Annotated in this window: 36 protein-coding genes (1 of these 36 running past the window's edge); 19 read left to right on the top strand and 17 right to left on the bottom strand. The window is 70.7% G+C overall.

Going from position 1 to position 57671, the window contains the following annotated elements:
* Nucleotides 1–115: 115 nt before the first annotated feature.
* The gene (locus F3T56_RS20550; RefSeq protein WP_149826657.1) at nucleotides 116–1705 is read right to left on the bottom strand and encodes an alpha-amylase family glycosyl hydrolase; all 1590 of its coding nucleotides are present in this window, start codon (nucleotides 1703–1705) and stop codon (nucleotides 116–118) included.
* A 64-nt stretch (nucleotides 1706–1769) separates the two neighbouring features.
* Between F3T56_RS20550 and F3T56_RS20545 the strand changes: the two genes are divergently transcribed.
* Nucleotides 1770–2507 carry a class I SAM-dependent methyltransferase gene (locus F3T56_RS20545; RefSeq protein ID WP_149826656.1) on the top strand — a complete coding sequence of 246 codons (738 nt, stop codon included), beginning with the start codon at nucleotides 1770–1772 and terminating at the stop codon, nucleotides 2505–2507.
* A 48-nt stretch (nucleotides 2508–2555) separates the two neighbouring features.
* Here the strand turns inward: F3T56_RS20545 and F3T56_RS20540 are convergent, their stop codons facing one another.
* The 4 genes from F3T56_RS20540 to F3T56_RS20525 all read right to left on the bottom strand — a co-directional run bounded on the left by F3T56_RS20540 (nucleotide 2556) and on the right by F3T56_RS20525 (nucleotide 6704).
* Entirely contained in the window at nucleotides 2556–3524 is a 969-nt protein-coding gene (locus F3T56_RS20540; RefSeq protein ID WP_149826655.1) for an acetylxylan esterase, read from the bottom strand.
* A 238-nt stretch (nucleotides 3525–3762) separates the two neighbouring features.
* The gene (locus tag F3T56_RS20535; protein ID WP_246203722.1) at nucleotides 3763–5340 is read right to left on the bottom strand and encodes a solute symporter family protein; all 1578 of its coding nucleotides are present in this window, start codon (nucleotides 5338–5340) and stop codon (nucleotides 3763–3765) included.
* Nucleotides 5341–5414: 74 nt separating this feature from the next.
* Nucleotides 5415–5753, bottom strand: coding sequence for a DUF485 domain-containing protein (locus F3T56_RS49335; RefSeq protein WP_425473592.1), 339 nt, complete (start codon nucleotides 5751–5753; stop codon nucleotides 5415–5417).
* Between the two features lie 366 nt (nucleotides 5754–6119).
* Entirely contained in the window at nucleotides 6120–6704 is a 585-nt protein-coding gene (locus F3T56_RS20525; protein WP_149826653.1) for an Rv1733c family protein, read from the bottom strand.
* Nucleotides 6705–6945: 241 nt separating this feature from the next.
* Here F3T56_RS20525 and F3T56_RS20520 point away from each other — a divergent pair, with 241 nt between their 5' ends.
* The 4 genes from F3T56_RS20520 (at nucleotide 6946) to F3T56_RS20505 (ending at nucleotide 11534) form a co-directional block, all read left to right on the top strand.
* Nucleotides 6946–7674 (top strand): GNAT family N-acetyltransferase, encoded by a 729-nt coding sequence (locus tag F3T56_RS20520; RefSeq protein WP_149826652.1) that lies wholly within the window; start codon nucleotides 6946–6948, stop codon nucleotides 7672–7674.
* A gap of 195 nt (nucleotides 7675–7869) precedes the next feature.
* Complete coding sequence (locus tag F3T56_RS20515; RefSeq protein WP_149826651.1) at nucleotides 7870–8670, top strand: putative protein N(5)-glutamine methyltransferase; 801 nt, start codon at nucleotides 7870–7872, stop codon at nucleotides 8668–8670.
* Between the two features lie 111 nt (nucleotides 8671–8781).
* A complete protein-coding gene (locus F3T56_RS20510; protein WP_149826650.1) occupies nucleotides 8782–10797 on the top strand; it encodes an NADPH-dependent 2,4-dienoyl-CoA reductase in 2016 nt (671 codons plus the stop codon).
* Nucleotides 10798–10961: 164 nt separating this feature from the next.
* Nucleotides 10962–11534, top strand: coding sequence for a PadR family transcriptional regulator (locus tag F3T56_RS20505; protein WP_149826649.1), 573 nt, complete (start codon nucleotides 10962–10964; stop codon nucleotides 11532–11534).
* A 43-nt stretch (nucleotides 11535–11577) separates the two neighbouring features.
* On the opposite strand, the gene F3T56_RS20500 is transcribed toward F3T56_RS20505, so the two are convergent.
* The 4 genes from F3T56_RS20500 to F3T56_RS20485 all read right to left on the bottom strand — a co-directional run bounded on the left by F3T56_RS20500 (nucleotide 11578) and on the right by F3T56_RS20485 (nucleotide 26374).
* Nucleotides 11578–12114 (bottom strand): hypothetical protein, encoded by a 537-nt coding sequence (locus tag F3T56_RS20500; protein ID WP_149826648.1) that lies wholly within the window; start codon nucleotides 12112–12114, stop codon nucleotides 11578–11580.
* A 199-nt stretch (nucleotides 12115–12313) separates the two neighbouring features.
* Nucleotides 12314–13228 (bottom strand): hypothetical protein, encoded by a 915-nt coding sequence (locus tag F3T56_RS20495; protein WP_149826647.1) that lies wholly within the window; start codon nucleotides 13226–13228, stop codon nucleotides 12314–12316.
* Nucleotides 13229–13295: 67 nt separating this feature from the next.
* Nucleotides 13296–15974, bottom strand: coding sequence for a right-handed parallel beta-helix repeat-containing protein (locus F3T56_RS20490; protein WP_149826646.1), 2679 nt, complete (start codon nucleotides 15972–15974; stop codon nucleotides 13296–13298).
* Nucleotides 15971–26374 (bottom strand): scabin-related ADP-ribosyltransferase, encoded by a 10404-nt coding sequence (locus F3T56_RS20485; protein WP_149826645.1) that lies wholly within the window; start codon nucleotides 26372–26374, stop codon nucleotides 15971–15973. Before F3T56_RS20485 ends, F3T56_RS20490 begins: the two co-directional genes overlap by 4 nt.
* 297 nt (nucleotides 26375–26671) lie before the next feature.
* Between F3T56_RS20485 and F3T56_RS20480 the strand changes: the two genes are divergently transcribed.
* From F3T56_RS20480 to F3T56_RS20455, 6 genes are all read left to right on the top strand, one after another.
* Nucleotides 26672–28945, top strand: coding sequence for a coiled-coil domain-containing protein (locus F3T56_RS20480; protein WP_149826644.1), 2274 nt, complete (start codon nucleotides 26672–26674; stop codon nucleotides 28943–28945).
* Between the two features lie 139 nt (nucleotides 28946–29084).
* A complete protein-coding gene (locus F3T56_RS20475; RefSeq protein WP_149826643.1) occupies nucleotides 29085–29384 on the top strand; it encodes a hypothetical protein in 300 nt (99 codons plus the stop codon).
* A gap of 382 nt (nucleotides 29385–29766) precedes the next feature.
* Complete coding sequence (locus F3T56_RS46275) at nucleotides 29767–30342, top strand: sigma-70 family RNA polymerase sigma factor (protein WP_172639045.1); 576 nt, start codon at nucleotides 29767–29769, stop codon at nucleotides 30340–30342.
* Complete coding sequence (locus tag F3T56_RS20465; protein ID WP_149826641.1) at nucleotides 30339–31664, top strand: hypothetical protein; 1326 nt, start codon at nucleotides 30339–30341, stop codon at nucleotides 31662–31664. The genes F3T56_RS46275 and F3T56_RS20465 overlap by 4 nt, the downstream gene beginning before the upstream one ends.
* An 84-nt stretch (nucleotides 31665–31748) precedes the next feature.
* Nucleotides 31749–36371 (top strand): FtsK/SpoIIIE domain-containing protein, encoded by a 4623-nt coding sequence (locus F3T56_RS20460; RefSeq protein WP_246203720.1) that lies wholly within the window; start codon nucleotides 31749–31751, stop codon nucleotides 36369–36371.
* A gap of 343 nt (nucleotides 36372–36714) precedes the next feature.
* Nucleotides 36715–37377, top strand: a complete 663-nt coding sequence (locus tag F3T56_RS20455) for a glycoside hydrolase family 75 protein (protein ID WP_149826639.1) — start codon at nucleotides 36715–36717, stop codon at nucleotides 37375–37377.
* 40 nt (nucleotides 37378–37417) lie between these two features.
* Here the strand turns inward: F3T56_RS20455 and dhaM are convergent, their stop codons facing one another.
* The 4 genes from dhaM to F3T56_RS20435 form a co-directional block, all read right to left on the bottom strand.
* Nucleotides 37418–37828, bottom strand: a complete 411-nt coding sequence (gene dhaM, locus F3T56_RS20450) for a dihydroxyacetone kinase phosphoryl donor subunit DhaM (protein ID WP_149826638.1) — start codon at nucleotides 37826–37828, stop codon at nucleotides 37418–37420.
* Complete coding sequence (gene dhaL / locus F3T56_RS20445; RefSeq protein WP_149826637.1) at nucleotides 37821–38438, bottom strand: dihydroxyacetone kinase subunit DhaL; 618 nt, start codon at nucleotides 38436–38438, stop codon at nucleotides 37821–37823. The genes dhaM and dhaL overlap by 8 nt, the downstream gene beginning before the upstream one ends.
* A gap of 79 nt (nucleotides 38439–38517) precedes the next feature.
* Nucleotides 38518–39510, bottom strand: a complete 993-nt coding sequence (dhaK, locus tag F3T56_RS20440) for a dihydroxyacetone kinase subunit DhaK (RefSeq protein ID WP_149826636.1) — start codon at nucleotides 39508–39510, stop codon at nucleotides 38518–38520.
* A 224-nt stretch (nucleotides 39511–39734) separates the two neighbouring features.
* The gene (locus F3T56_RS20435) at nucleotides 39735–43388 is read right to left on the bottom strand and encodes a LamG-like jellyroll fold domain-containing protein (protein ID WP_149826635.1); all 3654 of its coding nucleotides are present in this window, start codon (nucleotides 43386–43388) and stop codon (nucleotides 39735–39737) included.
* Between the two features lie 410 nt (nucleotides 43389–43798).
* On the opposite strand from F3T56_RS20435, the gene F3T56_RS20430 reads away from it, so the two are divergent.
* From F3T56_RS20430 to F3T56_RS20395, 8 genes are all read left to right on the top strand, one after another.
* Nucleotides 43799–44854, top strand: coding sequence for a LacI family DNA-binding transcriptional regulator (locus F3T56_RS20430; protein WP_149826634.1), 1056 nt, complete (start codon nucleotides 43799–43801; stop codon nucleotides 44852–44854).
* 137 nt (nucleotides 44855–44991) lie between these two features.
* A complete protein-coding gene (locus F3T56_RS20425; RefSeq protein ID WP_149826633.1) occupies nucleotides 44992–46236 on the top strand; it encodes a sugar ABC transporter substrate-binding protein in 1245 nt (414 codons plus the stop codon).
* Nucleotides 46237–46256: 20 nt separating this feature from the next.
* Nucleotides 46257–47228, top strand: coding sequence for a carbohydrate ABC transporter permease (locus tag F3T56_RS20420; protein WP_149826632.1), 972 nt, complete (start codon nucleotides 46257–46259; stop codon nucleotides 47226–47228).
* Between the two features lie 5 nt (nucleotides 47229–47233).
* Entirely contained in the window at nucleotides 47234–48067 is an 834-nt protein-coding gene (locus F3T56_RS20415) for a carbohydrate ABC transporter permease (protein WP_149826631.1), read from the top strand.
* 80 nt (nucleotides 48068–48147) lie between these two features.
* Nucleotides 48148–49884, top strand: coding sequence for an amylo-alpha-1,6-glucosidase (locus F3T56_RS20410; protein ID WP_149826630.1), 1737 nt, complete (start codon nucleotides 48148–48150; stop codon nucleotides 49882–49884).
* A gap of 53 nt (nucleotides 49885–49937) precedes the next feature.
* Nucleotides 49938–50552 (top strand): TetR/AcrR family transcriptional regulator, encoded by a 615-nt coding sequence (locus F3T56_RS20405; protein WP_149826629.1) that lies wholly within the window; start codon nucleotides 49938–49940, stop codon nucleotides 50550–50552.
* Between the two features lie 191 nt (nucleotides 50553–50743).
* Nucleotides 50744–52201, top strand: coding sequence for an APC family permease (locus F3T56_RS20400; RefSeq protein WP_149826628.1), 1458 nt, complete (start codon nucleotides 50744–50746; stop codon nucleotides 52199–52201).
* A 183-nt stretch (nucleotides 52202–52384) separates the two neighbouring features.
* On the top strand, nucleotides 52385–53263 hold the full coding sequence (locus tag F3T56_RS20395; protein ID WP_149826627.1) for a PaaX family transcriptional regulator: 879 nt from the start codon (nucleotides 52385–52387) through the stop codon (nucleotides 53261–53263).
* Nucleotides 53264–53670: 407 nt separating this feature from the next.
* Here the strand turns inward: F3T56_RS20395 and F3T56_RS20385 are convergent, their stop codons facing one another.
* The 4 genes from F3T56_RS20385 to F3T56_RS20370 all read right to left on the bottom strand — a co-directional run.
* Nucleotides 53671–54021 (bottom strand): AMP-binding protein, encoded by a 351-nt coding sequence (locus tag F3T56_RS20385; RefSeq protein WP_246203725.1) that lies wholly within the window; start codon nucleotides 54019–54021, stop codon nucleotides 53671–53673.
* A gap of 155 nt (nucleotides 54022–54176) precedes the next feature.
* A complete protein-coding gene (gene boxB / locus F3T56_RS20380; protein WP_149826626.1) occupies nucleotides 54177–55598 on the bottom strand; it encodes a benzoyl-CoA 2,3-epoxidase subunit BoxB in 1422 nt (473 codons plus the stop codon).
* A gap of 4 nt (nucleotides 55599–55602) precedes the next feature.
* Entirely contained in the window at nucleotides 55603–57267 is a 1665-nt protein-coding gene (boxC, locus tag F3T56_RS20375) for a 2,3-epoxybenzoyl-CoA dihydrolase (RefSeq protein ID WP_149826625.1), read from the bottom strand.
* Between the two features lie 121 nt (nucleotides 57268–57388).
* A protein-coding gene (locus tag F3T56_RS20370) for an ABC transporter ATP-binding protein (protein ID WP_149826624.1) crosses the window boundary here: on the bottom strand, nucleotides 57389–57671 show its final stretch. It continues 431 nt past the right edge of the window; the window shows 283 of its 714 coding nt (coding positions 432–714); its start codon lies off the right edge, out of view — the gene reads right to left on this strand; it ends in the stop codon at nucleotides 57389–57391.

Below are 57671 nucleotides of genomic sequence, written 5' to 3'. Positions count from 1 at the left end.
GATGCTGGCGATGCCCGGCCTGTGCGGGGCGGACATCGATCTGTCGGCGGGGATGATCGCCCCCGCATGAGCGTGATGCCCGGAGCGGGGGCTCCAGGCATCCGCCGCACCGGCCCTAACCGCCGAGGTCGAAGATCCCGTACCCGAAGCCCAGTGCGGTGATCGTGCCGCCGTCGAGCCGCACGCCCTGTTCCTCCACCGCGCGGTGAGCGGTGGGCCCGTACGAGCAACTCGCCTCCCGCTGCTGGGGGTTGACGACGACCAGATACCGTCCGCCGCGCACGTACACGAACGGATGGCCCAGGTGGACCACCTCCACCGAGCCGGCGGAACCCAGTTCGGGAGTGCTCCGGCGCAGGGCTGTCAGGCGGCGCACGAGATGGAGGAGCGAGGTGTCGTCGGCGCGCTGGGCGGCGACGTTCGGGCGGTCGGGGGCCGGGTCGAGGGGGAGATAGAGACGGTCGGCGGGGGCGGTGGAGAAGCCCGCGTTGGGGGTGTTGTCCCACTGCATGGGGGTGCGGGAGCCCGCGCGGTTGTAGCGGGGGCCGAGGACGCTGCCCTCCTTGTCGGGCAGGCCCGGGACGTAGCGCATGCCGATCTCGTCGCCGTAGTAGATCGCCGGGAGTGTCGGCCAGGTCAGCTGGAAGGCGAAGGCGGCCGGGAGCTGTTCGGCCGTGCGGGGCCCGCAGTTGAGGCGGGAGAAGTCGTGGTTGGCGGTTGGGAGGGAGATGGCGCCGCCCGTGCCGTCGACTGCCGTGGACGCCCGCGTCCAGGCCTCGACGAAGGGGCGCGGTGAGCCCTTGCCGCTCGCGTCGAAGAAGCAGTCGAGCGGGTCCCAGTCCTCGTGAACCGTGCCTTCGCCGTTGCTCCACAGCGAGCGCAGGGCGAGGCCGTCGGTGGGGCCGCCGAAGTGGAGGAAGAAGTCGGCGTGGAAACCGGCCGGGATCGACACCTCGGGCTCACCCCACTCGGCGAGCAGCACCGCGTCCGGGTGGGCGGTGTCCAGCCAGTGCCGCAGCTCCGTCCAGATACGGGCGGTCTCGGCCTTCTCCGGGTCGTCCTTCACGAGCGAGGCGGCCATGTCCACCCGGAAACCGGCGAGGCCCAGGCCCAGCCAGTGGTCCATGATCGTGCGCAGGGCGTGCCGGTTGGCACGCGGGCCCTCGGCGTCCACCGGGAGCCGCCAGGGTTCGGCCGGATTCTCGCGCGCGTAGCCGAAGTTGAGGGCGGGCTGGGAGTCGAAGAAGTTCGGCAGGTACGCGCCCGGCCGGGAGCCGGGGGAGGCGACGAAGCCCTCGGGGCGGCCCTCCGCCGCCCAGATGTAGCGGTGGTCGTCCGGGTCGTTCGCGGAGACCCGGAACCACGGGTGGTCGATGGACGTGTGCCCGGCGACGAGGTCGAGCAGGATCCGGATCCCACGCCGCCGGGCCTCGTCGACGAGCTTGGCCAGGTCGTCGTCCGAGCCGTAGCGCGGCGCGACCCTCAGATAGTCCGCGACGTCGTACCCGGCGTCACGGAACGGCGAGGCGAAGCAGGGGTTCAGCCAGACGGTGTCGACGCCCAGCCAGGACAGATGATCGAGATGCTCGGTGATCCCGGCGAAGTCCCCGATGCCGTCTCCGTCGGAGTCGGCGAAGGACTGCGGATAGATCTGGTAGAAGACGGCGTCGGCCAGCCAGGTCGGGGCAGGACGGAACGAAGTCATGCTCCGGACCATAGGCGAGAGCACCCCACCCCCGCTGCCCCGAGCTTGGGCCTAAGCTGAAGTGATGTTCACCCCGCAAGGCCCCAGCCTCCGCGAACTCGCCGTTCAGGCGCTCTCCTCCGTCGAACACGGCTACGACCTCCTCGCGCCGAAGTTCGATCACACTCCGTTCCGTACGCCGGACACCATCCTGGAGGCCGTGGAGCGCGCCCTGTCCGCGATGGGGGCCTTCCAGCACGGCCTGGACCTGTGCTGCGGCACCGGGGCGGGGATGGAGGTGCTGCGCGACCTGTGCGAGAAGAGCGTCACCGGGGTGGACATCAGCGCGGGGATGCTGGCGGTGGGGAAGGAGCAGGTGGGCTCGGACGGCCCCGGGGGCGGCCCGAGCGTCGCCTGGGTGCGCGGGGACGCCCGGGCGCTCCCTTTCCGGCCGGTGTTCGACCTGGTCGTCAGCTTCGGCGCGTTCGGGCACTTCCTGCCGGGCGAGCTGCCGGGGCTGTTCGCCCAGGTCCACTCGGTGCTGCGACCGGGCGGCCGCTTCGCGTTCCCGCTCCCGGCGCCCGCGCCGCCCCGCTCGCCCTGGTACTGGGCGGCCCTCGGCTTCGACACGGCGATGCGGGTGCGCAACGCGGTCTGGCGGCCGCCGTTCGTCATGTACTACCGGCCGTTCCGGCTCGGCCTCGTACGCGAGGAGCTGGAACGGACCGGCTTCGAGGTGGAGCTGTCCGCGCTGCCGGAGTTCGGCCACCGGGACGACGGCAGCCCACGGTGCCGGATGGTGGTGGCCACCCGCCAGGGATGAGGCGCCCAGCTGCGGGCCTCACCCCTGGAGCACCGGGTCGTGCCCGCCTCAGAGGTGCGACGAGAGCCACCGCAGCTTGGCCGCCTCCTGGAAGGGGCCGCCGCCCTCGTGGTCGTTGAACTCGTAGACCTCTATGTGCTTGTTGTCGCCGGCCCAGGCGTTGAAGGCCGCGAAGACCGTGGACGGCGGGCAGGTCTGGTCCTCCAGGGCCGCCGAGAAGAGCGCGGCGGCCCGGCCGCGCGCGGCGAAGTGCACGCCGTCGAAGTACGCGAGGGTGCGCCGGATCTGTTCGGTGCGGCCGCGGTGGGTCTTGAGGTACTTGCCGATCTCGCGGTACGGGTCGCGGTCGGTGAGGGTCGTCGAGCGCGGGAAGTCGCACAGGAACGGCACATCGGGCGCGACCGCGACCAGGTCGGGGACCAGACCGCCGACCGCGATGGAGATGCCGCCGCCCTGGCTGGAGCCGAGCACCGCCGTGCGTGAGGCGTCGGTCAGCGGGTGGGACCGGGCGGCCTCCACCGCGCGCACCGCGTCTGTGTACACGCGCCGGTAGTAGTAGTTCTCGGGAGCGTCGATGCCCCGGGTCATGAAGCCGGGGAAGGCGGGCGCGCCGCCCACCGGGTCGGGGGTGTCACCGCCCCCGCCCCAGGCGCTGCCCTGGCCGCGGGTGTCCATCACGAAATGCGCGTAGCCCGCCGACGCCCACAGCAGATGCGTGTGGGGGAGGTTGCGCCCGCCGCCGTAGCCGATGAACTCCACCACGGTGGGCAGCGGTTCGGTGGCCCCTGCCGGGAGGACCAGCCAGCCCTTCACCGGGTGGCCGCCGAACCCGGCGAACGTCACGTCGTACGTCTCGACCGTCGTCAGATGGGTCTCGACCGGCTCGAAACGGGCGTCGAGGTCGTGCTCGCGGGACTCCTGGAGCGTCTTCGCCCAGAAGGCGTCGAAGTCCTCGGGTTCCGTCGAAGCGCTTCGATAACCACGGAGCTCGTCCAACGGCAGGTCGAACAGGGCCATGAAGGACCACCTTTTGTGTTCTTCTGAGTACTTGAGGTGCGAGTGATCACACCGTACGTGGGGCGCCGCGGGCCCGCCAAGAGGTTCTTCCGGGCCCGCGACGCCCTGGGTCCTGTCGTCAAATTCCCGTCTGCCTCGCGACGCCATGCACGCTCCCCCACTCTCGGCTTCGCTTGAGCGGGAGGGGCCCCACCGCCGCCCTGCGGGCGACGACGGGAATTTGACGACAGGGCCCGGCTCACCGCTGGTCGGCGCCGATCAGCGCCCTGACCTCGAAGTCCTCGTACACGGACTCCTCCTGCGGCGGGCTGAGGAAGGAGCCGAGCCACCCCAGCAGGAAGCCCGCCGGGATCGAGACGATGCCCGGGTTCTGCAGCGGGAACCAGGCGAAGTCGGAGTTCGGGTACACCGAGTCGGGGGTGGAGGAGACGACCGGCGAGAACAGCACCAGCAGGACGGAGCAGGCCAGACCGCCGTACAGGCTGAGCAGGGCGCCGCGGGCGGTGAACCCGCGCCAGAACAGGCTGTAGACGATGGTCGGCAGGATGGCGGACGCGGCGATCGCGAAGGCCAGGAATGCCAGCGTGGCGGTGTTCGTGCCCCAGGCCAGCAGGGCGATCACCATGGCGAGAACGCCCATGGCCACCGCGGCGATCCGGGCGACGCCCAACTCCTCCGTCTCCTTGGCCTTGCCCTTGCGGATGACCTCGCCGTAGAGGTCGTGGGCGACCGACGAGGCCGCGGCCAGCGTGAGTCCGGCCGCGACGGCGAGCAGGGTGACGAAGGCCAGGGCGGAGACGATCGCGGTGAGGACCTCGCCGCCGAGTTCGCCGGCGAGGAGCAGCACGGCCGCGTCGCCCTTGTGGTCGATGTCCGCGATGGTCTCCCGGCCCACGACGGCGGTGGCGCCGAGGCCCATGACGCCGGCCATCAGACACACGAACGCGACCAGACCGATGGCCCACAGCACCGAGGTGCGCAGCACCCGGGTCTGGCGGGGCGCGAGCAGCCGCATCATCACATGCGGCAGCGCGGCGAGTCCGAGCACGATGGCCAGTTGGAGGCTGAGGAAGTCGAGTTTGCTGATGGCTCCGCCGCCGTAGCGCAGCCCCGGTTGGAGGTACTCGTCGCCCAGATTGCTGCCCGCGACGGCGGACGACAGAAGGCTGTCGACGTTCCAGTTGAAGCGGTTCAACACCATCACGGTGACGATCGTGACGCCGGCGATGAGCATGACGGCCTTGACGACCTGGATGAACGTCGCCCCCGGCATACCGCCGATCGCCGCGTAGATGGTGACGATGGAACCGATGATGATCACGATCATCATGCGGGTGTTCGGGCCGGGTTCGCCGACGAACTGGGTCATCAGGGCGATGCTGCCGACCAGTTGGGCCACCAGGTACAGCGTGCACACGGCGAGTGTGCAGACGGCCAGGGCCAGCCGGACCTGCCGCTGTTGCAGGGGCAGCCGCCGGGCCAGGGTGTCGCCGAGCGTGAACTTGCCCGAGTTGCGCAGGGGTTCGGCGATGAGCAGCAGCACCATCATCCAGGCGACGACCGTGCCGCAGAGGTAGAGCAGACCGTCGTACCCGGTCAGGGCGACCAGGCCGGTGCTGCCGAGCAGCGTCGCGGCCGAGAGGTAGTCGCCGCACATCGCGAGGCCGTTGCGCAGCGGCGACATGTCGCGGTTGCCGAGGTAGAACTCGCTGATCTCGTCCCGCTGTGGCGCGGTCAGCAGCGCCGTGAACAGGGTGATCACGACGACGGTCAGGAACAGCACGAAGGTCAGCCGCAGGCTGAACGCGTCGGCCACGCTGGCGGCCGTCGTGAAGGAAGGTGTGGAGGGAGTCGTGAAGGGGGTCGTGAGGGGGGTCGTGAGGGAAGTCGTCACCACGTGCGGAACCGCCGTCCGGCCGGAATCCGGCGCTGCTGCTGCTCGGCCTCACGCTCCTCGAGCTGGGCACGGAGCCGGCGCGCGACCGGGTCGACGTTCTTGCGCATGTGCCGTACGTACAGCCACGCGGTCACGCCCATGAGGGCGAACTGGGCCAGACCGAGGATCAGTCCCACCGTGAGATGCCCGATCAGCCGCTGATTCAACAGCCCTGGTACGAAACTCGACAGGAGGACGTACGTCAGGAATCCACCGACCGAGAGCGCGGTCGCCCACACTCCGAATCTGCGATATGCGGCGCTTATTGAACGGAATTCAGAGTGCGCGTGTATGGGCTGTCGGCCCGCCGGTGCGCGTCCCGGACCGGGTGCGGGGGAAAACGAATCGCCTCCATGGTCGGACGGGGGAGGAAACGGGACGGAACTGTCGTACCGTGCCGTGTAGTTGGACACAATGCACCCTCTTCGCTGCTTTATGTCTCGCACGCGACTCCGTGCGGTCGCGGCTGTGGTCCCTGGGGAATTGGAGCGTTGCGGGAGTCAGCCGCTGTGCGGAACTGTAGGGGGGAGACAGCGGAGTATGTCAGCGAGGCGATTGAAGTATCAACCGCCTTGCGGGGGTGGATTTTGTGGACGTTTCGCGGCTGGCCGACATGCGCTGCACAGCTTTTAGCTGAGCATTGTTCTTGTTTTTGCAGGTCACGCCCAGCGGTGTCCCCAGTCGGGTCCCGTGCGCGCCCACTCCTGCTCCCATTCGGCCAGCCGGTGCCGGATGGCGACCCGGCGTACGGTGAAATGCAGCACGAGAACGATGCCGACGACACCCCCCGTGGCGCACGTGCCCATGGCCAGGGCGTGCTGCCAGACGGCCGTGTCGGTCGGCGGCGGCGGGACGCTGTGGCCCGCCGAGTCCAGCCAGACGTCGGCGCGATCACCGCGCTTCGTACCCGTCGGCACCCGGGCCTCGCCGGTCCTGGAACCGCCGTCGGGCTCGGTCCAGCGGGCCTGCACCCAGTGCATGGGCTGCTTGTCGCCGTACGCCGAGGGCGCCGCGGCGGGGGCCTTCTCGACGATGACGGCGCTGACCCGGTCGAGCTCGGCGCGCTGCGCCGCCGCGTGCGCCCGCGCGTCCCCGTGGGCCCACTGGCCCACCGCGATTCCGGCGGCCGGAGCGCCGACGACCAGCAGGAACACGACGATCAACACCGTCCATGCCTCGACGACGTCCGAGCGCCGGCGCAGCGGATTGGAGCGCCACCGCCACCCGAACACCTGGCCTCGCATCTCACCCTCCTCACCGGCGTGGTCCTCATGTACGAGAACCCCGGTTAGGACTGGTCCGCACTTCCGGTGTACCCGAAAGTGGCCGCCATGACATGGTTTGGGACAAAAATTATGGAAGCGCGGGCAAAGGGTGGGGGTGACCGGTACGGGAGCGTCAGGAGGGGGCGTCTCCTCGCCTCCGCGCCGTACGAGAATGACTGCCGACGGTGACCCGGTGACAGCGGAGAAGAGTGGAGAGCGCATGTCGGAGTACGTGAGCGACCTCAAGGGCGCCGACGCCGCACTGCATGCCCTCGACAACCCCGCCCTCGCCTCCCTCACCGGCCCGCACGCCCACTTCGCCGAGAAGCGCGGCCGGGTGCTGCGGTACCCGGTGGACGTGTCCCCTTGGCTGGCCCTGCCCGACGAGCCCGACGCCGGTGACTGGGCGGACCTGGCGGCGCTGGCGGGTCCCGGCGCGGAGGTCGCGCTCGCGGGATTCGGCGGGGGCCTCCCGGCCGGCTGGGAGGCGACCTTCGATCTGGCGGGCGTCCAGCTCGTCGACGCCGGGATCGAGACCGCGCCGGACGACGAGGCCGTACGGCTCGGCCCCGCCGACGTACCCGAGATGCTCGACCTGGTCGCCCGCACCCGCCCCGGCCCCTTCCTGCCGCGCACCGTCGACATGGGCACCTACCTCGGCATCCGCCGGGGCGGCGCCCTGGTCGCGATGGCCGGCGAGCGGCTGCATCCGCCCGACTGGACCGAGATCAGCGGCGTCTGCACCGACGAGGCCTGGCGCGGCTCGGGTCTCGGTACCCGGCTGATCCTCGCCGTCGCCCACGGCATCCGGGAGCGCGGCGAAACCCCGTTCCTGCACGCCGCCGCGGCCAACGCGAACGCCCTGCGGCTGTACGAGACGCTCGGCTTCCGGCTGCGCCGCACCATCCGGTTCACGGGGGTCCGGGTGCCGGCCGCCGAGAGCTCGTGACCACCGGGTCGCGGCCTTGAAGTTCCGTCATGATCATGGGGTAAGGTGACCGGGCCAGTCGCCACGTGGATCGAGGAGGTGAGACCCATTACCGCTGTGTCAGGTCGGGTGCTCTCACCTCAACGCGGCGCGGTGTACGGCCGGTAGGCCCACCGCGGGAGCGTCCTTCGGCCCACCGAAAGGCTCTCGGCTGTCATGCCACCTCTTTCCATTCTCTCCACCGCCTCTGTCGTCACGGCACTGCGTGCCGCCGGCTGTGTCTTCGCCGAGGACGAGGCGGAGTTGATCCTCACCACCGCACGCACCCGGGACGAGGCGGCCGCCATGGTCGACCGGCGCGTCGCGGGCCTGCCCCTCGAACTCGTCCTCGGCTGGGCCGAGTTCGCGGGACTGCGCATCACCGTGGAACCCGGTGTGTTCGTCCCCCGCCGCCGTACCGAATTCCTTGTCGCCGAGGCCCTGGCCGCCGTCCCCGGTGCCCGCGTCGTCGTCGACCTGTGCTGTGGCTCGGGTGCGGTGGGCGCCGCCCTGACCGCCGCACTGCGGAACAACGACGGCGGCGTCGAACTGCACGCCACCGACATCGACCCGGGGGCCGTGCGCTGCGCCCGCCGTAACATCGCGCCCCACGGTGGCCACGCCCACGAGGGCGACCTGTTCGCGGCCCTGCCCACCGACCTGCGTGGCCGCGTCGACATCCTCGCGGCGAACGTGCCCTACGTCCCCAGCGGCGAAGTCCCGCTCCTGCCGAGCGAGGCCCGCGACCACGAGCCTCTCGTCGCGCTCGACGGCGGCAGGGACGGCCTGGACGTCCTGCGCCGGGTCGCCGCCGAAGCCCTCGAGTGGCTCGCCCCCGGCGGCTGTCTGCTCATCGAGACGAGCGAACGCCAGGCCTTCCTCGCCCTCGACATCTTCCAGGGCTCCGGCCTCGCCGCACGGACGGCCGTCTCCGAGGAGATGTACGCCCACGTGATCATCGGCGCCGCCCGGCACTGAGCCTCGCGTCGACCCCGATGTGGGCTTGCCCTCAACCCTTGTGCAACTAGTTGCACAAACAGCGTGGCGTCGTCTACAACGAAGGGGACGACGCCACGCACGGAGGCCCCGATGAGCCCGTACCCCCACCTGCTGAGCCCTCTCGACCTGGGCTTCACCACCCTGCCCAACCGCGTGCTCATGGGCTCCATGCACGTGGGCCTGGAGGAGGCCGAGCGCGGCTTCGCGCGCATGGCGGAGTTCTACGCGGCCCGGGCACGCGGGGGAGTGGGCCTGATCGTCACCGGCGGCATCGCACCCAACGAGGCCGGACGCCCGTACGAGGGCGGCGCCAAGCTCACCACCGACGCCGAGGCGGACAAGCACCGGGAGATCACCAGGGCCGTCCACCGCGAGGGCGGCCGGATCGCGATGCAGATCCTGCACTTCGGGCGGTACGCCTACCACCGCGACCTCGTCGCGCCGAGCGCCCTCCAGGCCCCCATCAGCCCGTACATCCCGCACGAGCTCACCGACGCCGAGGTCGAGCAGACGATCGACGACTACGCCCGTACGGCCCGGCTCGCCCGGCGGGCGGGGTACGACGGCGTCGAGATCATGGGCTCCGAGGGCTACCTGATCAACGAGTTCATCGCCCAGGGCACCAACCACCGCACCGACCGCTGGGGCGGCTCGTACGAGAACCGGATGCGTTTCCCCGTCGAGATCGTGCGCCGGGTGCGCGAGGCCGTCGGCGAGGACTTCATCGTCGTCTACCGGCTGTCGATGCTCGACCTCGTGCCCGGCGGGTCGAGCTTCGACGAGGTGGTCACGCTGGCGAAGGCCGTCGAGGCGGCCGGGGCGACCATTATCAACACCGGCATCGGCTGGCACGAGGCCCGGATCCCCACCATCGCGACCTCGGTGCCGCGCGGCGCGTACACCTGGGTGACACGCAAGCTCATGGGCGCGGTCCAGGTGCCGCTCGTGACGACCAACCGCATCAACACCCCAGAGCTGGCCGAGCGGTTGCTCGCCGACGGCCACGCCGACATGGTGTCCATGGCCCGCCCGATGCTGGCCGACCCGGACTTCGTGAACAAGGCCGCCGCCGGTACCCCGGAGGCCATCAACACCTGCATCGGCTGCAACCAGGCCTGCCTCGACCACACCTTCAGCGGCAAGATCACCTCCTGCCTGGTCAACCCGCGCGCCTGCCACGAGACGGAGCTGGTGCTCTCCCCGACCAGGCTGCGCAAACGCGTCGCCGTCGTCGGCGCGGGACCGGCGGGCCTCGCCTGCGCCGTGACCGCGGCCGAACGCGGCCACGAGGTCACCCTGTTCGACGCCGCGAACGAGATCGGCGGCCAGCTCAACGTGGCCCGCAAGGTCCCCGGCAAGCAGGAGTTCGACGAGACCCTCCGCTACTTCCGCCACCGACTCGACACGCACGGCGTCCATGTACGGCTGAACACCTGCGTCACGGCCGACGACCTCACGGCGTACGACGAGGTCGTCGTCGCCACCGGCGTCACCCCGCGCACCCCCGAACTCCCCGGCGTCGACCACCCCAAGGTCCTCGGCTACCTCGACGTCCTGCGCGACGGGGCCCCCGTCGGCGACCGCGTCGCGATCCTCGGCGCCGGCGGCATCGGCTTCGACGTCGCCGAGTACCTGACCGACGGCGGGGAGAAGGCGAGCGAGGACCCGGCCGCGTACTTCCGGCAGTGGGGCGTCGACATGGACTACGCGGCGCCCGGCGGACTCGCACGCCCCGAACGCCCCACCCCGCCGCGCTCGGTTCACCTCCTCCAGCGCAGGACCTCCAAGGTCGGCGCCGGACTCGGCAAGACCACCGGCTGGATCCACCGCACCGAACTCAAGCACCGCGGCGTCACCATGGTCCCCGGCGCCCAGTACGACCTCATCGACGACGCCGGGCTGCACATCACCGTCGACGGAGTCCGCCAGGTACTGGACGTCGACACGGTCGTCCTCTGCACCGGGCAGGAACCACGCCGCGACCTCTACGACGACCTGCTCGCCGCCGGACGCTCCGCACACCTCATCGGCGGCGCCGACATCGCGGCCGAACTGGACGCCAAGCGGGCCATCAAGCAGGGAACGGAGCTCGCGGCAGCACTCTGAGGGCCCTAGGGGGTGGTTTGAAAGTCCCGCACAGCACCCACGGCGCCCGGCACGCTCCCCCACTCTCGGCTTCGCTCGAGCGGGGGGACCCCCACCCGCGGCGGGCGCGGGCACCGCACGGGACTTTCAAACCACCCCCTGGTGGGCGTACCTAGGATGAGCTCATGTCACTCCCGCACGCGATCCTCACCGCCCTGCTCGAAAAGCCGTCGTCCGGCCTCGAACTGACCCGGCGGTTCGACAGGTCGATCGCCTACTTCTGGTCGGCGACGCACCAGCAGATCTATCGCGAGCTGGGAAAACTGGAGGGCGAGGGCTACATCCGCGCCCTGCCCACGGAGCGGCCCGCCCGGGGACAGAAGAAGAGCTACGAGGTGCTGCCGGCGGGCCGCCAGGAACTGGCCCGCTGGACCTCCGCTCCCCAGGACCCCAAGCCGTGGCGCGACGCGCTCTTCGTACGGCTGCGCGCCGCGGCGGTGGTCGGCACGACCGGTCTGGCGGACGACCTACGGCGCCATCTCGCCCAGCACCAGCGGCAGTTGGCCGAGTACGAGGAGATCGAGGAGCGGGACTTCGGACCGGGCCGGGACACCACCCAGGACCGGCTCCAGCATCTGATCCTGCGGGCCGGTATCGACCTGGAGACCTTCTGGTCCCAGTGGCTGACCGACGCCCTGGAGGAGTTCGAGCGGCTGCCGGAGAGCGGTGGCCGTGAAGCAGGGCCGGAACGCGAGTAGGCGGCCGTCCGATGCACGGCACCGTGCGGCCGCCTACCGGCACTCACAGCCGGTGCGGCTTGGCACGGCGGCGCAGGTACCAGACCGCCGCCACCGTGCCGGTCGCCATGAGCGCTCCACCTCCCACCAGGGTGAAGGTGCCGTACTGCTCGGTGGCTCCGCCGAGACCGCCCATGACACCCCGTGAGGGCGAGGCGGTCGCACGGATGGTGGGGGTGGCGGCGGTGACGATGACGGACTGGGTGCCCGCCGTGGTCCCGTCCCTGCACACCACGATCACGGTGTACGTGCCGGGGCTCACGTTCGTCCAGGAGGCGGACTGGGTGGTGCTCGTGCCGGTGAGCGTCACCTGACGGCCCTGGGAGAAGTTCGCCTGCCCGCTGGAGAGCAGCGAGGCGGTGCCGAACACGCCGTTGGCGCTGGTGGGGCAATCGGGGGTGTTGACGGTGACTGAGGAGCCCGTGGTGCTCACCGAGATCCCCGTGGGGACGGCGGCGACCGACGGCGCTGCCAGGGCGATCGGCAGCGCGGTGGCGGCCACGGTCAGGCCGGAGCGGAGGAGTAGCTGAGACGTACGCATGGGTCTGCCCTCCGGCGGCACGGTCGGCGGGACATCCCTTGCGCCGCCGGGGATCGGGAGACCCGTGCTGCCTCAGGGCCGAGCCAACGTGCCCCACGCCCCGCCCGCACGCGGACCGCCCCCGGGCAGGTGACGGAATCCGCCGTACGGGGGACACCGCTCACCCGCGCAGTGCCGCGAGCGCTCCACCAGAAACGCCCTAGAAGCCGCCCTTCTTGAACTCGGTGGTCGAACCGGTGGACGTGGCTGTGACGTTGTAGCGGTCGCCTCCCGCGTCGCGGCCGCCCTGGGCGTGGTTGTACTGGAACTTGAAGGTGTAGGTGCCGGGGCCGATGGTGTTGCCCGCCTTCAGGGTCACCACGTACGCCAGTCGGTTGCTGTCCGCGGCGGCCGACACCGTCACCTTGTCGCCGAGGGAGGACCAGGTGCCGGTGTGGGAGACGCCTCCGGTCTGGTCGATGCTGACGACGACCTTGAGGCTGGTGAGGGACTCGGTGGTCTTCACCGTGACGGTGCTCTGGTCCCAGTAGTCGTTGGTGTCGGCGTCCACGCTGCCGTCGGTCCACAGATAGCCCGTCGTCGACTGCGAGCCGCTGCCGCCGGTGGTCGCGTTCTGCTGCTCCTGGCTGCCCGTCGAGCCGGTGGTTCCGGTCGTGCCGCCGGTGGTGTCGGCCGAGTCGGACGTCGGGTCGGACTCCGGCGTCGCTCCCGCCCCACCCGTACCCGTACCCGCTCCTGCTCCGGCCCCGGCCCCGCCGGACACGGGGACGTAGACGACCTCGGGGGACCCCTTGTCCTCGTCCTTCGCCTTCGGGGAGGGGGCGGGCGACGCCTTCTTGGTGTCCTCGGCGGCGGACTTCTTCTTCGGGGACGCGTCGGCCGCCGCGGTCACCTTGTCGGAGGAGCCGGTGCTCCAGTCGATGGAGGCGACGGCCGTGGCGGAGCCGGCGATCACCAGCACCGCGGCGGCGGAGCCGCCGACCGCGGTCCAGACCCGGCGGCCGGGCAGGAAGCCACGGAGCGGAGTGTGCGCCTTCCGGGCGAACAGGTCGGCGAACTCGCCTTCACTGCGGGCGCCGTCCCGGTCGTCCGAGTGAGCGGGGGTGTGCGGCATGGAGTAGGTCCTTAACTTCAGAAGCTTCAGCGGGGCTGCCGGTTCAGAGACTGCGGGGACTGCGGGATCACGGGGACTGCGGGATGTCCTCCGGCAGAAGCGTCATCACGTCGGACTCCGAGGCCTGAGGCAGTTCGGCGATGCGGTACGCCTGGTGTTCCGTCATGGCCTGGAACAGCTGGCGTGCCGTACGGCCGTTGCCGAAGCCCCGTTCCCGGGGCATGGCGTCGAAGCGCGCGGTCAGCGCCTCGCGGGTGTCCGGGCCGAGTCCGTACTGGTGCTGTGCGGCCTGGTGCTCGACGATGCTGACCAGCTCGGGGCCGCTGTAGTCCTCGAAGAGGAGTGTGCGGTTGAAGCGGGAGGCCAGACCGGGGTTGGAGCGGACGAAGACCTCCATCTCCTTGAGGTATCCGGCCACGATCACCACCACGTCGTCGCGGTGGTCCTCCATCAGCTTCACCAGGGTGGCGATCGCCTCCTGGCCGAAGTCGTTGGACCCGGCGTACTGGGTGAGGGAGTACGCCTCGTCGATGAACAGCACCCCTCCACGGGCCTGTTGGAAGACACGGGTGGTCTTCGGCCCGGTGTGCCCGACGTACTCGCCGACCAGGGCGGAGCGGTCGGCCTCCACCAGGTGGCCGCGCTCCAGGAGGCCGACGGCGGCCAGGATGCGGCCGTAGAGGCGGGCGATGGTCGTCTTGCCCGTACCGGGGTTCCCGGCGAAGACCAGATGGCGGCTGAGCGGGGGCGGGGCCAGGCCCATCTCCTCGCGGCGGCGGACCATCTGCATCAGCTTGACCAGCGACGACACATCGTGTTTGACCCGATCCAGACCGGCCAGCCCCTGCAACTCGGCCAACAGGTCCTCCAGGGTGTCCTCCGGCGGCGCCTCGGTCTCCCGCGCGGAGGTTCCGGCAGCCGCCGAGTCCGGGCCGGAGGCGGCCGGCAGCGCCTGCTCCGCGCCGGTCGGCAGAGACGGGTTCTTCACGTCCCGGGCCACACAGTCGTCGAACACCGGACGGGCGCCCTTCTCCAGCGCCACGTCCTCCTCCGCGTCACGGACCAGGCAGCCGCGCAGCACGGGCGCGCCGCCGGACGACACGTGCAGCGCCGGGAAGGCCGCGCCGTCGCGGCCCGCTCCGGCGAAGACGCAGTCCTCGAAGGTGCCGCGGGCCTTCTCGCCGACGAACAGGCTGTTCTTGCCGGTCCTGGCCACGGTGACGGACTTGACGCGGGGCTCGGCGCGCGGCCCCACCACCAGGCCGGAGCCGGCCGCGTCCCGGACCGTGCAGCCCTCGACACTGGGGGTGGCGCGTTCGCCGATCACCAGGCCCGCCGTCCCGGTCCCGCTGATCCGGCAGTCCCGCAGCACCGGAGTGGTCTCGGTGCCGCAGGAGATCCCGGCCCGCTCGGCGTCCACGACGTCACACTCTTCCAGCACCACCGTCCCGGTCGACTCGGTGGTGATCCCGGCCCGGCCGCGCACCACGGACAGCCCGCGCATCCGCGCCTCGGCGGCGCCGTCGATCTGTACCCCGGACAGTCCGCAGTCCGTGATCCGGCCGCCCTCGACGGTGAGCCCGGCCCGGTCGGTGGCCCGGATACCGTGCTCGGCGGTCGAGCCGATACGGCACGAGGTGAGCGTCACCCGGGAGTCGTCGCAGGCGTGCACCGCGCTGAACGAACACGCCGTCATGTCACTGGAGTCCATGCGCACCTCGGAACGGTCGCCCGCGAGCAGACCGTTCGCCCGGCTGCCGGTCACGGAGGTGCCCTCGGCGGACAGCCGACCGCTGCCCCGGGCCACCAGCCCCGAGCCGTGCGGCCGGTCCACCTGGCAGTCCACCAGCTCGGCCCGGCTCTCGCCCTCCACGCTCACCCCGGGCCCGGAGCCGTCGCGCAGCCGGCAGTTCAGCAACAGTGCGTCGCCCGTGCCGGAGAGCGCGACCGCGTCCGTGCCGGTGCGCAGCACCTCGCAGCGGGTGAGGAGGACCCCGCCGTCCGTGCTCTCACGGTCCTGGGGACGGGGGGAACTGCCCAGCACACGTACGCCCTCGGCTGCCGTCTCCTCCACCCGGCAGTCCAGCGCGGCGACGGACGCCTCGTCCTCCACCAGCAGCCCGCTGCGTCCGGGACCGGAGATCCGGCACTCGCGCAGCACCGCCCAGGCGCCTCCCCGGACACGGACTCCCGAGCCGGTGACCCCCCGTACCGTCAGGTCGGTGGCCTCGGTGTCGGCCCGGGAGCCGACGACGACACCGGTCCCGTCGACGTCCTCGACCACGACCCGCGTCAGCCGCGCCGAACCGGTGGTGTTGACGTGCACCCCGGCCAGCCGCGCGCCGAAGACCCGGCAGCGCGTCAGTGTCAGGGACGCGTCGCCGCCCGCCTCGACCCGCCCGCCGGAGATCTCGCAGGCGTCCAGCTCCAGATCTCCGGAACTCACCAGGACGGCGGGCAGCCCCGGGTCCTGCCCGGTCAGGGCGATGCCCTCGACGCGTACGTCCCGGGCGGTGATCTCCAGCACCGGCCGCCCGGGGGACGCGGCCAGCACCCGTACGGCGTGCTCCGGGCCGTCCTCCGGCAGCAGCCGCACCCCACGGTCGAGGACCAGCTGCTCGACGTAACTGCCGGGCGCGATGCGGATCTCGTCGCCGTCGCGGGCGGCGCGTACGGCGGAGGCGATGCTGCGGTGGGCACCGCGGCCCTTCGGGGCGACCCGGTGCACGGTGGCGGTGGGGGTCACAGGAACTCCATTCCCTCGATGGGCGAGGCGGGCGAGGCGGGCGAGTCGGACGTGGCGGCGGCCGGTGGCTGCGCCGCCGGCGTGGACGTGGTGGTCGTCGGCGCGGTCGGGAACGATCGGCCGGGGCTGGGCAGGTTGTTGTCGTTCTTCGTGTCCTCCTCGATGATCAGCCAGTTGATGTACCGGGCCAGCGCGGACTCGCCCCAGCCCATGGCCAGGTCGCCGAGGCCGCCCTTGTGGAAGACCCGGGCACCGGTGGTGAGGTGGAAGGCGTTGCGCGCGAGGCCGGTGGTGACACCGCTGAACGCGAAGGCACCCGCACCCCACAGACCGGCCAGCAGTGCGTCCGCGCCCTTCACCTCGTTGCCGTTGACTCCGAAGATCGACGCGCTGATGGCGTTGCTGACGAAGCCGCTCAGCGCGCTGGTGGCGATGCCCACGGTGTTGGCGTACGTGGCGGTGCGCCAACGGGTCGGCTTCTCCTGGGCGGCCCAGTCGGTGGCCCAGTCGTCGGTGTTGGTGGCCATGGACTGCTTGGGGTGCCCGCCCCAGTCGCGGGCGCCCAGGCTGCTCTTGAAGTAGCCCAGCGGGGTGCGGTTGTACACGATGTTGAGGCCGCCACTGAAGGTGCCGCCGACCGCGCCGTTCAGCAGGGCCTTGAAGTAGTCCTCCCGCTTGAGGTTGCCGGTGTTGGTGAGTTCGGTGATCATCAGGTTCGTGGTGAAGTCGGTGACGAAGCCCGTGGCGAACGAGGTGAGCGCGGAGCGCAGTTCGCGCTGCCACACCGGCATCTCGACGGACACCCCGTCCCTGACGCCCTGGAACACGCCGTGCCAGGGGTCCTGGACCTCCCGCAGCAGACCGAGGGCCTCGATCTCCAGGCCGCGGAAGTCGGTCTCCCGGCCGATGAGCCGCCAGCCGGCGTCGCCGGGCAGACCGACCTCGCCGCCCATACGGGGCAGCGCGCCGGCCAGGAACTCGGGGATCATGGCCGGGCCCGAGGTGCTGAACCGGCCGAACGCGTCGGTCTTCCAGACCCGCCCGGTGAAAGTCCGCTGCTCGACCAGGTGGCCGTCCTGGAACTCCCGCCACTGGCCCCACTGCTTGTCGACCTCACGGAACCGGCCGGGTATGTCGTCCACGGCGACCCGCTCACGGAAGACCTTGCCGACGTCGTACTCCTTCCAGACCTGTGTGTTCACCTCGACCGTCTTCGGCGGCTCGAACTGCCGGGCCGAGTGCGCGAGCAGATCACGCAGCGAGGGGGCGGCGGGCAGGGCGGCGGGCGGCTCGGGCTCGATGATCTTGAAGTCGAACTCACGGACCCGGCCGCCCTCGCGCTGCCGGACCACCTGCTCGTCCACGAGGTCCCGCCAGTGGCCGCCGCCCGCGATGTCGTCGTACACGCGGGTGCCCTCGGAGTGGACCGTGCCGTCGGCCGAGGTCTTGGCCCACTTCCAGCTCCCGTCGGGCTGCTTCAGCGCGTCGACCCAGGAACCCGCCATGTCGGTGGCGTTGCGCTCGCGGATCCGGTTGCCGAGCCCGTCGAGGTCGACGAACGAGTCGTCCCACGTCGCGGAGTAGAACGAACCGCGGTTCTGCTTGCGGACGCCCTCGGCGACCACGGTGGCCGGGTCGTCGGCGGAGAAGGACTTCCAGGTCCAGCTGGTGCGGTAGGGGCTGCCGGACGACTCGACGATCACACCGCCGATCAGGTCACGGCGGCCGGTGACGTGCAGCAGGGAGTTCTTGTCGACCCAGAGGCCCGCCTTGTCGTTGACGGCGAGGTCCGCGGTGGAGGGCGCCTCGAACAGGTACTCGCGGCTGTCCCGGCCCTCGCTGCGCATCCGGACCCGTTCGACGCCGTTGTCGTCGGTGAACAGGTCCCGCCAGCGCCCGTTGCCGTCGACGTGCCGGGTTCCGGTGGTGTCGCTCGTCGTGTCCCGCCAGGACAGTTCGTACGAGCCGCCGTTGCGGTACTCCGGGGCGGGCGCCCAGCGCGTGGGGTCGTCCAGGCTGCGGCCGACCTCGATGGTGTTGCCGTTGTCGAGCTTGCGGGTCTCGCGCACGATACGGCCGTACTGGTCGATGTCGACCCAGTTGGAGCCGCCCGGGTTCAGGCGTACACCGGTCAGCTTGGTGCCGTCGGCGGCGGTCTCGGTCCAGAAGCTGACCCGGTGCAGGGAGTCACCGGCGAACAGGTCGCGGAAGAAACCGTCGAACGGGCTGCGGCCGGCGGCGTTCTTCCACCGGACCGCCGGCGGGCGCATGTCGGCGAACCGCTTCACGAGCAGGCTGCCGCCGTCCACCAGCGCCTCCAGGCTCTCGATCTGGGCGTTCGCCGGGCTCGTACCGGTGTACGAACCCGGATCGATGCGGCCCCCGGCGGGCGCGTGGCCCGGCACCACCGAGAACTCCTGGTGCATCCGGGAGCCGTGCTGGCCGCCGAACGGCCAGGTCATGCCGCGCCGCTGCGCCACCGTCTCCAGACCCGTGGCGGGGTCGACGAAGGTGTCCTTGAACCCGACGCGGTCCCAGCTCCACTGCCGGGTGCCGGACAGCGACTGGACGCCCTCCTTGTCGAAGCGCTGCCACGTCCACCGGCCGTCGATCTCCTTCTCGGCACGGACGAGACCGCCGTCGGCGCCTTTGCTGTACGTCCGTACGTCGCCGGCGTTGTTGATCAGGCGTTGCCAGGAGCCGGACGGTACGTCGTGGACGGTCCGCTGGTCCGCGTCCCAGATCCGGCGGCCGTGGCGGGAGAAGTCCCCGGCGGCGTCGAACTCGGTCCAGCGGGCCCGCCCGAAGCGGTCCCGGTGGACGTGCACGACGTTGCCGTTCTTCAGGGTCTCGCGCTCGAAGAGGGTCACCTTGCCCGGTTGGGTGCCGGTCAGCTTGAACTGCCCCGTGGCGGACTTCTCCACGGTGGCGGTGTCGAACCGTCCGCTGAGCGGGTTGTGGGAGGTGTCGAGACGGACGGCCTTGCCCGCGACATGGTCGATCTTCCAGAACTCCCCGGTCGGGGCAGCGCCCTTGCCACGGATCGCGATCGTCTCCTCCAGCAGGGTGCCCGCCGGGTCGAACACCGTCCGCTCCAGCGGCTGGGCGCCCTTGCCGGTGGGGACGAGGGCGATCCGGCCGTCGTCGAGGAACTCCGCACGGAACCCGGGCAGTTGATGGCCCGTGGAGTCCAGCAGCCGGGGTGCGCCGCCGGGTTCGAAGCGGAGGACGCCCCGGTCGCCGGGCAACTGGACGTCCCGGAAGGCGTGCACGCCGTCGGGGCCGAAGTGCCGGCGCGTGGTGCCGGCCGCGTCGGTGAGGGTGAGACCACCGGGCAGTTCCGTGCTCGGGGCGACCGTGACGAGGTTGTCGGCCGGGCGGGCGCCGACGAAGTCGACCGAGGTGGGCGTCCACGCCCCGCCGTCCGCAGGCCGGCCGGTGACCCCCAGCTTCAGCCCGTCCAGGTCGGCCGGGCCGCCCCTCAGGAAGACCTCCTGGTAGACCAGTTGGCGGTTCGCGTCGTAGCCCAGCGTCACGTCCGACGGGTTGTGGTGCACCACGAAGCGGCTGCCGCCGGGGCCGCCGTTCGGGGTCGGCGTGACGGTGAAGTCGCCGAGGACACGCCCTGTCGGGGTCGCGGACCGCAGGTCTTCGAGGCGGGTCGCGAGCGGCAGGTCCCAATAGTCGTTGAGGGCCGTGATGGCCTGCCGTCGCAGTACCAGACGGGCCTGCCCGGTCATCTCCCGCAACTGGTCGCCCAGCAGCTCCGGGCGCAGACCGAACCTGTCGAGCGAGGTGGTCGCCTCGTCGGTGAGCCGCTGGACGCCCGGCAGGTCCAGCGGCCGCATGGCCTGGGACTCGGGCGTGACATGCAGGAAGTCCATGGCACCGGCGATGTCGGACATGTTCGCCGGGGCGCCCTCCGGCGCCGTACGCAGGCTCGATGCCTCGTCGAGCGTGCGGTCGAAGACATGCGCGAGATCGATGTGATCGAGGGCGTGGCCCTCCGGGACGGCGTTCTCCGGAATCGAGTCGAGCCCGAAGCGCTCCCCCAAGTCGCCGCCGAAGTCGCCGAGTTCGTCGAGCCTGATGGGTGGGGTGTCGGGCCCGGCGCCCTCGGTGAACCGCAGGAATCCGGAGCCGTCCTCCGCCGGAAGGTCCCGGAAGGCGAGGCGGCCGGTGTGGTCGAAGTGGAAACGCGAGCCGGTGAGGGTGTCGGTGAGGGTGAAGCCGCCGGGCAGCCGCGCGGACAACGTGCTGTTCACCCCGGTGAACCGGATGGATCCGGTGGTGCCAGGGGGGCCGGTCACATCGACCGCGAGCCGCTTGGTGCCGTCCCCCAGGGGGGTGACCGTCACATTGAGACGCATCCCCTGCGGCAGCCCGTCGAACGCCAGCGTCGTTTCCCGCCCGAGGAAGGTGCCGTCGGGCGCGAACGTGAAGCGGGTCGTGCCGCTCGGATCGGTGACCACGAACCGGCCGCTGTCGTCGAGAAGATCGACCGTGAAGTCCGACGCGCGCACCGGCCCGGCATCACCGGCGGCCCGCTCGACCAGCTGCAGCCGGAAGGTCCCCGGCGGTGTCGTCTCGCTCACCGGCATCCGGGTCAGCCGCAGGTCGAAGCCCGACAGGTCGTCCACACCCGACAGCGGTACGTGGGTGGGCGGTGCCACGTCCTGCCTGATGTCGTCGAGGCGTGCTTGGAAGGCCGTGAGGTCGACGTCCGACATCTCGCTGAGATTCGAGAGGTCCGAGTCGACGCGCGGCGAGTCCGGGCCGTCGAGGAGGCGGTTGAGTTCGTCGAGCGGTAGCGGTTCTCCATTGGGGCTGAGGAGACGACTGAGGTCTTCGAGGGGGAGCAGTTGTCCGTCCGGGCCGGTGAGGCGGTTCAGACCGTCGATGTGCAACGGCTGTCCGTCCGGGCCGAGTCGGGTGACGTCGGTCAGCCCGTCCATACGGGACAACGGCAGGTCCGTGGCCTGGAAGTCGAGGGCCCGTACGCCCGTGAGGTCCGACGGGTCGACCGCATCCGGTACGGCACGGAAGCCCGACGCCTCGTCGAGCGTACGGTCGAAGATCCGCGCCACATCGCCCAGGTCACCGGTGAAGTCCCCGAGATCGCCGAGTTCGTCGAGCCGGATCGGCGGGGTGCCGGGTGCCGCGTCCTCGGCGAAGCGGAGGAAGCCGGAGCCGTCGCGAGCGGGCATGTCCCGGATGGCGAGGCGGCCGTCGGCGTCGAAGTGGAAGCGGGCGCCGGTGACGGTGTCGGTGACCGTGAAGCCGTTCGGCAGCCGTCCGGCGAGGGAGCCGTCCATCGGGCCGAGCCGGAAGGAACCGGTGAGGTTTGACGGGCCGGTGAGTTCGATGATCCTCGTCGTGGTGCCGCCCGTGCCGGGGGTGATCGTCACCTTGACGCCCAGGCCGGTGGTGCCGTCGAGGCCCGGGAACGCGAGCGGCAGCACCTGTCGGCGCAGTGTGCCGCCGGGTTCGAACCGCCACACCGCCGTGAGCCCGTCCGTGTCCGGCATGGGTACGCGCACGGTCAGATCGGTCAGGGTGCCGGTCGCGTCCCGGACCGGGGTGAGCGTCGCGCCCTGGACCGGCACCCCGTCCGGGCCGACCACGCGCGGCATCGGATTCAGGGCGTCGTCGGTGAAGCGCAGCGCCAAGTCGGTTCCGTTCAGAGGCAGTTCTCGGTACTCCAGCTGCCCGAGCGCGTCGAACTGCCAGCGCACACCGCCCTGCGGCCCCGTGATGCTCAGCCCGCCGCCCTCGCGGAGGGTGACGTTCACGTTCTCCAGCCGCACCGGGCCGCCGGGAGCGCCGAAGTCCAGGACGTCGATCCGGAACGACGCCGGCGCGAGATCGGTCGCCGGGAACTCCGTGACCTGAAGCCGCAGATTCGTCAGCTCGTCCGCCCCGGACAGGGCGATGCCGTCGAACCGGGACGGATTCACCGGCGTCGGGGCGCCGTCGGCCACCGTCGAGGCGAACCGGGCGTCGAAACCGGCGGGTTGCGGCATCAGGTCCGTACGCGGCAGATCGGGAAGCGAGAGCCGGTTCAGCGAGCCCGCCTCACCGAGCTCGCCCAGACGGCCGAGGTCACCGACATCGCCCAGGTCACCGAGCCGGCCGAGGTTGTCGAGATCGCCGAGGTTGTCGAGGGTCGAGGCCAGGCCCACCGTCGAGTCAGGCGTCGCCGACCCGGACACGTCCAGCCGTATCGGCGCCGCCTCGTCCACCGGCAGGTCCACGGACCGTCCGCCCCGGTCGAACACGAACCGCGTCCCGGTCGCCGTGTCGGTCACGGCGAACCCGCCCGGCAGCCGCTGAGCCAGATCCCCGTCCAGCCGTACGACGTTGAAGGCGCCGTCGCCCAGCCCCGGCACCGTCAGCCGGTACGTCGCCGACTGCGTGCCGCCCGGCAGTTGTGTGAATGTCGTGGTCAGCCGGGACCCGGTCAATGGGCCGCCGGCGGGACGGGACAGGGGCAGCTGCTCGGACAGCCGAGTACCGTCCAGGTCGAACCGGGCCATCCAAGCCCCGTCGAGTGACTGGACCCGTACACCCGTGACCACGCCCAGCGCGCCCCTGACCGGTTCGATCACCGCACCGCCGGGCATCGGCACTCCGTCCTGGCCGACGATGCGGGGCAGGGACCCCGGCCCCGCATCGGTGTCGAAGCGGACGAAGCCGTCGCCGATCGGGAGCCGAATGTCCGTGAACTGCCGGACCTCGTCGGCGTTGAACACCAGCCGGATGTCCCCGGCCTGGTCGGTGAACGTGAAGCCGCCGTCCTCCAGCGGGGCGCGCTGCCACTCCATCCGGAAGCCGGTCACCCCGGAGAAGTCCTGCGGGTCCACCAGCACGGTCTCGGTCCGGGGAGCAGGCGCGTCGAAGCGGTCGAACTGGAAGTCGTCCGACAGATAGCCGAGATCGTCCACCTGGCTGCCGGCCTCGTCCAGGGCGTTGACCCCGTTCAGGGAGTCGAGGTCGTCGAAGGCCCTGGTCTCGCCCAGGTCGAGCTGGTCCAGCAGCCGCAGCTGATCGTCGAGGGACAAGCCCTGGAAGTCCAGTGCGCTGACGCCCGACGTGCCCTCCCCGGGGACCTTCAGATCGGCCGCCAGCTCGGGCAGGGGGTTGCTGCCCTGGAAGTTGGGGTTCGGGATCCACTCCAGGAGGTTGTTCTGGGCGTCCATCCGGTACGCGCCACGGATGAACTCCGGGGCGATACCGCCCGGGAAGGCGATCTCGTTCTCCGACGCCCAGCCCGACGCCCGCCAGGCGTCCGGTCCCATGGAGCGCTCGAAGGTCTTGCCGACGTCGATGCCGCCGGAGGCCTCGATCTCGAACTTGAAGATGCCGTCCCAGATGAGGTTCTTGTCGGTGGTGGTGCTCACGAACGCGGACGGCTGGCCGGTCCTGACCATGATGTCCAGGCTGGTCTCCAGCGGGTCGCGGACGGTGAACCCCTCGCTGAAGATCTGGTCGAGGGGGCGCTTGCCGCCGATACGCCACAGCGTCTCGTCGGTCCCGCGCCACACCGGCGCCGGATTGATGGCCTGGATGTCGACGGAGCGGTCGGCGGCGAACGCCAGCCGGTCCAGTTCGCGCGGCGCCGGCAGGACCACCTCGTCCATGCCCGTCACCGGCAGCCGGGGGAGCGCGACCGATCCGGCATCGCCGAGGCCTGTCGGCAGGCCGTCCGCGCCGAACCTGGTGACGACGCCGTCGGGGGCGGTGAGGTTGAAGACGCCGTCGGCCATGGTCACCTTGACGTCGGGGACCACGGTTCCGGCGTCCGTCTTGAGTATCCAGGTGAGGTTCTGCCCGGGCTCCATGGTGATCCACTGGCCGGTGGGCTGTCCCAGGTCGTCCAGCAGGCGCAGTTCACCGGTGGGCAGGCCGACGGCCGGGCCGTCCACGCGGGTCATCATCACCGTGATGTCGCGGCGGACGGTGTCCAGGTTCATGCCGAGCCGGTCGAACGCGATCCGGGCCTGGCTGAAGCCGACCTGAGCCGCGCTCAGATCCAGCTCGGCCTGCGCGCGGCTCAGCGGCGGTATGTCGGCCTGCTCGGTGAGTTCGCCGAGCCTGCGTCCGGCGGTGTCCAGCTGGAGCTGGGTGGACTGGGCGCGGACCCAGGCCTGGAAACGGTCGGTCGCGAGCTTGCCGGTGGCGCCACCGGTGACGATGTCCCGCAGGGTCAACGGGGTGAAGGCGGGGCTCTTGGCGACCGGGGCGGTGAGGTCCGTACGGACCGGCCCCAGGCCGAGCAGTTCGCGGGCGGTGCGCGAGCCGTCGCCGGCGTCGGGGATGAGCCGGGTGAGGTCGTCGAGCCTGATGCCGAGCTCGTCGAGGCGGTCGGTGCCGGCGGCCGAGCTCAGGGTGGGGACGCGAGGGTCGGCCGGGCCGAGGACCTCGATCTTCACCCCGTCCTTCAGCCGCACCCGGACGTCCACCGGGTCGGTCTTCCCGATGCGCAGGACGACCCCGTCCGGGGTGACGTTCACCAGGTCGATCTCGCCGTCCAGGATCTGCCGTACCTGGAAATCGGTCAGCCCGCCGAGCTCGCCGTCGAAGCTCAGCTCCGCCAGGTCGTCGAGGGGTTTGAGCAGCCCGGTCGTGGTGCGCTCCATACCGGTCAGCGTGTCGAGGTCCCGCAACTCGTCGATCGCGGTGCGCGGCGGCAACAGGTCGTCGCCGACTCGGCCGCCGAACTCGTCCGCCTGGTCGAAGAGGGCTATTGCGGTGCGCGGCCCAGGAGGCATCAGGTCGCCGCCCACCCGGCCGGTCACCGGGTCGACCAGGCCGAGCCGCTGTCCGCCGGGGACCGTGCCGACCGGCAGCCCCACCGTGTCGAGGGTGTTCAGGGTGTCGAGTCGGACACCCATGTCGTCGAGGCGGCCCGGCATACGGGGAGTGCCCGAGCCGGTCACGGAGCTGAAGCCGGGGGTGCGAGGTGGCGTCACCGGCATCACCACGATCTCGGCCAGCTCGTCGAGGGTCGCGTTGAACTCCGGGGTGCCGGGCACGGCGAGCTTGTCGGTGTTCCTGCCGTTCAGCGGGGGCAGGCTGCCGCCCCGGTCGAGGTTGCGGCCCGTCAGGTTCGTGAGGTCCCCGGCGAGGGAGCCCGTCCGGGTGAGCTTGCCGGCGGTGCCAGAGCCCCAGTGCAGGCCGCGCTCCACGAAGCCCATGCGGAAGGCGCCCCGGTAGCCGAACTGCGCGATCTCCGAGTACCGCATCGGCACGAGTGCCGTGGTGACGAGCCGGCCCAGGCCCATGATCGTGAAGACACCCAGCCGGCCGGCCATGTTGCCACCGACGAACGCGGTGGTCTGGTAGAAGTCGCGGGTCAGCGCGGACCAGCCCTGCCGGAAGGTGCTCCGGGCGAATCCGCCCATGAACCTCAGGGCCGACCCCACCATCGCGGGCGTCTTGGCCAGCACGCGGGGCAGCGCCATGAACCCACTCGCGGTGCCGTTGGCGAGCCCCCCGCCGAACCTGACCAGGCCCTGCCCGGCCAGCGACAGCAGCCGGCCGGGGGAGGAGAACAGCATCCTGCCGCCCCGGAACAGCAGCCGCCCGCTCGCGGAGAGGGCGCCGCCGAGGGCCTTCGTGCCCGCCGAGGCCATCCGGGCCAGCCCGCCGATGGTGGTCAGGCCCTTCGTCGACGGGAACAGGATGCCCAGGAAGGCGAGGCCCAGGCTGAGCGCGTTGCCGTTGCCCATGGCGTAGTCGACCAGGGCCTTGGCGAAGAGCACCGCGCCCAGTCCGAAGGCCACGAGACCCAGCGGGCCGCCGATGACGGCCGCGACGAGGGTGATGACCAGCGCGACGATCTCCAGGACCTTGAAGAACGTCGACACGAACTTCTTCCAGAAGCTCTTCTTCGGCTTCTTCACGGGCCGTGACACCAGGCGGGCCGCCTCGCGCAGGGCGTCCTCCAGGATCTTCGCCTCGGCTTGGATGACGTCCGTCTCGGCGTCCACCTCGTTGCGGGCGCGCGTCAGTTCCGGATCGTCCGCGGCCAGCGGCTGACCGCCGACCCGCTCCAGCGCGGCGACGGTGTCCGCGGCGTTCTCGGCCCGGTCCTGCGAGTCACCGAGGGCGCGGGCGTACCGTGCGGTGGCGTTGGCCGCCATGTCGAACGAGCGGGTGATGTTCTCCATGAACACCTTGAGCTCGTTCTTGACGTACGTCCGCAGGGCGTCCGCCGTCCGCCCCTCGAAGCCGCCGTCCTCGGCCTTGGTGAGCAGCGTGTCGAGGCCGCCGCTGACCCGGCCGGCCAGATCGCTGAGGTCGCGCAGCTCCTTGGTGATGTTCTCGACGACGGCCGGATTCCCGCTCACCGGATTGCCGGTGAATCCGACTCTGCTCCACTCGTCGGAGGTGGCCAAGGAATCCTCCAGGCGGTCCGGGACTTGGGGTACCGGAGGCAGACGTACCAAGGGGCCTTGAGAGTTCAAGAAAGTGGTGCACGCCACAGTTTCCGCCGGTCAACGCGGTGCGGAAAAAATTCTTTTGAACCATCCGGGCCCGAGCCCTCGTCTACAGGACGGCTCGGCACCGACGCCGGCCACCGCACGCGGCACCGACTCCCACGTCGGCCACCGCACGCGGCACGCACCGCCCCGGCCGAGCCGTCGGGACACAGCCCGCCGCGGACACGCCCGCTTCGAGAAAGGACGGCAGACATGGTGCGCGTCTCCTACGACTACGACCTGATGACCGTCCTCGCACGCCATCTGTGGCACCTGCGCGACGAACTGGACGTCACCTCGCAGACGGACAAGACGTTCGCCGCCGGGGACATCGGCCCCCGCCGGGAGACCGCCGAGGCGCTGGAGGACTTCTACGGCGCCTGGAAGAAGTCGTTCCAGGATGGCTGGCAGGTCATGACCGACCTCGGCAACCTCCTCGACAAGGCGGGCAAGGCCTTCTACGACCAGGACGCCTCCCACGCCGCCGGCACGGCCCAGCAGGTCACCTCACAGGTCCGGGACGAGGCCATCCGGCAGAACCAGATCCGCAAGCAGACGCTGGACGGCAAGCGCCGCCAGGCGATGGCCACAAACCTGGAGGCCCGCTACAAGACCCAGCAGGCGCGCCTGAAGAAGGAACAGGACGCCCTGGTCGAGAAGCGGGACAAGCTCGACGAGCAGACCGCGGCCCAGCAGAAGCGGCAGGAAGAGCTCAACAAGGAGCAGGAGGAACTCGCCAAGAAGCGCGAGCCCCTCGTGAAGCAGCAGGACGAACTCCAGGCCAGGCAACAGCAGCTCTGGCAGGAGGAGAAGAAACTCCTCGCGCAGCGCGAGGAACAGCTCCAGGCCAAGCGGGACGAACTGGCGAAGCAGTACGAGGCCCTCCGCGAGGAGCAGGAGCCCCTGGTCAAACGGCAGGAGGAACTCCAGCGCAAGCAGCAGCAGCTCTGGGAGGACGAGAAGGCCCTGCGCGCCGAGCAGGACGCGGCGATCGAGAAGAAGGCCACCGCCCTTGAGCAGGAGCAGAAGGCCTACGACGCCAAGCAGGACGCCCTCCAGGAGAAGCAGGAAGCCCTGTGGGAGGAACGACGGACCCTGCTGAGCAGTGGGAACGCCACCCAGGCGGACCTCGACGCCTGGCAGCGCAAACAGGACGCCCTGGACAAGGAACGGGACGCCCTGTGGGAGAACGAGGGCAAGGGGCTCGCCGAACGCTGGGACGCTCTGGAGCAGGAACAGCGGGACGGGGAGAAGGCGTTCGCCCCGCTGGATGAGCGGCAGAAGGAAATCGACGACGCGCGCGAGCAGCTGAGCCGGGACCAGGAGCCCTTCTCCGAACGGCAGGACGAACTGCAGAAGAAGCAGCAGGACCTCTGGGCCCTGGAGAAGTCCACCCAGAAGGAGCTCGAGGACGCCGTGAAGGAGGAGCAGGACGTCCTGGACGCCGAACGGGCCGACCTCGATTCGCGACTGGCCCCCCTGGACCAGGAGTCGAAGGACCTCCAGGACCGCCAGCAGGAGTTGTGGGACGACCAGTCGGACACCGAGGACGCGCAGGCCAAGCTGACCGAGGAGGAACAGCCCGTCCTGCAACGGCAGCAGGACCTCCAGGAAAGCTACGGCGAGGAGCAGGACAAGATCCGCGACCGGGATTTCGACAAGGACGAGGACCTCGGTCAGCTCAGGGGGATGCGCGGTCAGTTGGAGGACCTGCCCGACGAGGCCTTCGTCCCGAACGGCTACACCATCGAGGACGCCAACAGCACCACCACGGTGTCGTACCAGCTCGACGAGAACGGTGAGGTCAAGGTCGACAAGAACGGCAACCCCGTGGAGACGACCACCTCCGTCACCAACAAGAACACGGGTCTGACCTACTCCGAGACGTACCGCCCGGTGTCGGAGGACGGCGATTCCGTGACGACGATCCACAGCTCCGACGGTTCCGTCCGGAAGGTCTATTACGAGAAGGACCCTCAGGACTGGGGAGAGGGGGCGGAGAGGCGTTTCGTCACGGACGAGAACGGCCAACTCCTGGAGTTCTGGGTGAAGGCGCCCGGGAGCAGCGAGTGGACGGACGAATCGAACGCCGGTGCCAGCGGGCCCCCCAACTACCTGCGTGTGGAAGAACCCCTGATCGATAAGGACGGACTCCCGGCCGACGGCGGCAAGTACAAGGAGTCCGCACCGCAGATCATCTCCTCGGAGGGGAACGCCACGCTGATCGTGACCACCTTCGAGCGCCCCGACGGCCAGATGATGAAGGTCATCGACTACGACGGCCCGGGCGGGATCCGCTGGGTCACCGACGAGAACAACAACGTCCTGGAGACCTGGCGGAAGCCCGGACCTGTGGAGGACCACAACCGCATGGACTGGCAGTTGTGGGACTCCAAGAGCCTTCCCGAGTACAACAACGGGACGCGGACCTGGCAGGCACAGATCTGGCCCGAGGTGCAGGAGAAACTCGACCAGGCCACCAAATGACTCCCTGCGGTGCCTCCTCAAGGCGCCGCCGGGTCCGCCGCACACCGAACCGACCGGTGTGCGGCCCGCAGTACCACCATCGCCCCGTGCGACCGATCGGTCGTGACCGGACGCACGGCAACAGAAATTGAGGTGCACCATGCCCAAGAACGTCATCGATGACGAGGAAATCGAGAGCACTGCCAAGAAGCTCGACTCCGCCGTCAGCGACACCCTGGTTCCCCAGCTGTCCTCGCTGCAGGCCGATGTCGAGAACCTGCTCCAGGGCGGCCTGCTGCTGACGGCCACCAGCCCGAAGATGCAGACCTCCTACGCCAACTTCAACAAGTCGTTGACGGAGGCCGTGAACAACATCACCCAGTTCTCCAAGCAGTTCCGTGACGTCTGCAACGCGGTGAACAACCTCGACTCGCAGATCGCCGGCGGCATCCCCACCTGAGCCCGCCCTCCCGAGCGGGATGCCGACCCTCAACTCCCCCTCCGTCGGCATCCCTTCACACAGGGGCGCCGGTTCCTTCCCCCAGGACCGGCGCCCCTGTCGGCGTTTTCAGGCCACCCGGGATCCCGGACCTGTCGGTCAGCTGTCGTTTCTCAGAACTGTCTACCAGGCAGGTTTGGTTCTGATCAGTAACCTCAGGTTCTTCTCAAGGAGTCTTGAAACTTACAGAACCGCTCATAGACTCCCAGCGGAACCTCACCTTCCACCCATGAACCGTGAGTCCACCCCGGGTACCCGTGCTCAGACCTGCCCAGCCAACGCCGCCGTCGCGGCGCCCGATCGGACCGGCCCTCAGACGATCCATGCCGGTCCAGGGGGAACTATGAGAACGCCCACGCCCAGTACCGCCGCGCCCAGCAGCGCCCCTGACGCCGGCGGAGCCACGCCCTCCGGCGACAGATCCATCCGCAGGCTCTACGAAGAACACCACGGACCCCTGCTGCGCTATGTGTCGAGCCTGATACGCGGCGACCGCCAGCGGGCCGAGGACTTCGTCCAGGAGACCCTGGTACGCGCCTGGCAGAGCATCGCCAGCCAGCCGCCGGGCTGGTCACCGTCCCGGGCCTGGCTGATGAGGGTGGCGCACAATCTGGTGATCGACTGGTCCCGGCGCGAGCGCGTGCACACCGCGATCCCGCACGAACACACCCTGGACAAACACCTCGAACCCGTGGACCCGATGAGCCAGGCCGTCCAGCGCCGCTTCATGGTCCACGCCCTCTCCCGACTCTCGCACCCCCACCGCGAAGTCCTCTTCTACGTCTACGTCCTCGGCTGCACCGGCCCCGACGCCGCCGACGCCCTGGGCATCCCGCCGGGAACCGTGAAATCCCGGACCCACCACGCGATACGGGAGCTGCGCCGCCGCCACCCCGAGCACACGCTGGCGGCGGCATGACCGAGGCCGCCGTGACGAGCCCCGGCCCGGCGCAGGGCGTCGCCATCGCGCTCGGAAAGCCCAGCGACTCGGTGCTCACGGTCATCATCGTGGGCGTCGTCGTCCTGCTGCTGCTCTTCCTGCTCCTGCGGCACATGGTCCGCAAGCGGGGCGGCTGGCGGCGGTTCCGGCGCCGCGTCGGCCAGGAACTGACCCTGACCCGGCGGGCGTTCGGTGAACCACTGCGCGCCTACCGACGCCACCGCCGCGGCGTCCGCGCCCTGGCCCGGCAACTGTCCGACCCCCGGGGCGGCCTGCTCGTACGACGGCTGCTGGACGCGGCAGCGGCGGCCCTGGCCGACGCACCCGGGGCCGTACCGCACGCCGTACGGACCGAACCCGGCTGGGCCTGCGTGCAGATCGCCGCCCGCTCCCTGCCCGAGCCGCCCGCCCCCTGGGAGGCCGCAGCCGAACCCGGCCCGCAGCGCTGGGAGCTGCCGCTGGACGAGGCGGACGGGCTGTCGGCGGCCCGGCCCCGCGCCGGTGCGCACGTCCGTCCGCTGCCGGTCGCCGTGGGCATGGCGGACGACGCCTGCGTCCACCTCGATCTGGCCGCCGGACCACGACTGATCACCGTGGAGGGGGACACCGCCGCCCGGACCAGGCTGCTCCAGGCCATGGCGGCGCAGCTGGACCGACCCGGCAGCGGCGCCTCCGTCGTCGTCGCGTCCGGAGTCCACCCGCAGCATCGGGGGCAGAGCCTCGACGCGTTGCTGCGGGAGCTGGAGGAGGCGGCCGCGGAGCCCGACGGAAGCCAGGAACCCGGCGAGATCGGGGAAACCGGTCACGCCACCACCGTGGTCATCTGCGCCGCCCCCACCCCGGAACAGGCACGACGGCTGAACGCCCTCGCCGCCTCCGGTGCCGTCGTCTGTCTGGCCGACGGCCGCGTGGCGGGGCACACCTGGGCCCTCCGCGTCGACGGACGCGGCCGGGTGGTCGCGCCGGAACTGGGCCTCGACGCGGACACGGCTCCCCTGGGCCGAGCCGTCGTCGCCGCCGTCCGGGCCGACCGCCGCCGACTGCGCCGGGAGTCGACCCCGCGCCGCGGCACCACCGTGCCCGGGCGGCTCCGCACCCCGGAACGCCCGCTGCCGGAACCCGAGGAAACCCGGCTGCTGGAGGACGCCGAGCTCTTCCAGGAAGGGCCGACGGAACCCACCCCCGAGGCCATGGTCCCCGCCCGGACCACCACCGGATCCGACCTCCTCGCCGAGCCGGCCACCGCCCACGAACGCCCCACCGCGGCCTCCTCCGGCACCCGAGCGGATCAGGAGGCCTGAGGCCGCCCGGACGGACCCGCAGGCCTGATGGCCACCCCGAAGCACCCCGAAGCTCCCACCCCCGAACCACCCGCAAGGGGAGACGTGAAACTCCTCATCACCACCGTCGCCGACGGCGACGCCACCGGCAGCCAGGACGTCCTGCTCACCGCGTCCGGCAGCACCCCCGTCGAGGATGTAGCCGCACACCTGGCCCAGCTGCGCACCGGGGACACAGACGAGACCGGCGGCTCGCAGCCCTCACCAGGGGCCGCGCCCTCCTGCTACCTCGGCGACGAACCCCTCGCCCCGGGCACCCCGCTGGCCGCCACCCGGCTGATGGACGGCAGCGTCGTCGCCCTCGGAGCCCCGCAGCCGCCGGCCGCCACCGCCTACGGCCCCGAGCGCGACGCCATGCCCCAGCCGCACCGGGTGGACCATGCACCGGTCGTCGAACTCCAGGTCGTGGGCGGCCCCGACGCCGGACGGATCCACCCGCTCGGCCTCGGCACCCACGGCATCGGCCCACTGGAGGACGCGGCCGTACCCCTCGAAGGCCGGGGCATGCCGGGCGAGGGCATCCGGGTGACCGTACGCCCGGACGGATCGGCCATCGTGGAACTCCGCGAGGGCGGGCCGGCCAAGCTGTCCCTGCCGGAGCCGCCGGAGCACCGGGGCAGGCCCGACACCCCGCTGCTGCCGCTCGCGGAGCAGGACGAGGAGGACGAGGAGTTCCAGGAGGTCGTCGACAGCGCGGACCTCCCCGACGGCTGGCACGTCTGGGCCGTCGGCGCGGAGCTGTCCGTCGGCGAGTACCTGCTGCGGCTGGTCGAACCCACACCCCGGGATGCCGCCGTGGTGCCGTCCGAGGGCGGTGGCGGCCTGGACTACAACCGGCCGCCGCGCATCCTGCCCCATCTGGCGCCCGAGCGGTTCCGGCTGCCCGGACCGCCCGACCCGCCGGGCCGCAGGCCGATCCCGCTGCTGGTCGCGCTCGCGCCGATGGTGTTCGGCGTCTCGATGATGCTGTTCCTGAACTCGTACTTCTATCTCATCTTCATGTTCCTCTCGCCGGTGCTGATCGCGGCGAACTACGTCAGCGGGCGGCGGCAGGCACGCAAGGACTACGAGGAGAAGTCCCGTATCTACCGGCAGCGGCGGGCCTCGCTGGAGGAGGACGTCCGCGAGAAGGTCGCCACGGAGCAGCGGTTGCGCACCGAGAGCGCGCCCGACCCGGCGGTCGCCGGACTCTGGGCGGTCGGCCCGGGCCGCAGGCTGTGGGAGCGGCGCCGTGGCGACCCGGACCACCTGGCCCTGCGCCTCGGCACGGCCCCGCAGCCGTCCCTGCTCGGCATCGACGACACGGCCCGCGAGGACAACCACACCGCCGTGCACTGGACCATCCCGGACGCTCCCGTCAGCGTCGACCTGGTCGACAGCGGCGTGGTGGGTCTGGCCGGCGCGCCCGGACCGGTGCAGGCGCTGGCCCGCTGGATGACGGCCCAGGCCGCGATCCTGCACACCCCGCGCGACCTGCGGATCGTCGTCCTCACCGACAAGGGCTCGGAGGACTCCTGGCACTGGGCGCGCTGGCTGCCCCACTCCCGGGACGGCCTGCCCGGCACCCGGGGCGGCGCCGTCACCCTGATCGGCAACGACCCCGAGACGGTCGCCAACCGTGTCGCCGAACTCGTCTCCACCCTCCGCACCCGGCAGCGGGCCGCAGAGTCCACCATGAGCAAGGCGCTGCTGAGCGAACCGGACATCCTGGTGGTGATGGACGGCGCCCGGCGTCTGCGTGACGTACCCGGTGTGGTGTCGATCCTCAAGGAGGGCCCCGGCGTGCGGATCTTCCCGCTCTGCCTGGACCAGGAGGAACGGCTCCTGCCGGAGGAGTGCACCGCCGTGGTCCGCCACGAGAACCACCGGCTGACCCTGCGCCGCACCGGACTGCCCGACATCCCCGACATCCGCCCGGATCTGGTCGAGCCCGACTGGTGCGAGCGCGCGGCCCGGGGCATCGCCCCGATCCGCGACGTCACCCCGGACGCCTCCGAGGGCCTGCCCGCCAAGGTGGGCCTGCTGGAACTCCTCGGACTGCCGCAGCCGAACGCCGAACTGATCACCGCCCGCTGGGCACAGCGCCCGGCGTCCACCGGCGTCCTGCTGGGCGCCGGCTACGACGGCCCGGTCGCCTTCGACCTGGTGAAGGACGGCCCGCACGGACTCGTCGCCGGTACCACCGGCTCCGGCAAGTCCGAACTGCTCCAGACGTTCGTGGCCTCCCTCGCCGCGATGAACCGGCCGGACGAACTCACCTTCGTCCTCGTCGACTACAAGGGCGGCAGCGCCTTCAAGGACTGCGTCGACCTGCCCCACACCCTCGGCATGGTCACCGACCTCGACAGCCATCTGGTCCAGCGCGCGCTCACCTCACTGGCAGCCGAACTGACCCGCCGCGAGCACATCCTGGCCGACGCCGGTGCCAAGGACCTGCCCGAGTACCAGGGCATGCGCCGCCGCAACCCCGAACTGGCGCCCGTGCCCCGGCTGGTGATCATCATCGACGAGTTCGCCACCCTCTACCGGGAGATCCCGGACTTCATCCCCGGCCTGGTGAGCATCGCCCAGCGCGGCCGTTCCCTCGGCATCCACCTGATCCTCGCCACCCAGCGCCCCGCCGGAGTGGTCAACTCCGACATCCGGGCCAACACCAACCTGCGGATCGCGCTGCGCGTCACGGACTCCTCGGAGAGCCAGGACGTCATCGACACCAAGGACGCCGTCAGCATCTCCCCGGCCACCCCCGGCCGCGCCCTGGCCCGCCTCGGTCACGGCACGGTCGTCCCCTTCCAGACCGCCTACGCAGGCACCCCCGTGCCCGGCGCGAAGCCGTCCGCGGAGGCGAAGGCCCGCCAGGAGCGGCAGTCGGCCGAGGAGGCGAAGATCTGGGGGACCACCCTCCAGTGGCAGCGCCTCGGCCGCGCCGTCGGCCGGCCCGGTACCCCCGAGAGCGAGCAGGGCGCGGACACGGCCGAAGACACATCGGCCGAGGACGTCCCCACCGACCTCAACGCCCTCGTGGAGGCGCTGTCCGAGGCCGCACAGCTCACCGGCTGCGCCCCCCAGCCCAGCCCCTGGCTGCCCGCGCTCGGTCAGAACGTCCTGATCGACGACCTGCCCCAGCCCGACGAGCCCGGCGGCGCCCGCCTGGCCCCGGTCTCCTGGGGTCTGTCGGACATACCCGAGGCCCAGGCGCAGCTCCCGGTCCGACTGGACCTCGCCGAGTTCGGACACCTGTACGTCATCGGCATCCCGCGCTCCGGCCGTTCCCAGGTGCTGCGCACCATGGCCGGCGCATTGGCCCAGGCGCACTCCAGCGCCGACGTCCACCTCTACGGCATCGACTTCGCCGGCGGCGCGCTCACGGCGCTGGGCGTGCTCCCGCACTGCGGCGCCGTGGTGCCCCGCGGAGACATCGAGCGCCTCGAACGGCTCTTCGCCAAGCTCGACGCGGAACTGGAACGCCGACAGGAACTCCTCACCGGGCACCACGCCGGCAACCTCACGGAACTGCGCGAACTGGTCGCCGCGGCCGCCCGCCCGGCCCACGTCATGCTGTTCATCGACGGCTGGGACGCCCTCATCGAGGCCGTCGCCGACCACAACGGCGGCCGTCTCGTGGAGCAGCTCAACCGGCTGCTGAGAGAGGGCGCCGCGGCGGGACTGCACGTCGTCGCCACCTCCGAACGCGCCCTGCTGTCCGGCCGGGCCACCGCCCTCAACGACAACAAGCTGCTGTTGCGCCTGAACGACCGCACCGACTACCACGCTGTCGGCAAGCGCTCGCGCGACATCCCCGACATCATCCAGCCCGGCCGCGGCTGGACCTCCGACGCGGGCACCGAGATCCAGGTCGCGCTGCTCGCACCCGGCGCCACCGGGCAGGAGCAGGTCGAGGCGCTGCGCCGCATCGGCGCCGAGGCGACCCGCCGCGACGCCGGGCTCCCCGCGGCCCGCAGACCCGCGGGCATCGGCACGCTGCCGGTGAAGGTGACCTTCACCGACGCGTACGAGAAGGTGGGCGAGGAGCTGCGCCGGCCCATGTGGGGCCTGCTGGGCCTCGGCGGCGACGATGTGTCGCCCGTGGGCGTCGACTTCGCGGACACCTCACCGGCGTTCGCGGTCACCGGCCCACCCGGCTCCGGCCGCAGCACCACGCTGGCCGCCCTGTCGGTCTCACTGCTCGCCTCCGGCACCCGCCTGGTCATCCTCGCCCCCCGGGAGTCGCCGCTGCGCACCCTCGGCAACCACCCCGGCGTACGGCTGATCACCGCAAAGGAGCCCACGGAGGAGGAGTTCACCGAGGCCCTGGAGGCCGGCAGCGGACCGAAAGTGGTCGTCGTGGACGACGCCGACCTGTTCGTCCTGCCGGACATCGACCAGAACCTCCGCTCCCTGGCCCAGTCCGGCCGGGACCACGGCATCGGCATCGTCATTGCCGCGACCGCCGAGACCATGACGGGAGCGATGGGCTGGCTCGGCGCCCTGAAACGACACCGCAAGGGCGTCCTCCTGGCCCCGCAGAGCATCCTGGAAGGCGACTACATCGGCGCCCGTCTGGCCCATGCCCACCTGCGCGGCCGAAAGCTGGGCCGCGCCCTCACGGTCGATCCGCGCTCGGGGGAGCTGATCAACGTGCAGATCCCCGAGACACCGCTCGACTGACGCTGGCGGCGGGGCTCGACGCCGAACGGTTGCCGCCGAACGGGGCGCCGGCTCGGTTCACGGCACGGCTTCCGGCTACGTATGCTGGTGCTCTGACGCGGCGTGAACTCGCTTGCCTTCCAGGGCGGTTCACGCCGTACGGTGCGGGCCGCTGTCGTCGCCGAACCCGCGCCGACGAGGGCGGCCGAGCGGCCGGGGCCGAGACAGGCCCGGGCCCTCGGCCGCACGCCCGTGCAGAGGATTTCCGTACGCCGTCCGGCCCTGTCACGGTGGACGTTCTCTCCGACCCGCGCCACCTTTGGGTGAGTGATCGTCAAGTCTCCCCGGGAGAGGGTCCCTCATCGTGCGTGTCCGGTCGTTGACGCTGGCCGCGGTCGGTGCGGCCTTGCTGGCCCATCCGGAGCAGCCCCTCCAGCGTGAGAGGGCCGCGACGGCCACCGAGCTGCTCGCGAAGGTGCGCGGCTGCGCCCGCGTGTCGAAGGGGCTCTACCGCAGCGACGCCGGCGCCCCCGCCGTCATCCCGGTCTGCGGTAGCGACGGCGCGGTGTTCTGGAAGGCTGACATGGACATCGACTGCGACGGCCGGCCCGGCGCACACTGCAACCGCGACACCGACCCGTGGTTCCAGCCGACCACCTCCTACCGGCAGTCGGACGGCCGCCATCTCAGCGCCGAGCGGCTGCCGTTCATCGTCGTCCCCGTCCCGAGCCGCATCTGGGACCACCGGGACCACGGCATCAGGGGCGGTTCGATCGCCGCCGTCATCCACAAGGGCCGCGTCCAGTACGCCGTCGTCGGCGACAACGGCCCCCGGAACATCATCGGCGAGGCCTCCTACGCCACCGCCGAGGCCCTCGGCATCAACCCCCACCCACGCCGAGGCGGCACCCGCTCCGGCGTCACCTACCTCGTCTTCGAGGACTCCCGCGTGTCCCGGATCGAGGACAAGGAGGCGACGGTGAGACAAGGGGAGAAGCTGGCGCGGAAGTTCGTACGAGGCGAGTGAGCGCACAGCCGACGCGCGCGGCACCGCCGACCGCCGAGGGTCACTCCTTCCGATACGCGTACGCCTCCGAAGCCGCGGCCGCCACCGCCGCGAGGTCCGCTCCCGTCGAGGCCGTGACGACCGCGGCGACGGCACCCTCGACGAACGGGGCGTCGACCAGCCGGGTGTTCCGGGGGAGTTCGTCGCCCTCCGCGAGCAGGGCCTTCACAGTGAGGACCGCACTGCCGAGGTCGGTGAGGACCGCGACCCCGGCGCCCCGGTCCACGGACGCGGCGGCCGCCGAGATCAGCTCGGCGCTGGTGCCCAGACCACCGTCCTCGGTGCCGCCCGCGGGGGCGACCGGGACGTCGGCGCCCGCGCCCGCGAGCCCCTTCGCCAACTCGGCGACCGAGGCGGCGACGGCGGCGCTGTGCGAGACGAGCACGATGCCGACCAGCTTCTCGTCAGGCATCGGCGGCCTCCGGATGCCCGGCGGTGCCGGCGAGCGCCGCGATCAGCAGCGCGGCGGACGTGGCCCCGGGGTCCTGGTGCCCGATGCTCCGCTCACCCAGATAGCTGGCCCGCCCCTTTCGGGCCTGCAACGGCGTGGTTGCCAGGGCGCCCTCCTCGGCGGCGGACCTCGCCGCGGCGAACGACTCCCCGAGCGCGTCGACAGCCGGGACCAGCGCGTCGATCATGGTCTTGTCGCCCGGCGCGGCCCCGCCCAGCGTCATCACCGCGTCGACCCCGGCGCGCAGCGCGTCCGCGAGCTGACCCTCACTCACCTCGGCCGCGTCCCCGAGCGCCTTGCCGGTGCGCCGCAGCAGGGTGCCGTACAGCGGGCCGGACGCGCCGCCCACCGTCGAGATCAACTGCCGCCCGGCGAGCACGAGGACGGCGCCGGGCGTGTCCGGCGCGTCCTTCTCCAACACGGCCACCACAGCGGCGAACCCGCGGCGCAGATTGCTGCCGTGGTCGGCGTCCCCGATCGGCGAGTCGAGCGCCGTGAGCCGCTCGGCCTCGCGTTCCACGGAGGCCGCGGCGGCCGTCATCCAACGACGGAAGAAGTCGGCGTCGAGCACGTAATCTCCTTGCGAAATAAGAGAGTTGACTGACTGCGGAGGTGATGGGCCGGCGGGTTGACGGCCAGGGAGCCGCCCCTCACACCCCCCAGCGCAGCCCCGGCGTCCTGACCGGCGCGTCGTACAGCCGCAGCAGCTCCTCGTCGATCTCGCAGAGGGTCACCGAGGCGCCGGCCATGTCGAGGGAGGTGACGTAGTTGCCGACGAGGGTGCGGGCCACGGCGACTCCGCGCTCGGTGAGTACCCGCTGGACCTCCGCGTTGAAGCCGTACAGCTCCAGCAGCGGGGTGGCGCCCATGCCGTTGACGAGCAGCAGTACGGGGTTGCGCGGGTTCATGTCCTCCAGGACGGCGTTCACCGCGAAGTCGGCGATCTCGCCCGAGGTCATCATCGCGCGCCGTTCACGCCCCGGCTCACCGTGGATGCCGACGCCCAACTCCAGCTCGCCGGCCGGGAGATCGAAGGTGGGGCTCCCCTTCGCCGGTGTGGTGCAGGCCGTCAGGGCCACCCCGAAACTACGGGAGTTCTCGTTGACCTGCCGGGCCAGCGCCTCGACCCGCTCCAGCGACTGCCCCTCCTCGGCGGCGGCGCCCGCGATCTTCTCCACGAACAAGGTGGCACCGGTGCCGCGCCGCCCGGCGGTGTAGAGGGAATCGGTCACGGCCACGTCGTCGTTGACGAGCACCTTCGCGATCTGGATGCCCTCGTCCTCGGCGAGTTCGGCCGCCATGTCGAAGTTCAGCACGTCACCGGTGTAGTTCTTCACGATGAACAGCACCCCGGCCCCGCTGTCCACCGCCGCCGCGGCCCGTAGCATCTGATCCGGCACGGGCGACGTGAACACCTCACCAGGACAGGCCGCCGACAGCATCCCCGGCCCCACGAACCCACCGTGCAACGGCTCGTGCCCCGACCCACCCCCGGAAACCAGCCCCACCTTCCCGGCAACCGGCGCGTCCCGCCGCACGATCACCCGGTTCTCCACATCCACGGTCAACTCGGGATGCGCCGCCGCCATACCCCGCAGCGCATCCGCGACGACGGTCTCCGCGACATTGATCAGCATCTTCATGGGTACCTCCCGGTGAGGTTGGCAGACATCGGACACGGGCCGGTGGAAGAACTGCTCTCGGAAGTATCGACCTTGCGGGCAGTGAAGGTCACGCGCGGGGACGACCTGGCGTGCCCGACCGTACGTGGTGACGGCCATCGCGTCCGAGAGGAGCGGACATGGGTGAGGGCAGGTGGACTTCATGGTCCACCTGCCCTCACCCGTCTACCTCAGCCCCATCTGACTCAGCGCACCTCCCGTGCGTACGGGGCGAGGGTGATCCGGTCGATCAGCGGCGCGTAGCGGGAGCGGAGCAGCACCCCGGGGAAGGCGTCCGAGGCGTACGTGGCGCCGTCGAAGTTCGGCAGTTCCTCGGAGCGGAAGGTGATCGTGTTCTGGCCCTTCCTGAGCTGCACCGGGACGGTCAGTTCCCAGAAGTTGTTCTGGTGGAAGCTGTGGGGGAAGCCGACGCGTCGTGTCTCGCCGCCGCCCACGGTGATGTCGGCGTGGCGGGCGAGCGGGTCCGGGTTGTAGTGGGTGGCCTCGGACTGCTCGGGGTTGGAGTAGCGGACGCGCAGCGCGTACAGGCCGGCCCGGTCGGCCGTGACGGTGAACGTCGCGGTGTTGCCGTTGCCGGGGTCCCCGCCGATGCCCGTGATCGCCGTACCGCCGGTGGCCAGCGAGAGCGGGGTCAGCGTGGCCGTGCCCGCGAGCGTGGCGTCGCCGGCCTCGTACGTACGCGTCGCCAGCCTGCCCTCGGTCGGTGTGACCGTCAGGCGGTCGACGAGGGTCGTGGCCGAACCCCCGGTCACCGTCACCTTGTTGACGCCGCCGGAGAGGGAGACCGCGACGCTGCTCCTGCCCTTGGCCAGGCGCAGGACGTCGTGCCCGTTGACGGAGAGCCGGGCGCCCGTGCCGCCGAGGGTGTCGACGGTGAGGGTGGCCTCGCGGTCGGCGGGTGAGTGGACCCAGAACGTGGCGGTCTGGTTCTTCGCGAGCCGGACCGCGCCCGCGCCGGTGGCCGCCGACTTCGACGGGGCGTACACGGGCTTTGACCCGCCGCTCAGCCAGGCCAGCTCGCCCTCGTACACCTGGGTGGCGGCCGAAGCGCCGGGCAGGGAGAGGGTGAGGCGGTCGACGATGGCGTCACCCTTGGTGGCGCGCTTGCCGTCGGCGCTCTTCACGGCGAGCGTGATGGTGTGCTTGCCCTTGGTGAGATTCACCTTGGTGTCTGTGTGGTCCCACACCACCCACTTGTAGCCCAGCGGCAGATGCAGCTCCTGCTCGCTGTCCGCCTTGCCGTCCACGCGCAGGAAGACGTTGGTGGGGCCCTGTTCCTTCACCTTGTCGAAGGTGTTGAGGGAGTTGGCGAAGACGCTCAGGTCGTAGGTGCCGTCCTCGGGCACGTCCACGGTGAAGTCGATCGTGACGTCGGAGCCGGTGCGCAGGCCGCCGACGCTGTAGCCGCCGGAGGTGTAGAACTTCGACACGTCGCGCGGGGAGCCCTCGGGACCGTTCTTCGAGTAGCCGGACCCGGTGTGGGCGGCGTCCTCCGCCTCGTACGAGGTCTGCCAGCGCACGGGCGGTGACTGCGTGCCCTTCGCCTTCCCGGCCGGGCTGAGGACGATCTCGTACGCCGAGGACTCCTTCAGCTGCGGCAGCGCGCCGTCGCCGAAGCCGACGACGACCGTGCCGTCGTCACCGACCTCCAGGTTCGTCTCCGTGAGCAGCTTCGGGCCGGAGGAGTCGCCCAGTTGCCCGCTCCAGTCGATCTCCCGCACCCAGGCGTGCACACGGTCCCCGAAGAGCTTCTCCGGGACGCCCGCGAAGCTGATGTGGCCCTTGCCGGTGGAGCCGCCGAAGAGGAGCCGGGCCTGCTTCTTCTTCTCGTCCAGCGTGGCGACGCCCTGCATGGTGTAGTTCTCGCCGGGGAACGGCGGGCTCACCGCCACCGTGTGGCCGCTCATCGAGGCGTACGAGTTCAGCAGCCACCACTGGCCGTTGCCGCGGCCCGACTGCACCGCGGAGTCCGAGAGGTTGCCGTCGATGTTCCAGTACGCGATGTCGGCGTCCACCTTGGACTCCTCGATCGCGGACACCCACTGGATCATCTGGCCGGGGACCGAGGTGTGGTAGTTGAAGGCGTACTCGTTGATGTTGATGGGGAGTTGGGTGCCGGCGCGGTCGGTGCCCTCGAACAGTTCCTTCTCCCACGCCCGGTACTTGGCGACGCTTCGGCGCACCGCCTCCGGGTGGCTCAGCTCGTGCCAGGTGATGACCTCCGGAAGGGTGCCGGCGGCGCGGGTGTGGGCGAGGAAGCCCTTCACCTGGTCGTACAGGACGCTGGTGTTGGGGCCGGCGATACGGGCGTCGGGCATCTTGCCCTTGATGAGCTTGTACGCGTCGTCCCAGGCGGCGAAGAAGTCGTCCGGGTCATTGAGCCAACTGACCTTGTTGTAGCTCCACTCACCGGTGCCGAACATGTTGCCCTCGGGCTCGTTGAACGGCACGAAGACGATGTTGTCCTGGTACTGCTCGGGCAGTTGCAGGACCTGGTCGACCTGCTTGGCCATCTTCTCCTTGTAGAGCCTGAATTTCTCCTCGGGGGTGTCGCCCGGCCACTGGTAGGGGAAGCCTCGGTGGATGTCGGTCATGTAGATGTACACGTCACCGTCGGTGGAGTCCGCCAGCGGCTTGACCACTTCCAGCGCGTCGGCTCCCGGGTGCTGCGGGCCGTCCTGCGCTTTCGTGGAGACCGTGCGCAGGCCCATGCCCTCCATGAGGTTGTTGGTGGGGACATCCGGTCCGTACACGCCGTAGAGGGTGCCGGAGGCGCCGCCGTGGAACGTGCCGGTGTCCGAGCCGAGGTCGACGGTGAGCTGCCCCTCGCGCACCACGGTGACGGTCGCCTTCACCGCGCGCCCGGCCGCCGTTCCCGCCACCGTGAACGTCCCCGGCCGGGCGTAATTCTCGGCCGGTACTGCCTCCCAGGTGACCGGCGTGTCGCGGTCATAGCCGTCGGAGAAGGAGGAGCGGACGGCGACGGGGAGGGACGGGGCGGTCCCGGTGGTGGTACGGACCTCGAAGGACGTCTTCGAGAGCTCCTGGACGGTCGGCAAGGTCCCCATCATGGCGGCCACCTGCTCGGCGCTGAGCGCCGAGTGCCACACGGTGAAGTCGTCGATCGCGCCCTTGAGCAGCGGGTCCGGCCAGAAGGACTTGCCGATGTAGCCGGCGGCCGTGGCCGAACCGTCCAGCAGCGCCTTGGCCTTGACGCCGGTAGCGGCGGAGGAGACGGCCACGCCGTCGAGGTAGGTGGTGAGCCGGCCGGCGGAGGTGTCGAGGGTGACGGTGACCGTCCGCCACTCGTCCGCGGGCAGCATCGCGTAGCCGCGGACCTGGCTCTCCGCTCCGCCTCCGCCGGTGGTCACGGAGGTCTGGAACAGCCCGCCGCCGTTGTACGGGGTGGCGAAGAGGTACTTGGTGGTGTTGGTGCCCAGATCGAAGATCCGCTGCCAGGACGACTTGTCGCCGCTCCACTTCACGCGGGCGGAGACCGTCAGGTCGCTCGCGTCGCCGAGCACTTCCCGGGGCAGGCGGACGTACGCGCCGTCGGAGGTGGGCGCCCCGCCGGGCAGGGCCAGGGCCTTGCCCCCGTCCGTGCCCGCGACGGACCGGGCGGTCGAGCCGTTCACCAGGCTCGCCGTCAGGCCGTTGCCGGAGGAGTCGGTGATCCTGCCTGAGGCGAGGTCGTCCTGGTCGAAGGTGTAGCGGGCAGTGGGCTGGGGAGCGTCGGCCGCCTGAGCCGGGACGGCGGGTGCGGCCAGCAGGCCCGCGCCGAGGGCCAGCGCCAAGGCGGCCGGGGCCCGGCGCCGGGCGGATCTGTCAGCGGATGGCATGGATTGCGTCCTCAATCCTTGTGTACGGGGTTCCGGTCGGCCCACATCACCGAGGTGGGTGGGGCGGTGCGAATCGGTTCGATGATGTGGCGCCCGGCAGGGGCGGGGCGGATCGAACTCGCGCGGTTGCCGGAAGGAGTGCTTCATCGAACCGGTTCGGCGAAGCTAGCACCACGACAACTGGGCAGCAATCCCCGCGCCGCAAGGAATCGAGCAGGGGATTGGCCGAGCCATCGTCGCCGTCGCGGAAGTGCGGCCGGAGGTGTTGACAGGCGGGCGGGTAGTTCCTACCGTCGCTTCACGCGAACCGGTTCGACTACCGGCTCTCGATCCTCGCCCCTCCCCACACCCTCACGACCGGCAGTGCTCCCTCCTCCGAGGCGTCGAACCGGTTCGAGCAAGGAGTCGCCGTGAACATCGGTGAGATCGCCCGGCGCGCCGGTGTCTCGCGGAGCACCGTGTCCTACGCGCTGAGCGGCAAGCGCCCGGTGGCGGAGGACACGCGCCGCAGAATCCAGCAGGTCGTCGACGAGCTGGGCTACCGGCCCAGCGCCAGTGCGCGTGCCCTGGCCAACGGGCGGACCAGCACCTTCGGTCTGGTCTTCCCGCCGGCCGGGAACCACTACACGGGGATGCAGCTGGACTTCATCGGCAGCGTGGTGGAGGCCGCCGCGGCCTATGACTACGACGTGCTCATGTCGCCCAGTGGCGTGGACAGCGACCGCTCGTTCCAGCGGCTGCTGGGGGAGCGGCGGGTCGACGGCGCGATCCTGATGGAGATCAGGCTGGAGGACGACCGGGTCGATCACCTGGCCGCCCTGGACTTCCCCTCCGTCGCCATCGGCCGCACCGCCCACCCGGAGGGCGGCTGGTGGGTGGGACTGGACCACACCGCGCTGGCCGCGGCGTGCGTCCACCACCTGGCGGATCTCGGTCACCGCAGGGTGGCCTTCGTGAACCGCCCCGAGCAGCTGCTGCGGGCCGGGTACGAGTCCGCGCACCGCGGTCTGGACGGATTCACGAAGGCCGCGGCCGAGCGGGGGCTGACGGTGCGGACGTACTGCTGCGGGGACGACGCGGCGTCGGGCCAGGCGTGCCTGGAACGGATCCTGTACGACGACCCGTCCACGACGGCCCTGGTCACGCTGAACGAGGCCGCGCTGGGCGGCCTGTACCGGGGGCTCGCCAAGGCGGGCCGCCACGTGCCGCGCGACTTCTCCGTCACCGGGGTCGTGGCCGGCCGCTGGGCGGAGACGGTGACCCCGCAGCTCACCGCCGCGGACGTACCGGCGGCCGAGCTGGGCCGGCTCGCCGTCGAGCTCCTGGTGGAGCGGCTGGACCATCCCGACGCGCCGCCCCGGCACCACCTCCTCACGCCCCCGATCTCCCTGCGGGCCAGCACCGGACCCGCGGGAGCCATGCCCGCCGCGCTCGCTGCGGACGCAGGGCCCGACGCGACACCCTGACCGCACCGCAGGGGAAACCTCGCCCCTGCTGCCTCACCCCACCGACGTTCGAACCGCACATCGGTGTCGTTCGCCGTGCCCGCCTTCAGTAAACCCCTGCCCTCGGCACCCGCATTCCGGAAACAAAGGATCCCACCATGAACAGCTTCTCCAGACGGCGCCGTCTGACCACCGCAGCCCTGACCGCTCTGGCCGTCGTCACCAGTGCCACCGCATGCGGCGGCTCGGGCAGCACCGGCGCCCAGGGCGAGGACAGCGGCACGTACGCCATCTGGGACCCGTACCCGCAGTTCGACAAGAGCTCGGCCTGGGCGAAGCTGCTGGACGGCTGCGGCACCGAGGCCGGCGTGAAGATCAAGCGGACCGCCTTCGACACCAGTGACCTGTCCAACAAGGCGCTGCTGGCGGCGCAGCAGGACAACTCCGCGGACGTCCTCATCGTCGACAACCCGGTGGTGTCGACCCTGGCCGAGGCGGGCGTGCTCACCACGACCGACGACAACGAGCTGGACACCTCGAAGGTGGACCCCAACCTCCTCGCGGCCGGCCAGTCGGGCGGCAAGACGTACGGCACGCCGATCGGCGCCAACACCCTCGCCCTCTACTACAACAAGGACGTGCTGAATGAAGCCGGGGTGGACATCGACTCGGTCAAGGACTGGAAGTCACTGACGGCGGCGCTGGAGAAGGTCAAGAAGGCGGGCAAGAAGGGCATCACGTTCTCCGCGATCGGCACCGAGGAGGGCAGCTTCCAGTTCCTGCCGTGGTTCTGGGGCGCGGGCGCCGAGCTGACCGAACTCGACTCCGCCGAGGCCGTCTCCGCGCTGTCGCTCTGGAAGGACTGGCTGGACAAGGGCTACGCCCCGAACTCGGTGCTCAACAACACCCAGACCACCAGCTGGCAGGAGTTCGCGAGCGGTGACTACGCCTTCAGCGAGAACGGCACCTGGCAACTCGCCAACGCCGAGAAGGCGGGGTTCGAGTACGGCGTCCTTCCCGTCCCCGGCGTTTCCGGCGGCAACGCGGCCGCCCCGACCGGCGGCGAGTTCGTCACCATCCCGGTCCAGGGCGACACCGACCGCTACGCCACCTCTCAGAAGCTGGCGGCCTGCCTGACCAGCGCCCAGAACCTGTACGACACCGACACCACCCTCTCCTACGTGGCCCCCACCAGCGAGGTCCAGGACAAGCAGGTGGCGACGAACGCCGAGTTGAAGCCCTGGGTCGACGCGGTCAAGGCGGCCAAGGGGCGCACCAGCGACGACCTGGGCACCAAGTACCCGAAGATCTCCGAGCAGTTGTGGAAGGCCGTTCAGTCCTCGCTCAGCGGCTCGAAGTCCCCGAAGGACGCGCTGACCGCAGCCCAGTCCGCCGTCAAGTGACGGCAATTCAGGGCCCGTTGATGAGCCACACGACACAAGTGCCGCACCGTCGGCCCGTGCCCGAACCCAGCGGCGCGGCCGCCACCGCACCGCCCCCGGCACGGCGCCGGCCCACCTCCCAGCAGTGGGCCGCCTGGGCCTTCCTCGCCCCGGTGACCCTCTACCTCGCCCTCTTCTACGCCTATCCGCTCTACCGCAACATCGACCTGAGCCTGCGCGACTACACCGTCCGCTCCTTCGTCCAGGGCGACGCGCCGTTCACCGGCCTGGAGAACTACCGGACCGTCCTTGACGACCCGACCTTCGTCCCCGCCCTGCTCCACACCGTGGTGTTCACCGCCGTGTGCCTGGTCTTCCAGTACGCCATCGGCCTGGCCCTCGCGGTCTTCTTCAACCAGCACTTCCGGCTCTCGGCCACCCTGCGGGCCCTGTTCCTGGTGCCCTGGCTGCTGCCGCTGATCGTGTCGGCGTCCACCTGGTCGTGGATGCTCAACAGCGACTCCGGTGTGGTGAACGCCTTGTTGAGCGCTGTCGGTGTCGGGCCGGTGAACTGGCTGACCTCGCCGTCCTGGTCGCTGACCTCGGTGATCATCGCGAACATCTGGATCGGCGTCCCGTTCAACCTGGTCGTGCTCTACAGCGGCCTGCAGTCCATCCCTGCGAGCCTGTACGAGGCGGCGGCCCTCGACGGGGCGAACGCCTGGCAGCGCTTCTGGCGCGTCACCTTCCCGCTGCTGCGTCCGGTGTCCGCGATCACCCTGCTGCTGGGCCTCGTCTACACGCTCAAGGTCTTCGACATCATCTGGATCATGACCAAGGGTGGTCCGGCAGACTCGTCCACGACCTTCGCCACCTGGTCCTACCAACTCGGCTTCGGCAACCTGCTGCCCGCCTTCGGCCCGGGCGCGGCCGTCGGCAACCTGCTCGTGGTCGCCGCCCTGGTGTTCGGCCTCATCTACGTCCGGGTCCAGCGGAAGCAGGCGCTGTCATGAACCCCATGAACCTCACGAACCGAAGCCCCAGCCGTACGTGGTGGAAGACGGCCATCGGTCTGCTGCTGACCGCGGTCATGCTCTTCCCGGTCTACTGGATGCTGAACGTGTCCTTCACGCCTGAGCGGGACATGCGCAAGAGCCCGCCCGACCTGTTCCCCGCCCAGGGTACGCTGGACGGCTATCGCAGGGTCCTCGACGAGCAGTTGCCCTACCTGGCCACCAGTCTCGTCATCGGCCTGGGCACGGTCGCGCTGACCGTGGCCCTCGCCGCCCCTGCCGGCTACGCGCTCGCCAAGCTCCGCCCGCGCGGCGGCGGCATCCTGAACTTCGTCCTGCTGGCCGCCCAGATGATTCCCGGCATCATCATGGCGATGGGCTTCTACGCCATCTATCTCAGCCTCGGCCTGCTCCAGTCCGTCCCCGGCCTGATCGTCGCCGACTCCACCCTGGCCGTCCCCTTCGCCGTACTCATCTTCACGGCGTTCATGTCCGGCATACCCGGCGAACTGCTCCAGGCGGCGAAGACGGACGGCGCGGGACCGTTGCGCACCTTCTGGTCGGTCGTCCTGCCGATGAGCCGCAACGCCGTTGTCACGGTGTCGCTGTTCGCGTTCCTGTGGTCCTGGTCCGACTTCGTCTTCGCCGGCACCCTTGTCAACGGCGGTGCCCACGAGCCGATCACCCTCGGCATCTACCACTACATCGGCAACAACAACCAGGAGTGGAACGCGATCATGGCCACCGCCGTGGTGGCCTCACTCCCGGCCGCGGTCATCCTCGTCCTCGCCCAACGCTACGTCGCCGCCGGCGTCACCGCCGGTGCCGTCAAGGACTGACCTCCCCCACCCCCCCGTCACGACCTGACCGGCCGCGTGAAGCCGGCCGGTGTCCCCTGCCCGAGAAACGAGTCAGCTTCATGACCGCCGCCCGACCCGGCCCGGCCTTCTCCGTCCACGACATCCCGTTCAGCACACACGGCTCCTGGTTCGACATCTCGCCCGTGGTGGCGGAGAAGACATACGCCGAGGACCTCCACCTCGTCTCGCACCAGAACGGCATGCACGCCGTGCTGCGCCTGATGCCCCTGGACCTGTCGACGGGCGACCGGGCCGAGGCCCGCGTGGACGCGAGACCCGGCCTGCTCAGTTGGATCGGCGCGGGCGGACGCGTCGACCTCGCGTACGAGGCGCCGGACACCGTACGTCTGCGGGGGAGCGGCCTGGGCATCGGCGTCTTTGCCGCAGCGCGGACCCTGACCCCGTTCAGCGGCACGTACTTCTTCCACGACCCGGCCGTCGGCGCGCACGTGTTCACGTCGTACGAGACAGGCCGCCGCTACCGCGTCACCGTGCTGTCCGGCACCCTCGCCGACACGGCCGGAGTCCAGGCACTGGGCAGCGGCGACCGCGGTCTCGTCACGACCGCGGAGCCGGACGGGACCTGGGAGATCGCGATCGAGGAACTCGGCGCCGCTCGCCCGCCGTACGGGTCTTCGAGGGGCTTCGACGACGTCGTACGATCCGCGGAGAGCTCGTTCGCGGACTTCGTCGACAGGGTGGCCCCCTGGCGCTCGTCCGCGACCCCGGCCGCCGAACTCGCCGCGTACGTCGTCTGGTCGGCGACCGTGCACCCGGCGGGGCTGGTCACCCGGCCCGCCGTGCTGATGTCCAAGCACTGGATGGACAAGGTCTGGAGCTGGGACCACTGCTTCAACGCCCTTGCCCTGGCGCCGGGTTGTCCCGAACTCGCCCTGGACCAGTTCGCTCTGCCCTTCGACCATCAGGACGCCGGTGGCGCTCTGCCCGACTCGGTCACCCACTCCGAGGTCCTGTACAACTTCGTCAAACCGCCCATCCACGGCTGGGCCTTCAGCCACCTGCGCCACCGGTTGCCGACGCCCCCTGGCCCAGCCGAACTGGCCGATACATACGAGAGGCTGGAACGCTGGACGGACTTCTGGCTCACCGCGCGACGAGCCTCCGGGGCGGAACTGCCCCACTACCAGCACGGCAACGACAGCGGCTGGGACAACGCCACCACCTTCGACGCCGCGCGGGTGGTCGCCACCGCCGACCTGGCCGCGTTTCTCGTCCTTCAGCTGCGCGAACTCGCCTCCCTGGCAACACAGTTGCATCTGGCCGAGGAGGCCCATCGGTGGACGCGGGCAGCCGAGGAGACCCAAGCGGCACTGCTCGACCAGCTCTGGACCGGTGACAGGTTCGTCGCCCGCGCGGTCGCCACCGGGGACACCTGGAGCAGCTCCAGCCTCCTCGACCTGATGCCCATCGTGCTGGGCGAGCACCTGCCCGGCGATGTCAGCAGCGCGCTGGCCGACCGCATCAAGGCCCATCTGACCCCGTACGGACTCGCCACCGAACTGACCACCTCGCCGCACTACCGCGCCGACGGCTACTGGCGCGGTCCGATCTGGGCCCCCGCCACCGTCCTCATCGAGGACGGCCTGCGCCGTGCCGGCCACCACCGACTGGCCGACGACATCAGCGCCCGCTTCCGTGCCCTGTGCGAAAACCACGGCTTCGCCGAGAACTTCGACGCCCTCACCGGAACGGGCCTGCGCGACCGCGCCTACACCTGGACCGCCAGCAGTTACCTCCTCCTCGCCGAAGCGCACGTGCGCCGAGGCAGCCACTGACCGGCCCCCAGGCCCAGGACGGTGGCCTGCGGGCGCAGGGTAGGGTCGCGGTCATGACCGATCCCGCGGACGCCTCCGAGAACCGACGGCCGCGCAAGCGTGTGCACTACGGGGAGGGGCGCGAGGCCCTGTTGAACGCCGCCGTGCGGGTGGTGGCGCGTGGCGGGCTGCGCAAGCTCACCTACCGGGCGGTCGCACAGGAGGCCGGGGTCACCCATGGGCTGGTGGTCCACCACTTCGGCTCGCGCGACGCCCTGATCGAGGAGACACTCGCCCACACCATCAGGACCTCGCTGAACACCAGCGCGCTCGAACCCGGGACGGGTAAGGTCGCCGACTTCTCCTCGCGGCTTTCCGAGATGGTTACGGCGGATCCGGACACCCAGGCGTTCCAGTACGAACTGCTGCTGGAGTCCCGCCGCAGGCCGGAGCTGCTGCCGCAGATCCGCGCCCTGTACGACGAGTACTTCGACGCCACCCAGCGCGAACTGAGCCGCATGCTGCCCGCCGACGCCGACCGGGCGCTGACCCGGCTGGTCTTCGCAGCCCTGGACGGCCTCGTACTGCACCAGCTCGTCCTCGGCGAGCCCGACGTCACCGACGCGGCACTGGAGGAACTGCGCGCCCTGCTGAGGCTCCTCGAGGCCGACGGCAACCGCGGCGAATGAATCGCTGACCAGCGCGGACATCAGTACGACAAGAAGCCCCGGACCCGGCGTCCGGGGCTTCTCTCATCGGCCACCTGGCGGGAAAACCCAGCCCCACCCCTTGTCAAACGGATAGTTCCCCACCACTATGAGGCAACTCGTTTGGCTCGAAACAACTTCCCGCCCCTCCCCGCTCCCGGCAGGTGATTCGAGTGGACAGTCAGACAGCGGTTGCCGCAGAGACCGCTTCCGAACCATCCACGACAGGCAGGCTCAAGCCCGACTCTCTCGGCGTCCTGGGCATCCTCTTCTTCGTGCTCTCCGCGCAGGCGCCGCTGACCGGCATCGCCGGCGCCGTCCCCATCGCCGTCACCATCGGCAACGGAGCCGGCGCTCCCGCCGCCTACCTCGCGGCAGGCGTCGTGGTCCTGCTGTTCTCCGTCGGTTTCGTCGCCATGGGCCGCCATGTCGTGGACGCCGGCGCCTTCTACACCTATATCGGCAAGGGGCTCGGCCGCACGGCGGGCTCCGGCGGCGCCGGTGTCGCGCTCTTCGCCTACTGCGCCGTCCAGGCCGCCATGTACGGGCTGTACGGCGCCACGGTGAGCGGCCTGGTCGAGCACTACACCGGCGCCCACGTGGCGTGGTGGGTCTGGACCCTGGTCACGATGGTGATCGTCCAGGTCCTCGGCGCCTCGGGCATCGAGATGGGCGCCAAGATCCTCGCCGTGTTCGTGCTGGCGGAGTTCAGCATCCTGATCGTCTTCGCCCTGGTGACCTTCTTCAAGGGCGGCGGCCCCGAAGGGCTCGGCTTCACCGACAGCTTCTCGCCGTCCGCCGCGCTCCAGGGCGCTCCTGGCGTGGCGCTGATGTTCGCCGTGGCGTCGATGTTCGGCTTCGAGGCCACCGCCATCTACGGCGAGGAAGCCCGCGAGCCGCGCAGGACCGTCCCCCGGGCCACCTACCTCTCCGTCGCGGTGATCACCGGATTCTTCGCCTTCACCTCCTGGATGCTGGTCTCCGCCCACGGTGCGTCCGAGGCCGCGACCGAGGCGGGTCAGGCGCTGGAGAGCGGGGACGCCACCGCCTTCGTGTTCGCGCCGATCGCCGCCCAGTTCGGCGGCTGGGTCAACGACGTACTGCCGATCCTGCTGGCCACCTCCCTCTTCGCCGGCATCCTGGCGTTCCACAACTCCGCCAACCGCTACCTGTTCTCGCTCGGCCGCGAAGGGCTCCTGCCGCACGCGCTGACCGCCGTCAACCGCCGTCACTCGCCCTGGGCGGCCGGCACCGTGCAGACCGTGATCGCGGTGCTGCTGGTGATGCCCTTCGCGATCCTGGGCAAGGACCCGGTGCTGACCCTCTTCTCCTGGTTCAGTGGCGTCGCGGTGCTGGGGATCATGCTGCTCTACTTCCTGACGTCGGTCTCGGTGGTCGTCTTCTTCCGCCGCTCGGGCGCCGATACCCGCCCCTGGAACACGCTGATCGCCCCCGTCCTCGGCGCCCTGGGCATAGCCGGTGCCATCTGGTTGATCGTCGCGAACTTCACCACGCTCATCGGCGGCGACCGCACCACGGCCGTATGGCTCCAGGTCACCGTTCCGGTGGTGCTGGTCCTCGGCGTCGTCGCTGCCCGACTGACGCGAGCCAGGGTGCGGCCCACCGACTGAACATCGTGGTCACACTCACTGACGGCAATACTCTACTGAGATTTCTCGGAACGACAAGATATTGTGTAAGGAGGGGGAGGGGGCGCGCTTTCGGGCGCGGTCGCCCCGGATACGCTGATGGCCTCGGTGTCGCCTGACGGCGTGAGACGACGGATCGGCCGTCAGGGAGGGAAGTGAACGACCATGGTGGACGGTGCGTCGCGTGGAGCGGGCCGGAGCACGCGGCCGGTGGTCAGCCGGCGCCGCGAACTCGGTGACGTCAGCGCGCGGTCGCTGCTGATGACCATGCTCGGTGAGTACGTACTGCCGAAGGGCCGGCCGGTGTGGACGTCGGCGCTGGTGGAGGCGCTGGCGATGTTCGGTGTCGAGGAGAAGTCGGCCCGCCAGTCGCTCGCCCGGACGGCGGCGGAGGGCTGGCTGGTCTCGGAGCGGGTGGGCCGCCGGGTGCGCTGGGCGCTCACGCCGCCGGGGCGGCGGATGCTGACCGAGGGAGCGCAGCGTATCTATGACTTCGGCAGCGGCGAGCGCACCTGGAACGGCACCTGGCTGGTGGTTCTGGTCTCCGTGCCGGAGGCCAGGCGGGACCTGCGGCACCGCGTCCGTACCCGGCTCGCCTGGGCCGGCTTCGGCTCTCCGGAGCCCGGCGTGTGGATCACGCCCCACGCCGACCGTGAGGCGGAGGCGCTCGGCGTCCTCAAGGAACTTGGGCTCGCCGACGACGCGATGTCCTTCACCGCCACCTACGGCGCCGTGGGCAGCGAGGCGGCCATGGTGGCCCGCGCCTGGGACCTCAGCGAGGTGGAGGACCGCTACGAGGAGTTCATCGACGAGTTCACCGGCCTGCATCCCGCCGATGGCGACGCCGTCCTGCACGCGCAGACCATGCTGGTGCACGAGTGGCGCCGCTTCCCCTTCCTCGACCCGTGTCTGCCGCCGAAGCTGCTTCCCGCGAACTGGAGCGGCACCAAGGCGGCCGACCTCTTCCACGGCAGGCACGCCGAATGGAACCCGGTCGCGCTCGGGCGCTGGGAGGAACTGGCGGAGGCGCACGGCGCGGACTGAGGTCGCGGCGAAGACGTACGTTCACACGCCGAGGCCGGGGAAGACCTCGGCCGCGTTGCCGGACAGTACGCCGCGCAGGGTGTCCTCGGGCAGGCCGAGTGCGCGCAGTGCGGCGGCGTTGCGGGAGGCGCCGGGGACGCACGGCCAGTTTTGGAGGACACGGGGTGCGTGGCGCGGGGTTTTCTCGCCCCCGCCGCCCCTACCCGTCCCTCCCCCACTCTCGGCTTCGCTCGAGCGGGAGGTGCCCCCATCCAGGGGCTGCGCCCCTTCAACCCCCGCAGGAGAGCTCGGGGGGTGTGGTTTGTATGGCGGGTGCGGGTTGTACTGGGTTGCTCGCGCAGTTCCCCGCGCCCCTGAAAGCACGGCCCTGCGGGCCGCTGAAAAGACTGGGGCGCAGCCCCGTCTTTTCAGGGGCGCGGGGAACTGCGCGACAAGCCCCCACCCACCCGCACCCGGCTGCGGCCCCGGCCGTGGACCGGCAGTCCCGCGCAGTCGTCCCCGGTCAGGGCGACGTGCTCCACCTCCGGCGCCTCCGCGAGCGCCGCGCGGACGACCGGGCCGAACTCGGCGGAGCCCAGCACGACCCTGCAGCGTGAGTCGGCCACCAGCTTGCCCAGTTCACCGCCGGTGAGCATCGTCGACACGGGCACGGCGACGGCGCCGACGCGGAAGGCGGCGAGGATGCCGGTGAAGAGCTCCACGTCGTCCACCATGCACATCAGGACGCGCTCCTCCGGACGTACGCCGAGGGCCCGCAGCCCGGCAGCGACCCGGCGGACCTCACCGGACAGTTCACTCGTAGGTCAGGGCCCGCGTGGGAGTGACGAGGGCCGTGCGGGCGCCGTGGCCCTCCCGCACATGCCGGTCGACCAGGTAGTCCGTCGTGTTGAACACCTCAGGCATCCGGCTCACCTCACACCAGGCGGACGTATTCGTACTCGAACGGTTTGCCGTTGATGCCGTTGACCGGCGGTGCGACCCAGTGGGCGATCTTCCCGCGCTCGTACACCGGCCGCATCAGGGACCGTACGAACGCCAGGTCCTCCGGGGTGGGCAGCCAGTGGTGGCGGCCGGCCTCCCAGGTCGGCTCGTCGACGATCGTCCCGTCGGGCGTGATGTGGTGTCCGGCGGCGAGGCCGACGTTCCGGTTGAAGCCGGGGTGGGGCAGCGCCAGCCGGAAGTCGATCCCGTGGTCTTCCAGGATGCGGTTCCAGCGCTTGAGGCCGGTCTCGCAGTCGGAGATGTACTCGTCGCGCAGGTCCAGGTTGAGGGCGAGCAGCGCCGGGACCTCCTCCTGAGACCAACTGCCCTCGCTGTCCGGCTTGTCGAGGAAGGCACTGTCGTCGGTGAGCTTGTGGTCGTCCTTGCGGCGTTCCTCCTGCCAGCGGCCCTTGAGCCCGGCCGTGTAGTAGTTCGCCGCGTTCGTCGAGGTCTCGCTGCCGAAGAGGTCAAGGGAGACCGTGTAGTGGAAGTTGATGTACTTCTGGATGATGTCGAGCGGGATGCCGCCGCAGGCCGCGATCTCCAGGGTGTCGTGCTCGCGGATCAGCTGGGCGCTGCGGGTCACCACGCGGTCGACGCCGGTGGTGCCGACCATCATGTGGTGCGCCTCCTCTTTCAGCATGAACGAGCAGGTCCGCGACAGCGGGTCGAAGGCGCTCTCCTTGAGGGAGCCGAGTTGGTACTTGCCGTCCCGGTCGGTGAAGTACGTGAACATGTAGAAGGCCAGCCAGTCGGCGGTCTCCTCGTTGAACGCGCCCAGGATGCGCGGCGAGTCGGGGCTGCCGGAGTTGCGGTAGAGCAGTGCCTCGGCCTCCTCGCGGCCCTCCCGGCCGAAGTAGGCGTGCAGCAGATATACCATCGCCCACAGATGCCTGCCCTCCTCCACGTTGACCTGGAAGAGATTGCGCAGGTCGTACAGGCTCGGCGCGCTCAGCCCGAGGAGGCGCTGCTGCTCGACGGAGGCCGGCTCGGTGTCGCCCTGGACGACGATCAGCCGTTGCAGGTCGGCGCGGTACTCGCCGGGCACCTGCTGCCAGACCGGCTGCCCCTTGTGCTCGCCGAAGGCGATACGGCGGTCGGGGGTGGGCTCGGCCAGGAAGACGCCCCAGCGGTAGTCGGGCACGTTGACATGGCCGAAGTGGGCCCAGCCGTCGCGTCCGACCGACACGGCCGTACGCAGATACACGCCGTGGTTCTCCAGCGCGGGGCCCATCTCGCCCCACCAGCCGAGGAACTTGGGCTGCCAGCCCTCCAGGGCGCGCTGGAGGCGGCGGTCGTCGGCGAGGCCGACGTTGTTGGGGATCTTGGAGTCGTAGTCGATCCGAGTGGGCATCGGGTCACACTCGCTTCCGGTCGTAGACCGCCTTCTGACCGGTGCCGTAGCGGCGCAGCGCGCCCTCCGGGCCGGAGGCGTTGGGGCGTATGAAGATCCAGTTCTGCCAGGCGGTGAGCCGGCCGAAGATCTTGGTCTCGATGGTCTCCGGGCCGACGAACCGGTGGTTGGCCTCCATCCCGGTCAGCGCGTCCGGGCTCAGGGCCGCCCTGGCCTCCAGGACGATGCGGATCTCGTCCTCCCAGTCGATGTCGTCGGGCGCGTCGGTGACGAGCCCGAGTTCGCGGGCCTGGGCCGCGCTCAACGGCTGCCCGGCATCGCGGCGCAGCCAGTCGACGTGGTCGTCCTCCCGGTAGAAGCGGGACTGGAGGCGGGATAGGCCGTTGCCCATGGGAAAGGTGCCGAAGTTCGCCTCGGAGAGGGTGAGTTGAGCGCGTAGGGCGCTGTCCGGGTCCTCGATCGGAGGGCCGTCCAGCATGTACTGCAAGTCGCAGGCCAGGGCGAGCTCCAGCAACAGTCCGGCGAAGCAACTGCCCGGCTCGATCAGCGCGATGAGGCTGCGGCTGGTGACGTCGAGCCGCTTCAGGGTGCGCTTGTAGTAGTGCGTGATCTCGCCCGCGAGCCAGTCGCCGTCGGCGGCGGCTGTGCGAACGGCCCGCTCGTGGGCCAGTACGAGCTCGGGGTCGCCCTCCGTGCGCAGCACCCACGTGCCCAGCTCGGTCTCGTTCGTCCGCAGCCGCAGGATCAGGTCGTCGAGTTCGCGGGTGAGGGCCAGCAGCCATCCGTCGGCGCCCTGCGCGTGGAGCGCGGCGGCGTCGGCGGGCGCGTCTTCCCCGGGGGCCCGCACCGTGATGTTCACCAGGCCCAGCGAGCGGTCGTACGCGGCGCGCACGTGCCGGTAGGCGATGCCGTCCTCGGTGACTTCCCGTTCCAGCGGCGTCAGTTCGATGCCCCGGACGTCCGCCGGGCGGGGGCTCCGCCCGGCCGCCTCCAGGGCGCGCTGCTCGACGACCGTACGGAAGTCCCGGCGCGGCACGACCTCGTCGACCAGCCGCCAGTCCACCGCCGTCTTGCCGCGGATGCCGTCGCTGCGGGTGGCGAAGAGGTCGGCGAGGTCCTTGCGGACGCGGCGTTTGTCGGTGACCCGGGTCAGCCCGCCGGTGCCGGGCAGTACGCCAAGCAGCGGGACCTCGGGCAGCGCCACCGCCGAGGAGTTGTCGTCGATCAGCAGGATCCGGTCGCAGGCCAGCGCGAGCTCGTAACCACCGCCCGCACAGGAGCCGTTGACCGCGGCGATGAAGGTCATCCCGGAGTGCTCCGAGGAGTCCTCCATGCTGTTGCGGGTCTCGTTGGTGAACTTGCAGAAGTTCACCTTCCACTGGTGCGGGGAGGCCGCCAGCATCCGGATGTTGGCCCCGGCGCAGAAGACCTTCTCCTTCGCGCTGGTCACCACCACCGACCGCACCTCGGGGTGCTCGAACCGCAGCCGCTGGAGCGCGTCGTTCAGCTCGATGTCCACGCCCAGGTCGTAGGAGTTGAGCTTCAACTCGTACCCGGGGACCAGGCCGCCCTGCTCGTCGACGTCCATCTCCAGCCACGCGACCGGCCCGTCCGTGCGGAGCTTCCAGTGCCGGTACGCGTCCGGACTCCGGTCGAAGGAAACCACCATGACGAGCGCCTCCTCGCGCTAGCGCAGGTACCGATGGAGTAATCTTCTACAGCAGTTCTGAAATGCGTCAAGGTTTTGTAGAAGTAGCGCCGGAGTTGGCGGGCGTACGTCACCGCGCGACTCAGCCCACGCCGAGGAGGCTGTGGGCCCGTTGCCGGTCCTGACGGAAGTCGGCGGTGGAACTCCTGTGCACGATGCGGCCCTTCTGCATCACCGCCACCTCGTCGGCCAGGCGGAAGGCCAGATGCAGGTCCTGCTCCACCAGCACGGCCGCGATGCCCTCGCCGCGCAGGCCCTCCAGCACCCCCGCGATCAGGTCGACGACCGCGGGGGCGAGGCCGTCCGAGGGCTCGTCCAGGAGCAGCAGCCGGGGGTTCCGCAGCAGCGCCCGGCCGATGGTCAGC

The sequence above is a fragment of the Streptomyces tailanensis genome (assembly GCF_008386495.1).
GTDB lineage: Bacteria > Actinomycetota > Actinomycetes > Streptomycetales > Streptomycetaceae > Streptomyces > Streptomyces tailanensis.
The sequence above is the reverse complement of the archived record's forward strand: the minus strand, read 5'-3'. Positions and strand labels throughout refer to the sequence as shown.

Excerpts from the sequence above, each read along its gene's own strand:
- dhaK (WP_149826636.1), bottom strand. The coding sequence starts at position 39,510 with ATGAAGATGCTGATCAATGTCGCGGAGACCGTCGTCGCGGATGCGCTG.
- F3T56_RS20500 (WP_149826648.1), bottom strand. The coding sequence starts at position 12,114 with ATGCGTACGTCTCAGCTACTCCTCCGCTCCGGCCTGACCGTGGCCGCC.
- F3T56_RS20545 (WP_149826656.1), top strand. The coding sequence starts at position 1,770 with ATGTTCACCCCGCAAGGCCCCAGCCTCCGCGAACTCGCCGTTCAGGCG.
- F3T56_RS20505 (WP_149826649.1), top strand. The coding sequence starts at position 10,962 with ATGTCACTCCCGCACGCGATCCTCACCGCCCTGCTCGAAAAGCCGTCG.
- F3T56_RS20540 (WP_149826655.1), bottom strand. The coding sequence starts at position 3,524 with ATGGCCCTGTTCGACCTGCCGTTGGACGAGCTCCGTGGTTATCGAAGC.
- F3T56_RS20420 (WP_149826632.1), top strand. The coding sequence starts at position 46,257 with ATGAGCCACACGACACAAGTGCCGCACCGTCGGCCCGTGCCCGAACCC.
- boxB (WP_149826626.1), bottom strand. The coding sequence starts at position 55,598 with ATGCCCACTCGGATCGACTACGACTCCAAGATCCCCAACAACGTCGGC.
- F3T56_RS20515 (WP_149826651.1), top strand. The coding sequence starts at position 7,870 with ATGCCACCTCTTTCCATTCTCTCCACCGCCTCTGTCGTCACGGCACTG.
- F3T56_RS20495 (WP_149826647.1), bottom strand. The coding sequence starts at position 13,228 with ATGCCGCACACCCCCGCTCACTCGGACGACCGGGACGGCGCCCGCAGT.
- F3T56_RS20425 (WP_149826633.1), top strand. The coding sequence starts at position 44,992 with ATGAACAGCTTCTCCAGACGGCGCCGTCTGACCACCGCAGCCCTGACC.
- F3T56_RS20405 (WP_149826629.1), top strand. The coding sequence starts at position 49,938 with ATGACCGATCCCGCGGACGCCTCCGAGAACCGACGGCCGCGCAAGCGT.
- F3T56_RS20525 (WP_149826653.1), bottom strand. The coding sequence starts at position 6,704 with ATGCGAGGCCAGGTGTTCGGGTGGCGGTGGCGCTCCAATCCGCTGCGC.
- F3T56_RS20410 (WP_149826630.1), top strand. The coding sequence starts at position 48,148 with ATGACCGCCGCCCGACCCGGCCCGGCCTTCTCCGTCCACGACATCCCG.
- boxC (WP_149826625.1), bottom strand. The coding sequence starts at position 57,267 with ATGGTGGTTTCCTTCGACCGGAGTCCGGACGCGTACCGGCACTGGAAG.
- F3T56_RS20510 (WP_149826650.1), top strand. The coding sequence starts at position 8,782 with ATGAGCCCGTACCCCCACCTGCTGAGCCCTCTCGACCTGGGCTTCACC.
- F3T56_RS20395 (WP_149826627.1), top strand. The coding sequence starts at position 52,385 with ATGGTGGACGGTGCGTCGCGTGGAGCGGGCCGGAGCACGCGGCCGGTG.
- F3T56_RS20550 (WP_149826657.1), bottom strand. The coding sequence starts at position 1,705 with ATGACTTCGTTCCGTCCTGCCCCGACCTGGCTGGCCGACGCCGTCTTC.
- F3T56_RS20520 (WP_149826652.1), top strand. The coding sequence starts at position 6,946 with ATGTCGGAGTACGTGAGCGACCTCAAGGGCGCCGACGCCGCACTGCAT.
- F3T56_RS46275 (WP_172639045.1), top strand. The coding sequence starts at position 29,767 with ATGAGAACGCCCACGCCCAGTACCGCCGCGCCCAGCAGCGCCCCTGAC.
- F3T56_RS20475 (WP_149826643.1), top strand. The coding sequence starts at position 29,085 with ATGCCCAAGAACGTCATCGATGACGAGGAAATCGAGAGCACTGCCAAG.
- F3T56_RS20415 (WP_149826631.1), top strand. The coding sequence starts at position 47,234 with ATGAACCTCACGAACCGAAGCCCCAGCCGTACGTGGTGGAAGACGGCC.
- F3T56_RS20480 (WP_149826644.1), top strand. The coding sequence starts at position 26,672 with ATGGTGCGCGTCTCCTACGACTACGACCTGATGACCGTCCTCGCACGC.
- F3T56_RS20435 (WP_149826635.1), bottom strand. The coding sequence starts at position 43,388 with ATGCCATCCGCTGACAGATCCGCCCGGCGCCGGGCCCCGGCCGCCTTG.
- dhaM (WP_149826638.1), bottom strand. The coding sequence starts at position 37,828 with ATGCCTGACGAGAAGCTGGTCGGCATCGTGCTCGTCTCGCACAGCGCC.
- F3T56_RS20465 (WP_149826641.1), top strand. The coding sequence starts at position 30,339 with ATGACCGAGGCCGCCGTGACGAGCCCCGGCCCGGCGCAGGGCGTCGCC.